44 protein-coding genes (1 of these 44 running past the window's edge) are annotated in these 57,671 nt (G+C 73.1%); 16 read left to right on the top strand and 28 right to left on the bottom strand.

Annotated elements, in window-relative coordinates; translation table 11 throughout:
- Together BU197_RS00500 and BU197_RS00495 are read left to right on the top strand one after the other, a co-directional pair.
- On the top strand, positions 1–651 hold the final stretch of the coding sequence (locus BU197_RS00500; protein WP_188266132.1) for an ABC1 kinase family protein. Its footprint begins 690 nt before the window's first position; the window shows 651 of its 1,341 coding nt (coding positions 691–1,341); its start codon lies beyond the left edge, outside the window; the stop codon is at positions 649–651.
- Between the two features lie 124 nt (positions 652–775).
- On the top strand, positions 776–925 hold the full coding sequence (locus tag BU197_RS00495; protein ID WP_223183546.1) for a hypothetical protein: 150 nt from the start codon (positions 776–778) through the stop codon (positions 923–925).
- Between the two features lie 43 nt (positions 926–968).
- Here the strand turns inward: BU197_RS00495 and BU197_RS00490 are convergent, their stop codons facing one another.
- From BU197_RS00490 to BU197_RS00470, 5 genes are all read right to left on the bottom strand, one after another.
- Entirely contained in the window at positions 969–1,151 is a 183-nt protein-coding gene (locus BU197_RS00490; RefSeq protein ID WP_188266130.1) for a hypothetical protein, read from the bottom strand.
- A 253-nt stretch (positions 1,152–1,404) separates the two neighbouring features.
- On the bottom strand, positions 1,405–1,728 hold the full coding sequence (locus BU197_RS00485) for a hypothetical protein (protein ID WP_188266129.1): 324 nt from the start codon (positions 1,726–1,728) through the stop codon (positions 1,405–1,407).
- On the bottom strand, positions 1,725–2,093 hold the full coding sequence (locus BU197_RS00480; protein ID WP_188266128.1) for a WhiB family transcriptional regulator: 369 nt from the start codon (positions 2,091–2,093) through the stop codon (positions 1,725–1,727). The genes BU197_RS00485 and BU197_RS00480 overlap by 4 nt, the downstream gene beginning before the upstream one ends.
- A 173-nt stretch (positions 2,094–2,266) precedes the next feature.
- Positions 2,267–2,617, bottom strand: a complete 351-nt coding sequence (locus tag BU197_RS00475) for a hypothetical protein (protein WP_317452239.1) — start codon at positions 2,615–2,617, stop codon at positions 2,267–2,269.
- A 172-nt stretch (positions 2,618–2,789) separates the two neighbouring features.
- Positions 2,790–4,970 (bottom strand): ATP-dependent DNA helicase UvrD2, encoded by a 2,181-nt coding sequence (locus BU197_RS00470; RefSeq protein WP_188266127.1) that lies wholly within the window; start codon positions 4,968–4,970, stop codon positions 2,790–2,792.
- A gap of 147 nt (positions 4,971–5,117) precedes the next feature.
- Between BU197_RS00470 and BU197_RS00465 the strand changes: the two genes are divergently transcribed.
- The gene (locus BU197_RS00465) at positions 5,118–5,372 is read left to right on the top strand and encodes a mycoredoxin (RefSeq protein WP_188266126.1); all 255 of its coding nucleotides are present in this window, start codon (positions 5,118–5,120) and stop codon (positions 5,370–5,372) included.
- 75 nt (positions 5,373–5,447) lie between these two features.
- On the opposite strand, the gene BU197_RS00460 is transcribed toward BU197_RS00465, so the two are convergent.
- The gene (locus tag BU197_RS00460; protein WP_188266125.1) at positions 5,448–6,224 is read right to left on the bottom strand and encodes a helix-turn-helix domain-containing protein; all 777 of its coding nucleotides are present in this window, start codon (positions 6,222–6,224) and stop codon (positions 5,448–5,450) included.
- A gap of 329 nt (positions 6,225–6,553) precedes the next feature.
- On the opposite strand from BU197_RS00460, the gene BU197_RS00455 reads away from it, so the two are divergent.
- A complete protein-coding gene (locus BU197_RS00455) occupies positions 6,554–7,021 on the top strand; it encodes a hypothetical protein (protein ID WP_188266124.1) in 468 nt (155 codons plus the stop codon).
- A 90-nt stretch (positions 7,022–7,111) separates the two neighbouring features.
- Positions 7,112–7,783 (top strand): class I SAM-dependent methyltransferase, encoded by a 672-nt coding sequence (locus BU197_RS00450; protein WP_188266123.1) that lies wholly within the window; start codon positions 7,112–7,114, stop codon positions 7,781–7,783.
- A gap of 266 nt (positions 7,784–8,049) precedes the next feature.
- Here the strand turns inward: BU197_RS00450 and nudC are convergent, their stop codons facing one another.
- The 6 genes from nudC to BU197_RS00420 form a co-directional block, all read right to left on the bottom strand.
- Entirely contained in the window at positions 8,050–8,994 is a 945-nt protein-coding gene (gene nudC, locus BU197_RS00445) for an NAD(+) diphosphatase (protein ID WP_188266122.1), read from the bottom strand.
- A gap of 35 nt (positions 8,995–9,029) precedes the next feature.
- The gene (locus BU197_RS00440) at positions 9,030–10,448 is read right to left on the bottom strand and encodes a dipeptidase (RefSeq protein WP_188266121.1); all 1,419 of its coding nucleotides are present in this window, start codon (positions 10,446–10,448) and stop codon (positions 9,030–9,032) included.
- A 9-nt stretch (positions 10,449–10,457) separates the two neighbouring features.
- Positions 10,458–14,174: an ATP-dependent helicase gene (locus tag BU197_RS00435; protein WP_188266120.1), complete on the bottom strand. Its 3,717-nt coding sequence runs from the start codon at positions 14,172–14,174 to the stop codon at positions 10,458–10,460.
- Between the two features lie 91 nt (positions 14,175–14,265).
- On the bottom strand, positions 14,266–15,081 hold the full coding sequence (locus BU197_RS00430; RefSeq protein ID WP_188266119.1) for a hypothetical protein: 816 nt from the start codon (positions 15,079–15,081) through the stop codon (positions 14,266–14,268).
- Between the two features lie 482 nt (positions 15,082–15,563).
- Complete coding sequence (locus tag BU197_RS00425) at positions 15,564–19,037, bottom strand: ATP-dependent helicase (RefSeq protein ID WP_411158424.1); 3,474 nt, start codon at positions 19,035–19,037, stop codon at positions 15,564–15,566.
- Between the two features lie 305 nt (positions 19,038–19,342).
- Positions 19,343–19,699: an MGMT family protein gene (locus BU197_RS00420; protein WP_223183548.1), complete on the bottom strand. Its 357-nt coding sequence runs from the start codon at positions 19,697–19,699 to the stop codon at positions 19,343–19,345.
- 183 nt (positions 19,700–19,882) lie between these two features.
- On the opposite strand from BU197_RS00420, the gene BU197_RS00415 reads away from it, so the two are divergent.
- The gene (locus BU197_RS00415; protein ID WP_188266116.1) at positions 19,883–22,534 is read left to right on the top strand and encodes a lysylphosphatidylglycerol synthase transmembrane domain-containing protein; all 2,652 of its coding nucleotides are present in this window, start codon (positions 19,883–19,885) and stop codon (positions 22,532–22,534) included.
- A gap of 58 nt (positions 22,535–22,592) precedes the next feature.
- Here the strand turns inward: BU197_RS00415 and BU197_RS00410 are convergent, their stop codons facing one another.
- Positions 22,593–25,910, bottom strand: coding sequence for an AfsR/SARP family transcriptional regulator (locus tag BU197_RS00410; protein ID WP_188266115.1), 3,318 nt, complete (start codon positions 25,908–25,910; stop codon positions 22,593–22,595).
- A 268-nt stretch (positions 25,911–26,178) separates the two neighbouring features.
- Here BU197_RS00410 and BU197_RS00405 point away from each other — a divergent pair, with 268 nt between their 5' ends.
- The 4 genes from BU197_RS00405 to BU197_RS00390 all read left to right on the top strand — a co-directional run bounded on the left by BU197_RS00405 (position 26,179) and on the right by BU197_RS00390 (position 31,429).
- Positions 26,179–27,711, top strand: coding sequence for an MFS transporter (locus BU197_RS00405; RefSeq protein WP_223183550.1), 1,533 nt, complete (start codon positions 26,179–26,181; stop codon positions 27,709–27,711).
- 103 nt (positions 27,712–27,814) lie between these two features.
- On the top strand, positions 27,815–29,497 hold the full coding sequence (locus tag BU197_RS00400) for an MFS transporter (RefSeq protein ID WP_188266114.1): 1,683 nt from the start codon (positions 27,815–27,817) through the stop codon (positions 29,495–29,497).
- A 475-nt stretch (positions 29,498–29,972) separates the two neighbouring features.
- The gene (locus BU197_RS00395; protein ID WP_223183551.1) at positions 29,973–31,202 is read left to right on the top strand and encodes a cytochrome P450 family protein; all 1,230 of its coding nucleotides are present in this window, start codon (positions 29,973–29,975) and stop codon (positions 31,200–31,202) included.
- Between the two features lie 20 nt (positions 31,203–31,222).
- Positions 31,223–31,429 carry a ferredoxin gene (locus BU197_RS00390; RefSeq protein ID WP_188266113.1) on the top strand — a complete coding sequence of 69 codons (207 nt, stop codon included), beginning with the start codon at positions 31,223–31,225 and terminating at the stop codon, positions 31,427–31,429.
- Positions 31,430–31,572: 143 nt separating this feature from the next.
- Here the strand turns inward: BU197_RS00390 and BU197_RS00385 are convergent, their stop codons facing one another.
- The 3 genes from BU197_RS00385 to BU197_RS00375 all read right to left on the bottom strand — a co-directional run bounded on the left by BU197_RS00385 (position 31,573) and on the right by BU197_RS00375 (position 35,467).
- A complete protein-coding gene (locus BU197_RS00385; protein WP_188266112.1) occupies positions 31,573–32,466 on the bottom strand; it encodes an NAD(P)-dependent oxidoreductase in 894 nt (297 codons plus the stop codon).
- A gap of 159 nt (positions 32,467–32,625) precedes the next feature.
- Positions 32,626–34,071, bottom strand: coding sequence for a flavin monoamine oxidase family protein (locus tag BU197_RS00380; RefSeq protein WP_317452240.1), 1,446 nt, complete (start codon positions 34,069–34,071; stop codon positions 32,626–32,628).
- 217 nt (positions 34,072–34,288) lie between these two features.
- The gene (locus BU197_RS00375) at positions 34,289–35,467 is read right to left on the bottom strand and encodes an acyl-CoA dehydrogenase family protein (RefSeq protein WP_188266111.1); all 1,179 of its coding nucleotides are present in this window, start codon (positions 35,465–35,467) and stop codon (positions 34,289–34,291) included.
- Between the two features lie 614 nt (positions 35,468–36,081).
- Between BU197_RS00375 and BU197_RS00370 the strand changes: the two genes are divergently transcribed.
- The gene (locus tag BU197_RS00370) at positions 36,082–37,656 is read left to right on the top strand and encodes an alpha/beta hydrolase (RefSeq protein WP_188266110.1); all 1,575 of its coding nucleotides are present in this window, start codon (positions 36,082–36,084) and stop codon (positions 37,654–37,656) included.
- A gap of 111 nt (positions 37,657–37,767) precedes the next feature.
- Here the strand turns inward: BU197_RS00370 and moeZ are convergent, their stop codons facing one another.
- The 11 genes from moeZ to BU197_RS00320 form a co-directional block, all read right to left on the bottom strand.
- A complete protein-coding gene (gene moeZ, locus BU197_RS00365; RefSeq protein ID WP_188266109.1) occupies positions 37,768–38,946 on the bottom strand; it encodes an adenylyltransferase/sulfurtransferase MoeZ in 1,179 nt (392 codons plus the stop codon).
- Between the two features lie 361 nt (positions 38,947–39,307).
- Positions 39,308–40,279 carry an NAD-dependent epimerase/dehydratase family protein gene (locus tag BU197_RS00360; RefSeq protein WP_188266108.1) on the bottom strand — a complete coding sequence of 324 codons (972 nt, stop codon included), beginning with the start codon at positions 40,277–40,279 and terminating at the stop codon, positions 39,308–39,310.
- Between the two features lie 129 nt (positions 40,280–40,408).
- Positions 40,409–41,413 (bottom strand): hypothetical protein, encoded by a 1,005-nt coding sequence (locus BU197_RS00355; protein ID WP_317453372.1) that lies wholly within the window; start codon positions 41,411–41,413, stop codon positions 40,409–40,411.
- Between the two features lie 913 nt (positions 41,414–42,326).
- Positions 42,327–43,973, bottom strand: a complete 1,647-nt coding sequence (locus BU197_RS00350; RefSeq protein ID WP_188266107.1) for a glycosyltransferase — start codon at positions 43,971–43,973, stop codon at positions 42,327–42,329.
- A gap of 247 nt (positions 43,974–44,220) precedes the next feature.
- Complete coding sequence (locus tag BU197_RS00345; RefSeq protein ID WP_188266106.1) at positions 44,221–45,861, bottom strand: dipeptide ABC transporter ATP-binding protein; 1,641 nt, start codon at positions 45,859–45,861, stop codon at positions 44,221–44,223.
- On the bottom strand, positions 45,858–46,847 hold the full coding sequence (locus BU197_RS00340) for an ABC transporter permease (RefSeq protein WP_188266105.1): 990 nt from the start codon (positions 46,845–46,847) through the stop codon (positions 45,858–45,860). Before BU197_RS00340 ends, BU197_RS00345 begins: the two co-directional genes overlap by 4 nt.
- On the bottom strand, positions 46,844–47,821 hold the full coding sequence (locus BU197_RS00335; RefSeq protein ID WP_188266104.1) for an ABC transporter permease: 978 nt from the start codon (positions 47,819–47,821) through the stop codon (positions 46,844–46,846). Before BU197_RS00335 ends, BU197_RS00340 begins: the two co-directional genes overlap by 4 nt.
- Entirely contained in the window at positions 47,818–49,548 is a 1,731-nt protein-coding gene (locus tag BU197_RS00330; protein WP_188266103.1) for an ABC transporter substrate-binding protein, read from the bottom strand. The genes BU197_RS00335 and BU197_RS00330 overlap by 4 nt, the downstream gene beginning before the upstream one ends.
- A 263-nt stretch (positions 49,549–49,811) precedes the next feature.
- The gene (locus BU197_RS31165) at positions 49,812–49,907 is read right to left on the bottom strand and encodes an Ms4533A family Cys-rich leader peptide (protein ID WP_317452262.1); all 96 of its coding nucleotides are present in this window, start codon (positions 49,905–49,907) and stop codon (positions 49,812–49,814) included.
- Positions 49,908–50,008: 101 nt separating this feature from the next.
- Entirely contained in the window at positions 50,009–51,718 is a 1,710-nt protein-coding gene (locus BU197_RS00325) for a DUF3152 domain-containing protein (RefSeq protein WP_411158423.1), read from the bottom strand.
- A gap of 8 nt (positions 51,719–51,726) precedes the next feature.
- Positions 51,727–52,695 carry an alpha/beta fold hydrolase gene (locus BU197_RS00320; protein WP_188266101.1) on the bottom strand — a complete coding sequence of 323 codons (969 nt, stop codon included), beginning with the start codon at positions 52,693–52,695 and terminating at the stop codon, positions 51,727–51,729.
- A gap of 138 nt (positions 52,696–52,833) precedes the next feature.
- On the opposite strand from BU197_RS00320, the gene BU197_RS00315 reads away from it, so the two are divergent.
- The 4 genes from BU197_RS00315 (at position 52,834) to BU197_RS00300 (ending at position 55,093) form a co-directional block, all read left to right on the top strand.
- A complete protein-coding gene (locus BU197_RS00315) occupies positions 52,834–53,049 on the top strand; it encodes a hypothetical protein (RefSeq protein ID WP_188266100.1) in 216 nt (71 codons plus the stop codon).
- Positions 53,050–53,194: 145 nt separating this feature from the next.
- On the top strand, positions 53,195–53,854 hold the full coding sequence (locus BU197_RS00310; protein ID WP_188266099.1) for a TetR/AcrR family transcriptional regulator: 660 nt from the start codon (positions 53,195–53,197) through the stop codon (positions 53,852–53,854).
- Positions 53,855–53,981: 127 nt separating this feature from the next.
- Positions 53,982–54,209: a DUF3107 domain-containing protein gene (locus tag BU197_RS00305; protein WP_188266098.1), complete on the top strand. Its 228-nt coding sequence runs from the start codon at positions 53,982–53,984 to the stop codon at positions 54,207–54,209.
- Between the two features lie 614 nt (positions 54,210–54,823).
- Entirely contained in the window at positions 54,824–55,093 is a 270-nt protein-coding gene (locus BU197_RS00300) for a hypothetical protein (protein WP_188266097.1), read from the top strand.
- Positions 55,094–55,138: 45 nt separating this feature from the next.
- Here BU197_RS00300 and BU197_RS00295 read toward each other — a convergent pair whose 3' ends face one another.
- Complete coding sequence (locus BU197_RS00295) at positions 55,139–55,861, bottom strand: ferritin-like fold-containing protein (protein WP_188266096.1); 723 nt, start codon at positions 55,859–55,861, stop codon at positions 55,139–55,141.
- Between the two features lie 186 nt (positions 55,862–56,047).
- On the opposite strand from BU197_RS00295, the gene BU197_RS00290 reads away from it, so the two are divergent.
- Positions 56,048–57,671, top strand: a 1,624-nt coding sequence (locus BU197_RS00290; RefSeq protein ID WP_411158422.1) for a DEAD/DEAH box helicase, incomplete at its 3' end; no start/stop codon positions are given.

Raw genomic sequence — 57,671 nt, 5'->3', positions numbered from 1 at the left:
GCGGACCAGGTCCTGGTGACCGAGTGGATGGAGGGTCTGCCGCTCTCGGAGGTGATCGCCGAGGGCAGCCAGGAGCAGCGGGACCGTGCGGGGCAGTTGCTCGCGCGGTTCCTCTTCTCGGGCCCGGCGCGGACCGGGCTGCTGCACGCCGATCCGCACCCGGGGAACTTCCGGCTGCTGCCGGGCGACGGCGAGGACACGGGACCGGAGGGCTGGCGGCTGGGCGTCCTCGACTTCGGCACGGTGGACCGGCTGCCGGGCGGACTGCCGGAGATCATCGGGGCCTGTCTGCGGCTGACGCTCGCGGGCGAGGCGGAGAGCGTCTACGCGGCGCTGCGGACGGAGGGCTTCGTCAAGGAGTCCGTGGCGCTCGATCCGGACGCGGTCCTGGAGTATCTGCTGCCGATCATCGAACCGGCGGAGGCGGAGTCCTTCGGCTTCTCCCGGGGCTGGATGCGGACGCAGGCGGCCCGGATCGCCGACCCCCGCTCCCCCGCGCACCAACTGGGCAGGCAACTGAACCTTCCGCCCTCGTATCTGTTGATACATCGGGTGACGCTGAGCACCATCGGGGTGCTGTGCCAGCTGAACGCGACAGTGCGGCTGCGGGACGAGCTGGAGGAGTGGCTGCCGGGCTTCGCGGCCCCGTAGACGCCGTCCGTCACGAGAAAAAGGCGGGCTATGCCGCGAGGAGGCGGCTGGTTGTTCTCACGCCGTGAACGGGCATGTCATCTCACTGGTCCGGGGAGGCTTCTCGCTCGTGGCAGGAGGGGTCGTGGCCGCCGACATCCTGAAGGCGGCCGACTGGTTCCAGATCATGTCCTACTCCTACCGGCGATGGCCTGCCGGCGTCACCACGTGCAGGGTGATCGGCGGTGTCTTCGCCCTCGCGGGTGCCGCCGCCCTCGTCGACGCGCTGCTCTGAACCGGCCGCTCCCCTGCCGCCCGCTCCCCTGCCCGAAAGGGGATCACCACCAGGAGGAGTCGAGGCGGCCCTCGATGGCGCGGAGGTTGGTCCGGGCGCACTCCTCGCAGAAGTACACGCTGCGGCCGTTCTCCACCGCGTGGGTCCAGGTCAGCGGCAGGGCGTCGACGGTCGTGCCGCAGCGCTCGCAGGTGAAGGGTCCCTCGGGGGGTTGGACGTCGTTCACCCTGGTGACGATAGCCCGGTGAAGGGACCGCCGCCCCGGCAATGCACCGCACAGGCCGCGCACCACACAGGCCGCACCGCACGGGCCGCACCACGCAGGCACGCACCGCACAGGCCCCACCACGACGCACCGCACGGGTCGCCCCGGCAACGCGCTGCGGGGGCCGGTCCGACGGACCGGCCCCCGCGGGGGGCGCCCCTGAGGGCGCGGGAGTGGCTGGGCGGCCTCCCGGGGCCGGGCCCCGGGGCGGACGTCACTGCATGACGGCCATGGCCAGCGCGCGGCGGGCGCGGAGCGAGACGCGCTCGGCGCGACGCTGCATGCGCCGGGCGGCGACCAGGCGCAGGGCCTGGCGTTCCGCGTCGGCCTCGCGCCGTCGCTCGTGCATATGGGCACGGGCCAGGGCTTCTGGGATGAGTTGCATTTCACGGGTCCTGTTCTGACGCGCGACGGGCGCCGCGGCGGGAGCGAAGGCTGGGGTGGCGGAGCCGGCGGGCTCGCTGGTGGAAGGGGTCATCGGGGCCTGCTTCTGGGGATCGTGCGTGAGGGGACGGTCGATGGTTCCGGTGATGTTCATGCCGCGACCGGGTTCTTGCGCGGACGGCCACGGGGCCGCTTGCGGGCGACGACCACGCCCTGGACGAACAGCTCGCCGCCCCAGACGCCCCAGGGCTCGCGGCGCTCCTTGGCACCCGCGAGGCAGGCGGCCACGAGCGGACAGGTGCGGCAGAGGGACTTGGCGTACTCCACGTCGGCCGGGGACTCCGCGAAGAAGACCTCGGGGTCGTAGGCACGGCAGGGAACGGGTACGCCGAGGTTCTCGATGGCGTCGTCGAGCGCGGTGAGCGTGGTGAGCGGGGTCAAAGCGGGGTCCTCCGTGAGGCCGGGCTGGGGGATCGATCCGGAAAGCGGTACGGACGGGGCGTGCGCTTCGAGTTGCACGGTGGTCTTTCCTCGTCTGGTCGTTCCGGCCTGTCGGGCCGGGGTTTCGGCTGGTACCGGGTGGTGCTGTACCGAGGCGTCTTCGTGTCGCCGTCCCCGTTCGAGGACAAACAGAAGGGCCGCGGATCCCGGGTGGGGTTCCGCGGCCCTGAAGGCGCCGGTCTGATCGTGTATCAGACTGGATCGCTCCAGGGTTCGAGCCCACGGAAGGCCCACATCGTGTGGTGGTGCTGCGTCGTCTGCTGGGTGCCGGCACCGGTCGCCGCAAAGCCATAGACCATGGCCTCGCCTGCTACTGCTTCCAGTGCCTTGGTCGGTCGCTCGTTCCGGTGCTCCCGCACGGCAGCCGCTCCGAGACCGGACAGACCGGTGACGGGCAGGGCGGCGGCGGGAAGACCGGCGATGGGCAGACCGGTGCCAAGGAGAGCCGAGGCGGGCAGGCAGGTGGAGACGACCGAGTGATCGGTCATTTTGGCGCTGCTGACGAAGCTGGCGGTGCTGGTCTGGTTGATGTAGCTGATCACTGGAATCGCCTCCTCTCGGCGTCTCGGAGGGCTCGGGTGTGAGCCGGACCCTCATGTTTATTTGGACAAGTACAACACGAAGACAGGGCTTCGAAGAAGCCGCCGTTTCCGTGGTTAAGAACCTATGGGGCCTGACCGGGCAGGCGCAAACTATTTTTCCGACGAGTTTTCCTCAGTCCTCGTCCCCTCCTGCCCCACCCTCCTCACCTGCACAGATGGCCAGGACATCGGCGCCGAAGCGACCCAGCTTGCGGGTGCCGACGCCGGAGATCACGGACAGCTCCCCGTCGGTGGCGGGGACCCGCTCGGCGATCGCCATCAGCGTCTTGTCGGTGAACACGCAATAGGCGGGCTGGCCGAGTTCCCTGGCTTGTTCGGAGCGCCAGTCCCGGAGCCGTTCGTAGAGGCCCTCGTCCATGTCCGAGGGGCAGTCCTCGCAGCGGAGCAGCTTCATGGCGCCCGCCTCGGTGAGGGTCGTCCCGCAGACCCGGCACAGGACGGGCCCCCGGTGCCTGCGCCGGGCCGCGCCTGGGGAGCCGCCGGAGGGGCCGGTGCCGCCGGAGGAGGCGACGGTGCCGAGGGAGCCGGAGCCGGGCCGCAGCCCCTTGAGGAAGCGGCTGGGGCGGCGGGAGGCCCGGCCGCCCGGGGAGCGGGAGAGCGACCAGGAGAGCGTGAGGTGGACCCGGGCGCGGGTGACGCCGACGTACAGCAGGCGCCGCTCCTCCTCTATCTGCTCGTCGGTCTTGGCGTAGGTGATGGGGACCATGCCCTCGGTGAGGCCGACGAGGAAGACGGCGTCCCATTCGAGGCCCTTGGCCGCGTGCAGCGAGGCGAGCGTCACGCCCTGGACGGTCGGGGCGTGCTGGGCGGCGGCCCGCTCGTCGAGTTCGGCGACCAGGTCGGAGAGGGTGGCGCCGGGCTTGGCGCGGGTGAAGTCCTCGGCGAGCCGGACGAGGGCGGCGAGGGATTCCCAGCGGTCGCGGACGGCGCCGGAGCCCGTGGGCGGGGTGGTGGTCCAGCCCTTGGTGGACAGGACGGCCCTGACCTGGGAGGGAAGGTCCTCGGCGTCGTCGAGGAGGGAGTCGTTGCCGCCCGCGCGGGCGGCGCCGCGCAGGGCGATGCCCGCCTCCCGTACCTCCTGGCGCTCGAAGAAGCGCTCGGCGCCGCGCAGCTGGTAGGGCACCCCGGCGTCGGCGAGTGCCTGCTCGTACACCTCGGACTGGGCGTTGATCCGGTAGAGGACGGCGATCTCGCCGGCGGGGACGCCCGCGGCGATGAGGTCCCGGATGCGCCGGGCGGTGCCCTCGGCCTCGGTCGGCTCGTCGGCGTACTCCGTGTAGACCGGCTCGGGGCCCCGGTCGCGCTGCGAAACCAGTTCCAGGCGGTGCTCGGCGGCCCGGCCCCGGGCCTGGCTCAGCAGTCCGTTGGCGAGGTGGACGACCTGGGGGGTGGAGCGGTAGTCGCGGACGAGCTTGACGACCGTGGCGCCGGGGTGGCGGGTGCGGAAGTTCAGCAGGTGGTCGGGGGTGGCGCCGGTGAAGGAGTAGATCGTCTGGCTGGCGTCGCCGACGACGCAGAGGTTGTCCCGGTCGCCGAGCCAGAGATCGAGCAGCCGCTGCTGGAGCGGGGAGACGTCCTGGTACTCGTCCACCACGAAGTGCTGGTACTGGGTGCGGATCTGGTCGGCGATGTCGTGCCGGTCCTGGAGGATGCCGACGGTGAGCAGCAGCACGTCCTCGAAGTCGATCACCGAGCGGTCGCGCTTGAGCTGCTCGTACAGGGCGTAGATCTGGCCGATCTCGGCCGGGTCGCGGGGGGCGTCCCGCTGGGCCTTGGCGACGACGGCGGGATAGTCGGCGGGGACGGTCTGGGTGACCTTGGCCCACTCGATCTCGCTGGTGACGTCCCTCAGCTCGTTGCGGTCGAGTCGGATACGGCAGCGGGCCGCCGCGTCGGCGACGAGCTGGATCTTCCGCTCCAGGAGCCGGGGCAGCTCGCCGCCGACGGCTTTCGGCCAGAAGAACTGGAGCTGGCGGAGGGCGGCGGAGTGGAAGGTGCGGGCCTGGACCCCGCCCGCGCCGAGCTGCCGGAGCCGCCCGCGCATCTCGCCCGCGGCACGGTTGGTGAACGTGACGGCCAGCACACTGGCGGGCTGGAGTCTGCCCGAGCGCACCCCGAAGGCGATGCGGTGGGTGATCGCCCGCGTCTTGCCCGTGCCGGCTCCCGCCAGCACGCACACCGGGCCGGTCAGGGCCAGGGCGACCTCGCGCTGCTCGGGGTCGAGCCCGTCGAGCACCGCGTCGGCCGTCTCCGGGACCTGCGGGAAGAGAGTGGAGTGCGTTGCTGCTGTCACCCTCCAATGCTGCCAGGTCGGCGGAGCCCGACGCGGAGGCTTGTCCACAGGGGGCCTCTTCTGTCATACGAATTCCGGGAATGGGACGGACAGGGCGTACGTTCTTCTTCTCGGCACCCGTCAGCGAAACCAGAGGAGCGCCTCGCCATGCAGGGCACTGTGACGATGTACAGCACCACGTGGTGCGGCTACTGCCGCCGACTGAAGAGCCAGATGGACCGTGAGGGCATCGCGTACACCGAGATCAACATCGAGCAGGACCCCGAGTCGGCGGCGTTCGTCGAGAAGGCCAACGGCGGCAACCAGACCGTCCCGACGGTCTTGGCGATTTCCCCCTCTGGCACCGAGTCGGTCATGACGAACCCGAGCCTCGCCCAGGTCAAGCAGGCTCTTGCCGTCTGACCCTCCCGATCCCCCCCCCGTATGTACGACAGGGCCCCCGCTTTCCCGGCGGGGGCCCTGTTCGCTTCCCGGCGATCACTCAGGGGCGCGGGAGTACCGCTTCAAGATCGCCTTGGTTGTGGACTTGTCCACAAGCCGCAGCTCCCACGGCCCCGTGTTCACATCGAAGTCCTTGCCGAACCCGACCCACTTCCCGGCCATCCTCCGGCCCTTCGGCTCCACCAATAGCTGTAGGGCCCCGTGGTAACGGGCACCGTTGTAGTAACCATCGGCGGCCGTCACCTCCACCCATGAGCCGGTGACGACGTTCCGGTCGACGGTCAGGTCGAGAGACAGGGGACTGTCCGGGTTGCTCGACGCCCCTGGGAGACTTTGAGCGGTCAGCCGGTTCCCGTGCTGCACGATCACTACGTAGTGCTTGCCCTCGTACGTGTCACCCCGGCTGGACGAGTAGAACTCGTACCGGCTCAGCCACACCCCCGAGTACTCCCCATCGGCTTGTCCGGCCGACTGGGCGCCGACGGCGGCGGAGGTGACTCCGCTCTGTCCCGCGTCCATGTCATGCCCTCCTGTCCCGTCAGCGCGAACCCTGGCCATCGGTACTGGCAGGGTGAACCCCAGGGCCTCCACGGGACGCCCTGTGACTCTCTCCAAGGCCCGCGCGTACACGCCCCGTGGCGTCTTGCTCGTCCCCGACTCCCAGCGCTGCACTAGCCGCTTGGAAGCCTCGTTCGGCTCCCCTAGTTCCTGCCCCGCCCGGCGGAGTGCCTTGGCAAAGTCGTCTTGGCTTAAGCGCAGGCCGATACGCACGGCCCGCAGCACATCATTCGGCACCACAGGGGTCGTCGTCATAACGTCAAAACTAGCCCCACCCTGCGGCCAATGACACCGGATTGACGCCCATGGAGGCGACATTGACACCCCTGCAAAGGACGCCCCGGTGACGCCCGAAGCGTCGTCACACTGCCCCTTCCTCCCGGAGCAACATCGAGCTCGGACACAGCACCGGCAAAGGAGGCAAGCGGATGACCATGACCGTGCGGTTGTCCCGCGACAGCGGCAGAACCTTCGGCCGACAGGTCGTCTGCCCGAGCGGCGCGGGATCGAAGCCGGCCTCCACGGCAACGCCCGTGAGTGCCCGCTGTGTGACTCCACTCCCCGACGATCCGAAAGGCACAGATGTGACGACCACGAAGCCCACGAACGTCAAGGAACTCATCAGCCCCGATCTGGCGGCCCGGCTCATCTCGGACGTACGCAAGACCTGGCCCGAGCTGAGCGACGACCTCGGCGAGCGGGGCGTGCACCAGATGGTGGCCTATCTCGCCACCGCCGCCCACACTGGCGAGTCCCTGGCCCCGTCGCTCCGCGTCGATCTGTTCTGGCACGCGTTCATCACGCGGACCGTTCCCTACCTGGCCTTCTGCAAGGCCCTGGGGGTGGACTACATCCACCACGTCCCCGAGGACGACGACGCGACCGGCATCGATCCCGAGGAGGGCCGCGCCGCCCTCACCCGCACGAAAGACGCCATCCTGGCCGCCGGTCACATGATCGACGCCGAGTTCTGGCCGGGGACGGGTGCGGGGACGGGTGCGGCCGACTGCACACAGTGCCACGCAGGGTGCCACAACAGCCCGAAGAAGTAACCCGGTTGGGCGGACAATGACCGCCCGAGCAACGCGTAGCCCCCAAGGTCGCAACGGCCTTGGGGGCACCGTCACCTACCAGGGAGAGACGTGCGGCACGACGTAGAGGCATGGGACCAGTGGGCCGCGGACCGGCCCGGCCGACGCGGCACCAACGCGGCCGGTGAGACCACGTGGTTCAACTGGACGGTCCACCCCGACCACGGGCCGGGCGCGGAAGTCCTCGGGGACGTGGGCCCCGGAACTCATGTCCTTGAGCTTGGGTGCGGCTCCGGCGGCAACCTTGCCCACGTCGCCATGCTTGGAGCCCACGCGTCCGGTATCGACCTGTCCCGCTTGCAGGTTCAGGCGGCTCAAGACAGGTACCCGCGTCTCACCGTGCACATGGCTGACGCGCTTGGCTTCCTCGCCGCTCCCCCGGCCCCGTACCACGTCCTCTACAGCGTCTACGGCGCTTCCTGGTTCACCGACCCCGACGACCTGTTGCCGCTCGTCCTCGCCTCGCTCGTCCCCGGCGGCCGGTACGCGTTCTCCCAGAACCCTCCCGCGCTCCCCGGCTGTGTCGGCCCGCAGGCCACACAGATGAAGCCGCCCACGCCCGGCGAGCCGCTGTACGTGAAGCGGTGGGACTACGAGCCGGACGAGTGGGAGTCACGGTTGAAAGGGGCCGGGTTCGTGGACGTACGGGCCCGGATCATCGACCCACCGCCGGGGCGCCGCACGGGCACCCTCCTGGTGACCGCAGACAAGCCACAGCCGTAGAGCCTCGCAGGGGCGAGCGGGGACCCCCGACCGGTCCTGAGACCCATCGCCGGGGGGCTTCGTGTCCGGGTCCCAGCCCGTGTCCGGGTCCCAGCCCGTGTCCGGGGGCCCGGCTCATGTCCGGGAGCCAGCTCCTGTCCGGGCCCCGCTCACGTCCGGGACCCCGCTCGCGTCCGGGTCCCCGCTCGCGTCCGGAGGCCCGGCAGCGGCCCGGTGGGAGCCGAGCCGCTGCCTCCAAGGATCCGCCCCGAAGAAGGCAGGGTGCCTCAGATCACGTTCCCCGGCTTCGGCAGCGGGCGGCCGTACCAGCGTTCGATCAGGCGGGAGGCGATCGAGATGCCGTACGGGGGCAGGATCTCGCCGGACTCGAAGCCCGCCGCGAGGTCCTCGCGGGAGAACCAGCGGGCCTCGTGGATCTCCTCGCCGTCGACGGTGATCTCCGAGGAGACGGCGCGGGCGAAGAAGCCGAGCATCAGGCTGGAGGGGAACGGCCAGGGCTGGCTGGCGATGTACTCGACCTCTCCGATCGTGACGCCCGCCTCCTCCAGGACCTCGCGGGCGACGGTCTGTTCGATGGACTCGCCGGGCTCGACGAAACCGGCCAGGGTCGAGAAGCGGCCCTCCGGCCAGTGGACCTGCCGGCCCAGGAGCGCCCGGTCCTGCTCGTCGGTGACCAGCATGATCACGGCGGGGTCGGTGCGCGGGTAGTGCTCGGCCCCGCAGGCCTGGCAGCGGCGGATGTGTCCGGCGGCGGCGATGACCGTGCGCTCGCCGCAGCGGGAGCAGAAGCGGTGCAGTCGCTGCCAGTTCTCCAGGGCCACGGCGTGCACCAGGAGGCCCGCGTCCCGGTCGGAGAGGAGCAGTCCGGCCTCGCGGAGCCCGGCGGGGCGGGCGGACTGGTCCATCCGGCCCGGCAGGGAGTCCTTCTGGAGCGCGAAGTAGGAGACGCCTTCGGCGTCCGTGCCCAGGAAGTAGCGGTGGGTCTCGGTGACCGGTGCCTCGAACGCCGGGGTCATGACGAGTTCGGTGGTGCCGTCGGGCAGGTCGTCGATGAGCACCTGGCCCCCGGAGACCACGAAGACCCGGGTGGTGGGGTGACTCCAGGCGGCCGCCAGCCAGGCCTCGTCGAGGCGGTGGTGGGCGGCCCGGTCGATCCCGCTCGGGGCGGTGAGCGGGATCGGGCTGCCCGACACATAGTTCAAAAGGCTCACAGGTGCTTCCAACTCCCCCGGATCGGTGTGTGGATTCAGTGGGCGGCGGTGCGGAGGGCGGTGGGCAGGTCCCCCCACAGGTGCGCGGTCGTCTCGACGCCCTTCATGAGCAGATCCAGCTCGATCTTCTCGTTGGGGGCGTGCCAGCCGTCGGACGGGACGGAGATGCCGAGGAAGAGTACGGGTGCTCCGAGGACGTCCTGGAGGTCGGCGGCGGGTCCCGAGCCGCCCTCGCGGGTGTAGCGGATCCTGGCGCCGTCGAAGGCTCGGCTCATGGCCCCGGCGACCGCCTTGAGGGCGGGGTGGCCGAGGGGGGTGAGGCAGGGGCGGGTGGGGGCGCCGAAGTCGACCTCGTAGCGGATGCCTGCGGGGACGAGTCCCTTGAGCCAGTCGCGCACGGCCTGTTCGACCCTGGCCGGGTCCTGTCCCGCGACGAGCCGGAACGACAGCTTGAGCAGGGCGGAGGCGGGGACGATGGTCTTGCCGCCGGGGCCCTGGTAGCCGCCGCCGATGCCGTTGACCTCGGCGGTGGGGCGGGCCCAGACGCGCTCCAGGGTGGAGTGGCCGGCCTCGCCGAGGGTGGCGTGGGACTTGGCCGTGCGCAGCCAGGACTCCTCGTCGAAGGGGAGTTCGGCGACGAGGGCCCGTTCCGCTTCGGTGAGTTCCGTCACGCCGTCGTAGAAGCCGGGGATGGCCACGCGCTCCTCGGCGTCGTGGAGGGCGGCGACGATCCGGCCGGCGACGGTGGCCGGGTTGGGGACGGCGCCGCCGAACGAGCCGGAGTGGATGTCCTGGTCGGGGCCGTACAGCTCGATCTCGCAGTCGGCGAGGCCGCGCATGCCGGTGCAGACGGTGGGGGTGGTCTCGGACCACATGCCGGTGTCGGAGACGATCACGGCGTCGGCGGCGAGCCGGTCGGCGCGGGCCTCGACCAGGGCGCGGAAGTGCGGGGAGCCGGACTCCTCCTCGCCCTCGACGAGCAGCTTGAGGTGGACGGCGGGGGTGGTGCGGCCGGTGGCGGCGAGGTGGGCGCGGACGCCGAGGGTGTGGAAGAACACCTGGCCCTTGTCGTCGGCCGCCCCGCGCGCGTACATCCGTCCGTCGACGACGGTGGGCTCGAAGGGGTCGGTGTGCCAGCCGTCCTCGCGGGCGGCGGGCTGGACGTCGTGGTGGCCGTAGACGAGGACGGTCGGGGCGTCCGGGTCGGCGCAGGGCCACTCGGCGAAGACGGCGGGGGCGCCGTCGGTCTCCCAGATCTCGGTGGTGGGGAAACCGGTCCCGGTCAGCTTGGCGGCGAGCCATTCGGCGCTGCGCCGTACGTCCCCGGCCCGGTCCGGCTGGGCGGAGACGGAGGGGATGCGCAGCCACTCGGCGAGGTCGTCGAGGAAGGCGGCACGGTGCTGGGCTATGTAGGTGCGTACGGCGTGGACGGCGCTGTCCGGGGTCTCGCTCATGCCCCGAGCCTATCCGGCGCCGGGGGGTGCCCCGCCCCGAAGGACGGCCTCGCCGGGGGCGGCGGAGCCGAGGAGGAGGGGCTCCAGTTCGGCGCGGCCCGGCAGCCGGGCGGGGCGGGCGATCTCCCCGGTCCGTACGTACACGAAGGCGGCGGCGACCTCCTCGGGCGGGAGGCCGTGCTGTTCGGCCCAGGCGAGCCGGTAGAGGGCGAGCTGGAGGGGGTCGGCGGTGCGGTGTCTGCTGGTCTTCCAGTCGACGATCTCGTACGCGCCGGTGTCGGGGTCCCGGTAGACGGCGTCGATCCGGCCCCGGACGACCCGCCCGCCGAGGGTGAGGTGGACGGGGACCTCGACCCGGTGGGGGGTGCGGTGGGCGTAGGGGGTGCGGGCGAAGGCCTCCTTGAGTTCGTCGAGGTCCCGTTCGTCGAGGATCTCGGGCTCGCCCGCGAAGTCCTCGCCGCCGGGCAGGTCCTCGGGGCCGAGGAAGGGCAGCGGAAGCTCCTCGAAGCGGGACTCCACCCAGGCGTGGAAGCGGGTGCCCCGGCGGGCCGCGGGCTGCGGCGGCTTGGGCATGGGCCGGGCCAGCTCGCGGGCGAAGCCGTCGGGGTCGGCGGCGAGCCGCAGCACCTGGGAGGCGGAGAGATAGGCGGGCAGCAGCACGTCCCGGGTGGTGGCACGGGCACGCCGCAGCTCGGTGGCGAGGGCGGTGAGATCCCGGTCCCAGGAGGCGACGGTCCGCGCCTCCTCGGGCGAGAGCCCTCGCTCCGGTCCGTCGGACGCACCGCCCGGGGGCAGCGCGAACCCGTGATCCTCCCCCGCGGGGGTGGCCCCGTGCTCCGCTCCCTCAGGGCCCGGCCCGTGCCCCTCCCCCGCAGGAACGGGTCCATGCACCCTTTTCTCGTACGACTCCGCATCCGGCCGCCCGTGAACCGAGTCGGCCCCCTTCCCCGGAGCCCCGGCCCCAGGCTCCCTGGGCCCCGGCACCCCGCCCGCGCGGGTTTCCTCGGGGAGGGTCCGCCGGGGGGAGGTGTCCTCGGGGAGGGTCTCCTCCTCGTCCTCCGCCCAGCCGGGCTCCTCGTCCCAGTCCGGTTCCTCGTCCCAGAGCGGTGCCGTCTCCGGCCCGGGGGGCTCGGGGAGCGGGTCCCGGGGCGCGGGGGTCCGTCCGGTGCCGGGGTCGGCGCCGGTTCCCGGGGCGGTGACGGTGTCCGGGGCGGGGCGGGCCCGCAGTCGGCGGCGGACCAGTTCGGCGGCCGCCTCCCGGCGCCGGAAGGACTCCTCGTCCAGGGGCAGCGGCCAGGCGCGGTCGCGGTCCGCCTCGGCGAGGGTCGGGTTCTCCGCGTCCGGTTCGGGCGCGTCGGCCCAGGCCTCGATCTCGCCGTGGCCGGCCGCGCAGTGGTCGTGGAGGGCCTGGAGGAAGTCCGAGGGGCCCCGGGGCTTCTTCTGCGAGGGGCCCCACCAGTGGGCGGAGCCGATCAGGAGGGAGCGGGGGCGGGTGAAGGTGACGTAGCCCAGCCGCAGTTCCTCGGTGTGCTGGTGGTCCCTCATCTCGTTCTTGAACGCGGTCAGCGCCTTGGCGTCCCAGGTGTCGATCCCGGGCAGGGTGGGGGCGTCGCCGCGCAGGGCGTGCGGGAGGACCTGGGGCTGGGAGGTCCAGGACTCGCGCGCGCGGGTGCTGGGGAACTGGCCGGTGACCAGTCCGGGGACGGCGACGACGTCCCACTCCAGGCCCTTGGACTTGTGGGCGGTGAGGACCTTGACGGTGTTCTCGCCGCCCGGGAGGGCGTTGTCGAGGCCCTTCTCGTACTGGGCGGCCGTCCGCAGGAAGCCGAGGAAGGCGAGCAGGCTCGCCTCGCCGTCGAGGGAGGCGAACCCGGCGGCGACGTCGAGGAAGTGGCCGAGGGTCTCGCGGCGGCGGGCGGCGAGCGCGTGCGGCGAGGCGGACAGCTCGACTTCCAGGCCGGTGGTGGCGAGGACCCGGTGGAGGACGTCCATGAGGGGGTCGGCGAGCGAGGTGCGCAGGGCGCGCAGCTCGGCGGCGAGACGCGCGAAGCGGACCCTGGCCTCGGCGGAGAACGGCAGACCGTCGTCGGGGGCGCCGCCGGAGTCGAGGAAGGTGTCGAGGGCGTCGGCGAGGGAGACGACCTCGGCCGGGTCGACGCCCTCGACGGCGGCGGCGAGCCGCTGCTCGGGGTCGGGCCCGTCGCCGCCCCGGTGCACCAGGAGCCGGGCGCGGCGGCCGAGGAGGGCGAGGTCGCGGGGGCCGATGCGCCAGCGGGGACCGGTGAGGAGGCGGACCAGGGAGGCGTTGGCCCCCGGGTCCTGGAGGACTTCGCAGACGGCGACGAGGTCGGCGATCTCGGGCAGGTGGAGCAGACCGGAGAGTCCGACGACCTCCACGGGCACGTCGCGGGAGACGAGGGCGGCGTGGAGGGCGGGGAAGTCGGTGGCGGTCCGGCACAGGACGGCGATCTCGCCGGGCTCCCGGTCGGTGCGGACGAGGTGGGCGAGGGAGTCGGCGATCCAGTCGATCTCCTCGGCGTGGGTGGGCAGCAGGGCGATGCGGACGCTGCCGTCCCGCTCGGCGCCGGGGGCGGGCCTGAGCGCCTCCACGCCCGCGTGCATCGCGCGCAGGGGGGCGGCGAGGCCGTTGGCGAGGTCGAGGAGGCGTCCGCCGCTGCGCCGGTTCTCGGAGAGGGAGTAGCGGTCGGCGGGGGTGCCGTCCCGGTGCGGGAAGTGCTCGGGGAAGTCGTCGAGGTTGGCGACGGAGGCGCCGCGCCAGCCGTAGATGGCCTGGCAGGGGTCGCCTACGGCGGTCACCGCGTGTCCGGTGGGGCGGCCGGAGGGTCCCTGGCCGAAGAGCCCGGAGAGCAGCAGCCGCTGGGCGACGGAAGTGTCCTGGTACTCGTCGAGGAGGACCACCCGGAACTCGGCGCGGAGGATCTCGCCGACCTCGGGCCGGGTGGTGGCCAGCTCGGCGGAGCGGGCGATCTGGTCGCCGAAGTCGAGCAGGTCCCGGGAGCGTTTGGCGGCGCGGTAGCGGACGACGAGGTCGAGGAGTTCCCCGCGGGCGGCGGCGGCGTCGGGGATCTTGCGCAGTTCGGCGTTGCTGAGCCGGGCCTCGGCGAGGGCGGTGAGCAGCTCGGAGTCGTACGCGCGAAGCCGCTCCGGCGGTACGAGGTGTTCGGCCAGCTCCGCGTCGAGGGCGAGGAGGTCGGTGACGAGGGTCGGGAAGGAGCGGGTGAGGGCCGGGTAGGGGCCGGGTGCCTCGCGCAGTACGCGCGCGGCGAGCTGGTAGCGGGTGGCGTCGGCGAGGAGCCGGGTGGTGGGTTCGAGACCGATGCGCAGACCGTGGTCGGTGAGGAGCTGTCCGGCGAAGGCGTGGTACGTGGAGATGCGGGGCTCGCCGGGGACGTCGTCGGGCGAGAGGGCGGCCGGGCCTTCGGGGTCGGTGACCCCGGCGCGGACGAGGGCGGTGCGGACGCGCTCGGCCAGCTCGCCCGCCGCCTTGTTGGTGAAGGTGAGGCCGAGGACCTGCTCGGGGGCGACCTGTCCGGTGCCGACGAGCCAGACCACACGGGCGGCCATCACCGTCGTCTTGCCCGAACCGGCTCCGGCCACGATGACGTGCGGCGCGAGCGGCGCGGTGATGCAGGCCGTCTGCTCCGGGGTGAAGGGGATCCCCAGAAGCTCCTTGAGCTGCTCGGGATCGGTGATGCGTGCGGTCACTCCAAAGAGGCTAACGCGGACCTCCGACAACGCGGCCCGGCCGGGGCCCGGCGGCTGGTCCTATGCCGCCGCCCCGGCCGGTCCCGCGGTGTCAGGCGGGCGTGGCTCCCTGCTCCAGCCGGGCCAGGTCCACGGTCTGGGAGGCGGGCGGGACGGCCACGTGGACGGGCTTGCCGTACGCGGAGAAGACCAGGGTCCCGGGGGATCCGCCGCCCGTCTTCGTCATCCTCAGGAGGTACGGCCTGCCTTCCAGGGCGACGGAGAGGGTGGTGGTCGTACCGCCCTGCCCCCGCGCCACGAGGGTCGCGGCGGGGACGCCGCCGACCTCGGTGTCGGGGCCCCGGGTCAGGGCGCGGCGCTGTGCCGTGCCGCCGCCGAGGAGGGCGCTCAGGTCGCAGACGCCGCCGAGGTCGCCGCTGCCCGCCTGCCCGGGGGTGATCTTCAGCCAGCGGCCCTTGACCAGTTCGACGGTGGCGGCGATCTGGGCCGGGGACATGCCCTGGGAGGCCATGGAGGCGTGCCAGAAGCCCTCGTCGCCCTTCAGGTAGGTGGCCCCGTCGGTCCTGCGGAGTTCGGCGAGACCGCCCTTGATCCGCATCGTGCCGTCGCACTGCCCGCGCCCGTCGATCGCGAAGTCGATGTCGAGCGGCTGCCCGCCCGTGACCACCCGGCCCGCCATGCGCAGCGAGGTCGCCGACCGGGTCGCGGCGATCGCCCGATCGGCGATCTGGCCGGCGGTGAGCCCGGCGAACGGGTCGGGCGACGGTGCCGGGGCCGTCGGCGCGGCGACCGGAGCGGTGGCCGGAGCCGTGGCCGGGGCAGCCCACGCGGCCACGGGGGCGGGACCCGCCACGACGACGACGGCACAGACGACGGCGGCGGCGCGGAGCTTTCGGTGGGACACCATGCGAGCCTCCTCGCGGTTTCCCCGAGCCTTGTCCACCAGGGTCACCCCGGGCGGGCGTACGCGCGACTCCACCGGGGGTACGCGCGGGGGGGCGGGCTCTCACGACCGCGCGGGCTGGGCCTCGCGGGGAAGGTCCGGGGGTACGCGTGCGTGGGCCAGCCTCACGGCGGAAATCCGGCAGTACGCGCGCGTGGACGTGTCCCCGGCGGAAATCCGGGGGTACGCGTGCGTGCCCCGGCCTCACGGGGGAACCCGGGGGTACGCGCGCGTGGACGTGTCCGCCCGCAGGGGGCGGGAGTACGTGCGCGAGGGCGGGCCCGGGGACGCGCGGGAGCGGAGCCCTCGCCGCCGGGGTCCCCTGTCGCCGGGCCCCCTCGCTGCCGGGGTCCCTCCCCCAGGCCGCCCGACGCCCCGGGCCAGCCGACGACGGAACCATTCGACAACCCGGGACAGCAGACGACGGGACCAGCCGGCAACCCCGGTCAGTCGACGACCTGGCGGCCCTCCGGGCGGGCGCTGCACGAGGCGCGGAAGGAGCAGGTCGTGCAGTGCTGGCCGGTGGTGGGGGTGAAGCGTTCGTCGAGGACCCGGCCCGCCGCGTGGGCGAGCAGTTCGCCGACCCACTCCCCGGCGAGCGCTTCCTGTGCCTGGACCTTGGGCAGGGCGTCGCCGCCCTCCTTCTTCGTGGCGCCCTGGCGGAGCTGGACGAGTTCGGCGCCGCCCGGCTCGGGCCTGCGCCCGTCGAAGACCTCGTCGAGGGCGCCCTCGCGGACGGCGAGCTGGTAGACGGCGAGCTGCGGGTGGCGGGCGACCTCGTCGCGGGTGGGGGCGGACTTGCCGGTCTTGAAGTCGACGACGTACGCGCGGCCCTGCTCGTCGGTCTCGACGCGGTCCATGGAACCCCGGATGCGGACCTCGTACTCCCCCGCCTCCAGGGTCACGTCGAAGCCGTGCTCGGAGGCGGCGGGGGCGCGGCCGCCCCGGTCCATGACGTGCCAGTTCAGGAAGCGTTCCAGGGCCGCGCGGGCGTGCGCCTTCTCCTGGGCGGACTTCCAGGGCGCGTCGAAGGCGAGGGCGTCCCAGACGGAGTCGAGCCGGGCCATGAGGACGTCGAGGTCGGCGGGGGTGCGGCCGGAGGCCACCTCGTCGGCGAGGACGTGGACGACGTTGCCGAAGCCCTGGGCGGCCGTGGCGGGGGCGTCGGCCTTGACCTCGCGGCCCAGGAACCACTGGAGGGAGCAGGTGGTGACCAGGTTCTCCAGGGAGCTGGGCGAGAGGGCCACCGGCAGGTCGCGGTCGCGCAGCGGCGCCGGGGCGCGGGTCGGCTCGGACAGGCCCCACCAGCGGTCCGGGTGCGCCGCAGGGACCAGGGGCTGGCCGTCCTCGTCGGCGAGGGCGGCCAGCTCGGCGAGGCGGGTGGCGGCGGCCTCGCGGAGGGGGGGCGAGGCCGCCGGGTCGACGGTGGTGGCGCGCAGCTCGGCGACGAGGGCGGAGACGGCGAGGGGGCGGCGGGGGCGGCCGGGGACGTCCTTCGGTTCCTCGCCGAGTTCGGTGAGGAACCGGGACGGCTGGTCGCCGTCCTCGGCGGCGGCCTTCACGGCGGTGACGACGAGCCGGTCGCGGGCGCGGGTGGCGGCGACGTAGAAGAGCCGGCGTTCCTCGGCGAGGAGGGCGCCGGGGGTGAGGGGCTCGGCGAGTCCGTCCCGGCCGATGCGGTCGGCCTCCAGGAGGGAGCCCCGGCGGCGCAGGTCGGGCCAGCTGCCCTCCTGCACCCCGGCGATGACGACGAGGCCCCATTCGAGGCCCTTGGAGCGGTGGGCGGTCATCAGCCGGACGGCGTCGGGGCGGGTGTGGCGGCGGGTGAGGGTGTCGGCGGCGATGTCCTGGGCGTCGAGTTCTTCGAGGAAGTTGAGGACGCCTCGGCCGCCGACGCGCTCCTCGGCGCGGGCGGCGGTCTCGAAGAGGGCGCAGACGGCGTCGAGGTCGCGGTCGGCGTTGCGTCCGGCGGGGCCGCCGCGGAGCGCGGCACGTTCGAGCCGGCCGGGCCAGCCGGTGTTGCTCCACAGCACCCACAGGGCTTCCTCGGCGGTGCCTCCGTCGGCGAGGAGGGTACGGGTGCGGCGCAGCAGGTCGCCCAGGCGCTGGGCCCCGCGCGCGTAGCCGGATTCGTGCGCGACGAGCCGCTCGGGTTCGGCGAGGGCGCGGGCGAGCAGCACGTCGGAGGGCGGCGGGACCTTGTTCCCCCCGGCCCGCTCCTCGTCCCTGAGCGCCCGCCCGAGCCGCCGCAGATCGGCCGGGTCGACCCCGGCGAGCGGCGAGGCGAGCAGTTCGAGGGCGGTCTCCACGGGGAGCCATCCGGCGGGGGCGGTGCCGTCGGCAGGGGTAGGGCTGTCGGCAGGGGTAGGGCTGTCGACGGAGGCGGAGCCCGTATCCGAGGCGGAGCCCGTGTCCGAGGCGGAGCCCGAAGCGGGGACAGGGCCCGCAGCAGGAACCGGGCCCGCGTCGGGGGAACCCGCGCCCCCCGCCCCCGCAGGCACCGCCGAGGGGACGGCCGAGGGGACGGCCGCCGTCCCGGACACGCCCGCCACCGCCCTCAGCGCCAGCAGCAGGGGCGCCACGGCCGGTTCGTGGCGCAGGGGGGTGTCCGCCGCGTCCGTCTCCACCGGGACGCCCGCCGAGGTGAGGGCGCGGCGCAGGGGAGGGAGGGCGGCGGCGGAGCGGGTGAGGACGCCCATGTCCTGCCAGGGGACGCCGTCCTCCAGGTGGGCGCGGCGGAGCAGGTCGGCGATGTTCTCGGCCTCGGCGGAGGCCGTGGGGTAGGTGTAGGCCTCGGCCCGGCCCCCGTCCCGGTTCGGGGTCAGTTCGCGGTGGGCGCGGACCTTGTCGGCGGGGAGCCGGTGCATCGGCATCCGCCGGGCGAGCTGCCGGGTGGCGCCGAGCAGTCCCGCGCCGGAGCGACGGCCGGTGCGCAGGACGCGTACGTCGGCGCCGCCGAAGGTCTCGGGGAAGTCGAGGATGCCGTTCACGTCGGCGCCCCGGAAGGCGTAGATGGACTGGTCCGGGTCGCCGAAGGCGACGACCGTGCGCGGTCCCGCGCCCGCGAGCGCGTGCAGCAGCCGGACCTGGGCCGGGTCGGTGTCCTGGTACTCGTCGACGTAGACGGCGTCGTACGCGGGCAGGGTGACGGTCCCGGCGAGCAGGACGGCGCGGTGGACCAGTTCGGTGTAGTCGAGGACGCCCTGGAGGTCGAGGACGTCGAGGTACTCGGCGAGGAAGCCCGCGGCGGCCTTCCAGTCGGGGCGGCCGACGCGGTCGGCGAAGCGGGCGAGGGCGTCGGGGCCGAGGCCCAGTTCACGGGAGCGGGCGAGGACGGCGCGGACCTCGTCGGCGAAGCCCCGGGTGGTGAGGCAGGCGCGCAGTTCGTCGGGCCAGCGGATGCTGCCGAGTCCGGCCTTGCCGAGGTCGATGTGACCGGCGAGCAGTTCGCGGACGGCGAGGTCCTGCTCGGGTCCGGAGAGCAGCCGGAGCGGCTCGGCGAAGAGTTCGGCGTCCTGGTGGGCGCGGATCAGGGCGTAGCAGTACGAGTGGAAGGTGGTGGCCTGCGGGGGGCGGCGGCCGCCGAGCCGGGTGGCCATGCGGTCGCGGAGTTCGACGGCGGCCTTGCGGCTGAAGGTGAGGACGAGGAGGCGTTCGGGGTCGGCGCCCCGTTCCACGCGGGTGGCGACGGCTTCGACCAGGGTGGTCGTCTTGCCGGTGCCGGGTCCGGCGAGGACGAGGAGCGGTCCCGTGGTGTGCTCAACCACTTCCCGTTGGGCTGCGTCCAGCTGAGGGGGATCCATCGGGGCCGGCGTGGTGCGCACCAGTCGGTACGCGCCCGGGGTCCGCTGCCGTCCCGTTCCCGGGTGCGGCTGTCCCTGGTACGGCGGCACACGCCGGGTGGTGGAGGAGGTACTCACGTGGGTCGCCGGTCCTGGTGGGTGTGGTGGTGCGGGTGATGCGGCCGTCCGCCGTGGCGGGCGTACGGCCCGACCACGCGGGCGTACGGCCCGTCCGGGGGGACGCAGGGCCCGCTTCGGCGGTGCGGTCCGGCCCGGGAGGCACGGACGCCGTCCCGGAGGACGCGACCTCCGACGTTACGCGAAACGGGCCGCGGCCGAGGCGTGGTCCGTGTCTCTCCGTCGGGCTCCGGGGCCCCGCCGCACGGTGTCTCCGGTCCGCCTCCCCGGGTCCGGGCCGTCGGGCCGTGCTCCGCGCGCGTCCCTCAGGTGTGAGTTCCGTCCCAGCGGGCCCGTCGCATGTCGACCCTCGGCACATGGCCCTCGGCCGCCGGACCGGACTGGCGCAGCGGGGTGCCCTCCTCGCGGTAGTGGCCGAGGGCCCGCGATTCGCTGCCGGGAAGGAGGGTGCCGTCGGCGCGGACCACCCGCCACCAGGGCGCCGTACCGCCGTACAGGGCCATGACCCGGCCCACCTGGCGGGGTCCTCCCTCGCCCAGCCACTCGGCGATGTCCCCGTAGGTCATCACCCGGCCGGGCGGGATGCCGTCGGCGACGTCGAGCACCCGTTCCGCGTACTCGGGCAGTTCCCCGGTCTCCCCCATCGGCTCCTCCATGCTCATCCGCCCCATCCTGCCTCACCGCACCGACATGGCCCTGATGCCTCCGTGTGGCGGTTCTTCATGCCACCATCGTGCGGGCGGTGACTGGTGATACGAGATCAAGAGCGACGAATACGAGACCGCGTGCCCGCGCGCGCGGGCACGGATGAACGAGATCGACAGAACACACATGCAGAGACGGACATGGTGATGGGCCAGGACACTCAGCCTCCGGGGGAGGACCGGTCCGACGTGCCCGAGCGGGTCTCCGGAGACGAACCGCTGCTCGCCGCCCGCGTCCACCGGCCCTCCGACCTGATGCGGCTGCTGGCCGGTCTGCTGGCGATCGCCCTGGTCATCGCCGTCGCCGCGTTCGCCCACGCGACGACCTCGGGCCTTGAGGAGGACATCAACAAGGGAGCCGTCGGCGCGCCCGACGTCTTCGTCAAGATCGCCGGTCTGGTCTCCTCCATCGCCGTCCTGCTCGTCCCCGTCGCCTTCGCCATCGAGCGCCTGATCAAGAGGGACGGGCTGCGGATCGCGGACGGAGTGCTCGCCGCCGTCCTCGCGCACGGTGTGACCCTCGCCACCGACCTCTGGGTGGCCCAGGCGGCACCCGGCACCATCCAGGACGCGCTGACCCAGCCGCAGTCCGGCGGCGGACTCACCGACCCGGTGCACAACTACCTCGCTCCGGTGATCGCCTACATGACCGCCGTGGGGATGGCCCGCAGGCCACGCTGGCGGGTCTCCCTCTGGGTGGTGCTCCTTCTCGACGCGTTCACCATGCTGGTGGCCGGCTACACCACCGCCCTCTCGATCATCCTGACCGTCCTGATCGGCTGGACGGTGGCGTACGGCACTCTGTACGCGGTCGGCTCCCCCAATGTCCGGCCCACCGGACAGACCCTCCTCGCCGGACTGCGCAGGGTCGGCTTCCGGCCGGTGACCGCACTGCGCGCCGAGGGGGTACCGGACTCCACCGACAACGGTGACCGGGGACGCCGGTACATCGTGACCCTGGAGGACGGCCCCCCGCTCGACGTCACGGTCGTCGACCGGGAACAGCAGGCGCACGGCTTCTTCTACCGCGCCTGGCGGCGGCTGACCCTGCGGACGGTCACCACCCGCCGCTCGATCGTCTCGCTGCGCCAGGCCCTCGAACAGGAGGCGCTCCTCGCGTACGCGGCGATCGCCGCCGGGGCGAACGCGCCGAAGCTGATCGCCACCTCGGAACTCGGCCCGGACGCCGTGATGCTCGTGTACGAGCACATCGGCGGGCGCAGCCTGGACTCCCTCGACGACTCCGAGATCACCGACGAGCTGGTCCGCGGCGCCTTCCGGCAGGTGCGGGCGCTCCAGTCGCGCCGGATCGCCCACCGCAGGCTCACCGGGGACGCCATCCTGGTGGACCGCTCCGGCCGGGTGATCCTCACCGATCTGCGGGGCGGCGAGATCGCGGCGGGTGATCTGGTCCTGCGGATGGACGTCGCCCAGCTGCTCACCACCCTCGGTCTGCGGGTCGGGGCCGAGCGGGCGGTCTCCGCCGCCGTCGCGGGGCTCGGCACGGACACCGTCGCCGACTGTCTGCCGCTGCTCCAGCCGATCGCGCTGAGCCGCTCCACGCGCGCGACGCTGCGGAAGCTGGCCCGGGAGCGGTCTGCCCGCGAGCGGGAGGCCGTGCTCGCCGCGTCCGAGGCGGCCAAGCACGAGCGGGAGCTGGCCAAGGTGCGGGCGGCGGAGGCGGGCCCGGACGGGACCCCCGTACGGGCCGATACGAAGGCCGAGAAGAAGGCGGACAAGAAGGCCGAGAAGAAGGCTCTCGACGAGGCGCTCGACGAGGCCCGCGAGGAGGACCTGCTGGCCCAGATCCGGCAGCAGGTGCTGCTGATCCGCCCGCAGGCCCCGGTGGAGCCCGTACGGCTCGAACGGATCAAGCCGCGGACCCTGGTCAGTCTGATCGCGGGCGCGGTCGCCGCGTACTTCCTGCTCTCCCAGATCGCCCGGACGCCGCTGTCGACGATCAGCCAGGCCGACTGGCGGTGGGTGGCGGCGGCCGTCCTCTTCGCCGCGTGCAGCTATGTGGCGGCGGCGATGAGCCTGCTCGGTTTCGTGCCGGAGCGGGTCGGCTTCTGGCGGACGGTGGTGGCGCAGGTCGCCGGCTCGTTCGTGAAGATCGTCGCCCCGGCGGCGGTCGGCGGCGTCGCCCTGAACACGCGCTTCCTCCAGCGCTCGGGGGTGCGCCCGGGGCTCGCGGTGGCGAGCGTCGGCGCCTCGCAGCTCTTCGGACTGGGGGCGCACATCCTGCTGCTGCTCTCCTTCGGCTATCTGACGGGGACGGAGAAGACGCAGTCGTTCACCCCGTCGAGGACGGTCATCGCCGGTCTGTTGACGGTCGCGGTGCTCGTGCTCGTCGTGACGGCGATCCCCTTCATGCGCAAGTTCGTCTCGACCCGGCTGCGGTCGCTGTTCGCCGGGGTCGTGCCGCGCATGCTGGACGTGCTCCAGCGGCCGGTGAAGCTGGTCACCGGCATCGGCGGGATGCTGCTCCTCACCGCCGCGTTCGTGTTCTGTCTGGACGCCTCCATCCGGGCGTTCGGGCACGGGACCGCGACGGTCAGCTACGCGAGCGTGGCGGTCGTCTTCCTCGCGGGCAACGCGCTCGGCTCGGCGGCGCCGACGCCCGGCGGTGTCGGCGCGGTCGAAGGCGCGCTCACCTTCGGCCTGGTGGCCGTGGGCCTGCCCCTGGAGGTGGCGACCCCGGCGGTCCTGCTGTACCGGCTGCTCACCCTCTGGCTTCCGGTGCTGCCGGGCTGGATCTGCTTCAACTGGCTGACGAAGCGCGGGGAGCTGTAGGCCGTATCCGGTCGGCTCGGGGCCGCCCGCTCCCGCGTCTCTTCGGGGCCGCCCGCTCTCACGTCTCTTCGAGAAGGGCCGGATCGCAGGCGTCGGTGTTCTGGCCGATGGCGAATTCGGCGGCGTAACGGGTGTCGCCGAGGGCCGCGCGGACGGTGCGGGTGATGCGGTCGACGTCCCCCCTTTCGGCGCGCGGCAGGGGGCGGCCCACCGAGGCGCGGGCGGCGGTGGCGGCGCCGAGGAGACGGGCGGCCCGGGTGTGGTGGCCGGTGAGGGCGCGGGTGCCCGCGAGGCCTTCGAGGGCGAGGGCGAGGGCGCGGGGGTCACCGGTCCCGCGGGCGGCGGCGTAGCCGACGAGATGGCGCTCGCGCGCGGTGTCGGCGTCGCCCCGCTGCTCGGCGATGAAGCCGAGCTCGGCCATGACGAGGGCGGTGCCGGGGTCGCCGTAGACGGCGCGGAGCCAGTCGAGCCATTTGGTGAGGTGGGCCTCGGCGTCGTCGAGCCGTCCTTCGCGGCGGGCGACGAGGGCCAGGCCCGTTTCGGCGAACTGTCCGCCTCGTTTGTGGGCCTGCTCGACGGCGAGGCGCAGACCGCGCTCGTGGAAGCGGAGGGCGTCGGCGTGGTCGCCGGTGAGGAGGGCGATGCGGCCGAGGCCGGACCACTTGTACGAGGCGTCGGTCCACAGGCCCAGCTCTTCCGCCATGCGGAGGCCTTCGCGGTGCATACGGGTGGCCTCGGCGTAGTCCTCGTGGATCTCGGCGAGTGAGGCGAGGGTGTCTCCGGCGCGCAACTGGCCCCAGCGGTCGCCGAGTTCACGGAAGAGGGCGAGGCTGACGTCCGCGTCGCGGGAGGCGGCGGGGAAGTCGCCGCGGATGAGGGCGTGGCCGGCGGTGACGGCGAGGGTGGCGGCCCTGCCCCAGGCGTCGCCCAGCTCCTCGAAGGCGGCGAGGGCGGCGGTGAGCCTGTCCTGGTTGGAGGCGAGGTCACCGGAGCCGTAGAGGCTGAAGGAGAGCAGCCAGAGGGCGTGGGCCCGGTCGCAGGGGTCGGTGATGTGTTCGACGAGGGGAAAGGCGCGGGTGGTCGCGGCGGGGCCTTCGGCGTCGCCGGAGTAGAGGGCGAGGGCGGCGCGGCGGACGGTGGCGTCGGCGCGGTGCGCGCGGTAGACGTCGGTCTCCTCGGCCGGGACGGCGAGGGCGGTGTCGAAGGAGCGGAGGGCCTCGCCGAGCCGTCCGCGCAGGAACCAGTGCCAGGACTGGGCGATGACGAGGCGCAGTGCGTCGTCGGCGGCGCCGGTGCGGTGGCAGGTCTCCAGGGCGGCGCGCAGGTTGCCCGCCTCGGCGTCGAGGCGCTCCAGCCAGGCGCGCTGGTCGCGGCCGCGCAGCAGGGGGGCGGCGGTTTCGGCGAGGGCCAGGTGGTGGCGGGCGTGGCGGTGGCGTACGGCGGCGGTCTCGCCTGCGTCGTCGAGGCGTTCGAGACCGTACGCGGCGACGGATTCGAGGAGCCGGTAGCGGACGCCGCCGGGGGTGTCGGCGGCGACGACGAGGGAGCGGTCGACGAGGCGGGCGAGGAGGTCGAGGACGTCTTCGCCCTTCACTCCTTCGCCGGCGCAGACGGCTTCGGCCGCGTCGAGGGTGCAGCCGTCGGCGTGGACGCTGAGGCGGCGCAGCACGATCTGCTCGGAGGCGGTGAGGAGTTCCCAGCTCCAGTCGATGACCGCGCGCAGGGTGCGCTGGCGGGCGGGGGCGTCGCGGCGGCCGGCGGAGAGGAGCCGGAAGCGGTCGTCGAGGCGTGCGGCGAGTTCGCGGGCCCCTAGCGTACGGACGCGGGTGGCGGCGAGTTCGAGGGCGAGGGGGATGCCGTCGAGGCGGCGGCAGAGGGCTCCGACGGCTTCGGCGTTGTCGGCGGTGAGGGCGAAGCCGGGGTCGGCGGCCTGGGCGCGGGAGACGAAGAGCTGGACGGCTTCGGCCTGGCCGAGGGCCTCGGGGCCGGTGTCGCCCGCTGCGGGGAGGCCGAGGGGTCCGACGGGGCGAAGGTGTTCGCCTGCGATGCCGAGGGGTTCCTGGCTGGTGGCGAGGATGCGCAGGTGGGGGGCGCGGCCGAGGAGGGTGCCGGTGAGTTCGGCGACGGCGTCGACGACGTGTTCGCAGTTGTCGAGGAGGAGCAGGGCTCGCTTGGCGTGGAGGGCGGTGGCGAGGCGGTCGGCGGGGGTGTCGGTGCGGCGGCCGTCGGCGGTGGGGTCGGCGGGGACCGTGTCGTCGCGCATGCCGAGCGCGGCGGCGATCACGTGGGCCGTGCCGGAAACGCCCCCGGAGGTCCCGGAGTGAGCGGCGGGGCCGCCGAGTTCGACGAGCCAGGCGCCGTCGGGGAAGGTGTCCGGGTAGGCGTCGGCGGTCTGGATGACGGCTTCGAGGGCGAGGCGGGTCTTGCCGACGCCGCCGGGGCCGGTGAGGGTGACCAGGCGGGTGCGCGGGGCGGTGGAGTCGTCGCCGAGGAGGGCGCGGAGGGCGGCGAGGTCGTCGACGCGGCCGACGAGGTCGGTGAGGGGGGCCGGCAGGTTGCCGCGCTGGCGGGTGGGCGCGGGCGGGGCCGGTGGGGCGGGCCGTGATGCGGGCGGGGCCGGTGGGGCGTCGAGGGCCGGGTCCTTGCGGAGGATCGCCCGCTGGAGCGCGGTGAGTTCGGAGCCGGGGTCCAGTCCTAGTTCGTCGCGGAGCCGTTCGCGGAGCCGGGTGTATCCGTCCAGCGCGTCGTTCTGGCGGCCCGCGCGGTAGAGAGCGCGCAGATGGACGGCGTGGAGCCGTTCGCGCAGCGGGTGGGCGGCGGCGAGGGCGGCGAGTTCGTCGGCGAGCAGGTGGTGTTCGCCGAGTTCGAGGCGGGCGGCGGCCTGCTCCTCCAGTGCGGAGACGCGGTGTTCCTCCAGGCGCCGGGCGGCCCGGCGGGCGAAGGGCTCGGCCTCGAACTCGGTGTAGGCGGGCCCGCGCCACAGGGCGAGCGCGTCGGTGAGGAGGTCGGCCTTGCGGCGGGGGTCGGTGGTGGCGTGCGCCTGCGCCGTCAGGTCCTCGAAGCGGCCTGCGTCCGTCATGTCGCGGGTGATGCCGAGGAGGTAGCCGGGGGCGCGGGAGACGACGAGGGCGCGTCCGCCGGGTTCGGCCTCCTCCAGGGTGCGGCGGAGCTGCCACACCTTGGTCTGGAGGGCGGCGGCCGGTTTGCCGGGGAGGTCCTCGCCCCACATGTCGTCGAGGAGCCGGTCCGTGGAGACGGGACGGCCGGCGTGTATGAGGAGGTCGGCGAGGAGGGCGCGGACCTTGGGTTCCCCCACGGTGACCGGCTTGCCGTCCGTGGTCCACACCTCAAGAGGACCGAGTACCCGAAAGCGCATGGCCGCACAGTAACCCAGCCGTCGTGAGGTGCGGGTCCGCCGCTCACGGGCGGGTCCGTGAGGCGCCGTGAGAGGCCGTGAGCGGCCGAAGTCGGTTCGGGAGCGCGCCATGAGAACGCCGAGAGAAGCCGGGGTCAGGGTGGTTCTCGTAAAGCCGTCGTGGAAGAAAGTGGAACGGCGGTCGGCACGCGGTGACTTCCGAACGGCCAGGCCCCCCGGTGGGGTTCGGGAACGTCGGAGACCCGCAGATCGAGAAATCGAGGACCCCATGTCTCGCGAATCCCGTCACACTCGTCCCGGCAACTCCGGTTCGCGGGGCCAGGCGGAGGGCGCAGGCCGCCCGGAGAGCGCCCCCGACCCACGAAGATGGCTGGCACTCACCCTGCTGGTCGCCTCGTTCTTCATGGTGATCGTCGACTCGCAGATCGTCATGCTCGCGCTGCCCGCCATCGAGACGGAGCTGGGCTTCGCGGCCGGCGGCGTCCAGTGGGTGATGAGCGCCTACCTGCTGAGCTTCGGCGGTCTGCTGATGTTCGGCGGTCGTACCGCCGATCTGCTGGGCGGGCGGCGGATGTTCCTGCTCGGCACCGCCCTGTTCGGGGCCGCCTCGGTGCTGTGCGGTCTCGCCTGGACCGAGGAGGTGCTGATCACGGCCCGCGTCGTCCAGGGGGTGGCCGCCGCCGTCATGACGCCGACCGCCATGGCCGTGCTGATGCACACCTTCGCCGAGGGCGCCGAGCGCAACAAGGCGCTGGGCATCTGGACCGGCATCGGCGCCTTCGGTGCCACCGCGGCGCTGCTCATCGGCGGTCCGATCACCGATGGTCCGGGCTGGGAGTGGATCTTCTACATCAACGTCCCGGTGGTCGCCGCGGTGCTGGTCTTCGGCCCGCGCCTGCTGAAGGAGACCCCCGTCCGTCCCGGTCCGCGTCGCTTCGACCCCGCCGGCGCCGTGACCGTCACGGCCGCCATCGCGCTCCTCGTCTACGCGGTCTCCGAGGCCCCGCTCGTCGGCTGGGGCAGCGGCCGGACGATCGGCATGCTGATCGCCTCCGCCGTGCTGCTCGTCGTCTTCACCCTCGTCGAGGGCAAGTCGAAGGCCCCGCTGGTCCCGCTGCGGATCTTCCGCTCCCCCACCGTGGTCGGCGGCAACATCCTGATGATCATCGTCTCGATGGCGGTGTACGGCGGTGCGCTCACCACCTCGCTCTACGCCCAGCAGGTCCTCGGCTACAGCGCCGTCAAGTTCGGTCTGAGCACCGCGGTCTACGCCCTCATGTCGATCATCGGCGCCAACGTCAGTGCCCGGCTGGTCGCCAAGGTCGGCTACAAGCCGATCGCCATCGTCGGCATGACGCTGCTCTCCGGCGGTCTGCTGCTCCTGACCCGGATCGACCCGAACGGCGGCTACTGGAGCGACCTGTTCTTCGGTCTGGTCATCTTCGGCTCCGGTATCGGCTCCACCAACGTGGCCGCGTCGATCGCCTCGCTGACCGGTGCCAAGCCGGAGGAGTCCGGTCTGGTCTCGGGCATCAACAACGCCGTCTTCCAGATCGGTGCCGCGCTCGGCATCGCGATCGCCTCCTCGGTGGCCTTCGCCTACACCACCGGGACGGACGCCAAGGGTCTGAACGACGGCTTCCAGGCCGGGTTCCTGGCCACCGCCGTCTTCGCCCTGGCCGGTCTGGCGACCGCGCTGCTCCTGCTGCTGAACCGCGACTCGGGTCGGCGGCAGGTCGCCGCAGCCGATGCCGCCGATGCCGCGGACGCGCCGAAGGCGCACGTGCCCGCCGGTCACTGACGCCTCGCACCACCTCGTACCACCACACAAGGGCAGCCCGAATCCATCCGGGCTGCCCCTGTGCCGTTCCCCAGCCCGTCCGCTCCCCCGTCAGGAGGACCGCATGCCGTCGGTCACCCGCCCTTCCGTCCTCCGTACGCCCCCGCGTACGGAGACTCGTACACCGGACGGCCGCAGAACCGCCGGGCGGAGCCGTCGGTGGGCGCTGCTCGTGCTGCTCGCCGCGGTGTTCATGACGACGCTCGACTTCTTCGTCGTCAACGCCGTGGCCCCGGCGACCCGGCGGGACCTGGGCGCCGGGCAGGCGGCCATGCAGTCCGTCCTGATCGGGTACGGCCTGGCGTACGCGATCGGGCTGATCACCGCGGGGAGACTGGGCGATCTGTACGGGCCCCGGCGGGTGTTCACGGTGGGGCTCGCGCTGTTCACGGCCGCTTCCACGGCCTGCGGTCTGGCGACCGGGGTGGAGGTGCTGGTGGCGGCGCGGATCGCGCAGGGCGTCGCCGCCGCCCTGATGGCCCCGCAAGTCCTGGCCCTGATGGGCCGGTTGTTCGAGGGAGCCGACCGGGCCCGCGCTTTCGCCTGGTACGGGGCGACCGTGGGCGTCGCCGGTACGGGCGGACAGGCCGTCGGCGGGCTGCTGCTCGCGGTCGATCCGGGCGGGCTCGGGTGGCGGGCCTCCTTCCTCGTCAACATCCCCCTCGGCGTGCTCGCGCTCGCCCTGGTCCGGCTGCTTCCGGCCGACGGCCGGGGGCGGCGGGGCGGCGGGGGCCTCGATCCGGTGGGGACGCTGCTCTCCGCGGCCGGTCTCGTGGCGCTCGTCCTGCCGCTGGTGGTGGGCCGCGAGACGGGGTGGCCTGCGTGGACGTGGCTCAGCCTCGCGCTGTCGTTGCCGCTGCTCGCCGGGTTCGCCGCGCACCAGCGTCGGCGGATCGCCGCGGGGCGCGGCCCCCTGCTCGATCCCGCGGTCTTCCGGGACCGCGGCTTCACCCGGGGCGTGGTCTCCGTCGCGCTGCTGTTCGGCGGTTCGGCGGGGCTGACGTTCGTGCTGTCCCTCTATCTCCAGGAGGGCCGGGGGATGTCTCCGGTGACGGCGGGCCTGGTGGGTGTCGCGCTCAACGCCTCCTTCTTCGCGGCCTCGATGCAGACGGGCCGGCTCACGGGCCGGCTCGGCGGCCGGCTGGCGGTCCTGGGCGGGACGGTCCTCGCGGCGGGGCTCCTGCTGATCGGCTGGTCGGCCTCCTCGGTCGGTTCCGGCGGGCTGCCGTGGGGACTGGTCGCGGGTCTCTCCGTGACCGGCGCCGGGATGGGCCTGCTCATGGCCCCGCTGACGGACGCCGCGCTGTCCGGGGTGCGGGCGCGGCTCACCGGGATGGCCGCGGGGGTGCTCGGGACGGCGCAGGAGGCGGCGGGCGTCCTCGGCATCGCCCTGACGGGCCTCGTCTTCTTCCACCGGCTCGTGCCCGGCGGCGGCACGACACCGGAAACGGGCGCGCCGGACTGGCTGCCCGCCTTCCGGACGGCGATGGCGCTTCTCGCCGTCGCCGCGCTCGCGATAGCGGTGATCGCCCTGTCGGCCGCCCCGCTGCCGGGCCGGTGGCCCCGGGTCCGGGCCGCCCTGAGCCGGGGTGGGGCCGGAGACCGCCGGTGGCGCCGTCGGCCGCGGACGGCGCTCCCGGCCCCGTGGCCGTACCGGTCGGACGAGGCCGTGGGCGAGCGTCGCGTCGGCGACCCGTTCGAACCGGTCGACAGGGGCGCCCACGACGTGGTCTCCGGGGCCCGGTAGCGGTCCGCCGCGCGGGCGGTCTCGTGGAGAGCGCGCGTGCTGGCGGCGAGCCGGGTCTCGGCCTGCCCGAAGGTCCGGGGCGAGTGGAGGGTGGCGTCGCCAGAGCCGGAGAGGACGTCCTGCTCCCAGCGGTCGGCGGTGCGACGGTACGGGCCGAGGAGGCGGCCGATCCCTCGGTCGCCGAGGCCGTACCGCAGCCGCGTGGTCCGGCGGCGCTCTTCGCGGGTGCCGTGGCGCGAACCGTGCGGAGACGGTGGTCACGTTCGTCCGGGACTCAGCGGCCTTCGGTGGTGAGAGCGTCGGCCGAGTGGGCGGGACAGGCCGCCGATGGCGGGACCTGGCCGGGTAGTTGGCCAATTACCGCCGCATGAACGGGGCGTTGAGAGCCCCTCGTATCTTCTGGTCAGAGTTCGGAGCACAAGGAGAACTTGTTCGGCGTTCGGCCCAGTCCACTTTCCCGATGGAGAGGTCAGCGATGACATCCTCGGCGCTCGCGCCCGATCTTTTCGGCCACGACTACTTCCAGGATCCGTATCCTGCGTTCTCGTGGCTCCGCAAGAACGCCCCGGTGCACCGGCTCACCTTCCCCGTCGGCGACCTGCCCATGTGGATGGTGTCCCGCTACGAGGACGTGAAGCGGCTGCTCAGCGACTACCAGAACTTCAGCAGTGACGCCACCGTGTGGGCCGGTGAGGACTTCAAGAAGTCCGGCCTGGTGTTCGGCTCCGGCACCGTCATCGAGCGCATCCTCTCGGTCCTCGACCCGCCGGACCACACGCGGGTGCGCAAGCTGGCCATGAGCGCCTTCACCCCCCGCCGTACGGCACTGTGGGAAGAGCCGACCCGGGAGATCGTGGCCTCCGCCCTCGACCGCCTCGAAGCCATGGAGAACCCGGACATCATGGAGTTCGCCTCCACGGTGCCGGCGGAGGTCATCGGCCGGGTCATGGGCATCCCGCTGGACAAGTTCCGGCAGATCCTGCACGCCATCGAGAAGGCGCTGGTCGTCGATCCCGAGCACATGACCGAATCGACGCTCGCGTACCAGGAGATCGTCGACTACGGGCGCGAGGTCATCGACGAGAAGCGCCGCAACCCGGGCGAGGACCTCACCTCGGTCTTCATCCAGGCCCGTGACGGCGACGACCGGCTCGACGAGAACGAACTCATCGCCATGGTCGCGCTCATGATCATGGTCGGCCTGGACACGACCCGGAACCTCATCGGGTCGGCGATCCTCGCCCTCCTGGACCACCCGGACCAGCGGAAGTCGCTCGCCGAACGGCCGGAACTCGCCGAGTCCGCGGTGGAGGAGTTCCTCCGCTACGACGGCGCCCTGACGGTGGCCCTGATCCGCTTCGCCACACAGGACGTCGAGTTCCTCGGCACGACCATACCCAAGGGCGCCACGGTCATCGCCGCCCTCCAGTCCGCCAACCACGACCCCGACGTCTTCGAGGACCCGGACCGGCTGGACATCACCCGCACCGGGCCCCGGCACCTCGGTCTCGGGCACGGACTGCACAACTGCCTGGGCGCGGCCCTCGCCCGGCTGGAGTCCCGGATCGCCGTCCCGGCCTTCTTCGAGCGGTTCCCGAACGCCCGGCTCTCCGTGCCCCGCGAGGAGATCCGTTACGCGGAGAGCTGGCTGCTGCGCAGCGTCCTCGCCCTCCCCGTCGACCTGCACGGTTCCAGACCGCGCTGAACCAGGAAAGACGAACCCCCATGAAGATGACGCTCACGATCGACCGTACGGCGTGCGTCGGCGCCGGTACCTGCCTGGCCATGAACCCGGCCCTGTTCCGCGTCGAGGACGGCAAGGGCACCGTCCTCCAGGGCGTGCTCGAAAGCGAGGAAGACGTCAAGGCCGCCATGGACGTGGCGGAATGCTGCCCCACGGAGGCGGTGTCACTGACGCCCGAGACGGTCTGACGAGAGCCGGGAGAGGCCCGAAGGATCCCTCCCGGCACGCGCGAAGCTCCGGCGGCCACCCGTGACGGGTGGCCGCCGGAGCTTTACCGCGTCCGACTCGGTACCGCGTGCGGCGGTACCGGTCGGCCCGGATGCCGGCAGCCTCAGGCGGTGCGCTTCCTGAACTGCTCGATCATGGCGGCGTAGCTGTCGCCGCCCCGACCCGCGGCGATGGCCCGGTCGGTCAGCTCCTTGACGAACGTGGGCAGCTCGGCGCTCGCGCCGGTCGCCTCGCTCTCGTGGATCAGGTGCACCATCGTCGCCCAGTGGGTGTCGATGGTGGCGTCGTGGGCGGGGTAGCTGCCCTCGTCGATCTGGCCCGCGTAGGCCGAGACGAAGTTGGTGACCGCGCCGATCCAGTCGTTGGCGAGCGGCGCGAAGGTACCGGCCTTCACGTTCGCGGTCTCCAGCAGGGCGACACCGTGCAGGAAGCTGTTGAGGACACCCCACATGATGCCGAGCAGGGCCACGTCGTAGAGCGAGGCCAGGCCGTGGTCGTCACCGAGGTGAGTGGCTCGCCCGAGGCTCGCCAGGGTGGCCTCGTGCGCGTCGAAGACCTCCTGGGAACCGGCGTACAGCAGCGTGGCGTGCTCGGTGCCGATGACCGGCGGGATCGCCATGATGGCGCCGTCGAGGTACTTGACGCCGTGCTCGGCCGCCCAGCGCGCGGTGTCGCGCGCGCCCTCGGAGTGACCCGAGGTGAGGTTGACGACGGTCTTCCCCCGCAGCGCGTCGGCCAGCGGGTCCAGAACGGTGTGGGCCACGTCGTAGTCGGTGACGCACACGACGATCAGCGGGGCCGCCGCGACCGCGTCGGCGGCCGTGGCGGCGAGCACGGCGCCGTTCTCGACGAGCGTCCGGGCCTTCTCCGGCGAACGGTTCCACACGGTGGTGGAGACGTCGGACTTCAGAAAAGCGCCGGCCAGCGCCTGGCCCATGAGGCCCAGGCCGATGACGGCGATCGAGGTGTCATTGCCGGCATGTGCATTGGTGGTCATGAACAGGCACAACTTTCTCGTTGACGCGCACAGCGTGAAATACACAGCACAGGAATGCGGTGCGATGCCTACGAGGCTAGGCGCATGCCTCTCAGCCGCCGGTAACCGCTGAGTAATTCCCTGGTACGCAACGGCTGTTTCAGGACAGGCCGGGCCTGGTCAGATGCCCACCGAGGCGTCATGGGCGGCACGACGACCGGATTCGATCGCTCCGTCGATGTAGCCGCTCCAGCCGTTGGCGATGTCGCCGGTGGCGAAGGCGAGCCGCCCGGTCGGCTGGGTGACCGCCGGATAGAGGGAGGTGAGCTGCCCCGGCTTGCGGAAGGCCCAACCGCCGCGCGAGTACGGGTCGCTGCCCCAGCGGTGCGCCTTGATGGAGACGATGTCGACGTCGGCGCCCAGCTGCTGGACCGCCGCGCGGACCTGCGTCGGGTTGTTCGGGTCGAAGGTCGGATCGGTGCTGAAGGCGATGTACAGCTGGCCCTCGGCCGTCGGCTTGTCCGGAATCAGCATGGTGATCGGCGAGCCGCCCTCCGCGCCCTGGGCGTAGAACCGGCCCTGCGCGCTGCTCGCGTTGATCAGGAGCTTGGTGCCGGTCGTCACGCCGATGCCCTGGGTGGTGGCCGTCGTCCGCGCGGCGGCGAGCCCCGGCGAGAACGCGATGGTCTGCCACACGTTGGCGGGGACGGCGACGACGACACCGCGGGCCCGGTAGGTGCTGCCGGGCTGGGTGGAGACGAAGTAGTAGTTGCCGCTCTGGGTGACCGCGGTGACCGGGGTGTTGAGGCGCAGGACAGGCAGCGCGTCGAGCAGCATGGCGTTGAGAAGGGCCGCCGTGCCGCCGGCTATGCGGTAGCGCATGGTGTCTTCCCAGCCGACGTTGTTGTGCCCGGCGAGCGCCCACCACTGGGCGAGCATGGTGAGCGCGCCGGAGGTGCTGGAGCCGCCCGAGTACACGGCGGTCTGGCCGTTGACGAGGAGTTCCTCCGCCGGCGTGAGGTTCATCTGGTTGAGCCGGGCGCGCAGCGAGAGCTGGTCCTTGGCGCCGATGAGGTCCGAGCGGTACAGGGGCTCGAAGGGCCGCTCGAAGTACTGCGAGGAGCCCTCGAAGATCCGCTCGTAGACGAGGCCGAGGTTGCCGAAGCCCTGGGCCGGGGCGAACTCCTGCGGGCCGCTGGGCGTCGGCAGGAAGGTGCGCTCCGGGGCCAGGTCCTCGACGAGGCCGATGCCGTACCGGGTCAGCTCGGCGCCGACGTGCGGCTGGGAGACGGGGTCGACCCAGGTGCCGCCCAGCTCCACCGTGTGACCGGCGAAGGTGTCGGTCCAGGTACGGCCGCCGATGCGGCTGCGGGCCTCCAGGACCAGGACGCTGTAGCCCTGGTCGCGGAGGTCGCGCGCGGCGCTGATTCCGGCGAAGCCGGCGCCGACGACGATGACGTCGTAGGTGAGCTGTTCCTCGGCCGCGGCGGAGGGGGCCATCAGTCCGGAGGCCGTCGTCGACAGGGCGGTGAGGGCGCCGAGGGCGGCGCCGGCACGCAGGAAGCTGCGGCGGGAGGGCTGTCGGACCTGGTCTGCTGCGCCGGTTCTCGACTTCTCGGAGTTCACCGTTCTCTTTTCCGTTCTCTGCCGGAGGGAAAGGGCTTCATGGACGTGCGGGTGCCGTCGCGCGGTGACGTGCGTACGGGCGGCACGGACCGCGGTGCGGACCGCCGGTGGGGGGCGGCGGGGGGGGCGGCGGACCACACGGAGCGGTGGCCGGTGGGGGCGGCGGACCACAGGGAGGGCGGTGGCCGGTGGGGAAGGCCGGCCCGCGTCGGGGGATCTAGAGGTAGTCGGTGTTCGGGTCGAGGCCGACGAGGACCCGGCCGTGGGCCTCCAGGCTCCCGACGGGGGTCATCAGGCCGTGCAGGTAGAGGCCCTCGATGTCCCGCTGAATGCGCTGGAAGGGCGCCGTGCGGGCGATGATCGAGGCGCCGCTGATGTCGTGCAGCTCCTGGACGGCTTCCTTCGCGAGCTGGACGGCGTAGCCGAACTGGCCGCGCATGGTGGCCTTCTGCTCGACGGAGAGCTGCTCGCCGGAGTCCGCTCCGCTCTGCATGAGGCGGAGCCAGCCCTCGGCGAGTCCCTCGGCGGCGGTGATCTTGTTGGCGGCGACCGCGACCTTCACCTGCGTGTAGGGGTGCTCGCGCTGCTCGGCCCAGTGGGTGTAGGCGATGCCCTTGCCCGGCAAGCGCTGGAGGAAGACCTCGAGAGCGGCGTGGGCGAGGCCGAAATAGACCGGGACGGAGAGGGCCATGACGTAGGCGGTGAGGCCGTAGTTGCGGCCCGTGGCACCCGTGTTGGAGCGGCCGCCGACGAGGCCCTCGATGACCTCGATGCCGTCCACGACGCGGTGGGCGGGGACGAAGAGGTCCTTGACCGTGGTGGTGGAGCTTCCGGTGCCGGACGCGGCGGTGACGTCCCAGTCGTCGGCGATGGAGACCTCGGAGGCGGGGACGATGGCGAAGACCTCGGCGTCCTCCTGTCCGGGCCGCTGGAGCATCGCCGCGTAGATGTTCCAGTCCGCGCCCTTGATGCCGGTGTTGAAGCGCCAGCTGCCGTTGAGGACGTACCCGCCCTCGGTCTCGACGGCGGTGCCGGTGGGGGTGAAGCCGCCGGAGATGCGGACGGAGCCGTCGACGAAGATCTCTTCCTGGGCCTTGTCCGGATACTGGGTGGCGATCCAGGCACTGGAGACCCACGCGCAGGAGACCCAGCCGGTCGAGCCGCAGCCGCGGCCGATCTCGGCGACGATCGCCGCCTGCTCGGCCGCCGGGAGGTCGAGGCCGCCGAAGCGCTTCGGAACCGCGATGCGGAAGACGCCCGCCTTCTCCAGCAGTTCGATGTTCTCGTCCGGGATCCAGCCCTGGTTCTCGGCCTCAAGGCCGTTCTCGCGCAGCCGGGGAACAGACTCCCTCACCGCTTGCAGCACAGCTTCCGCTTCGTTCAAGGGCGTTGCCATCGTGACTCCTCGTATCTCGGCTGGAAACAACCGGGTTGAGCATGCCTGGACCGGGTTCACGCGGAGTAACGCGCCAGTAATCCCGTCCCCCGGCCCGTGGATGTCGGAGGCGTCACGAATCACGCCGAGTAACGCATCGGTAATCCCGCCCGCCGCCCCATGGGCATCCGAGGCGTCACGAATCACGCCGAGTAACGTGTCGGTAATCCCTTACTCCGTCCCATGGCGGCCGGAGGCATCGCGAATCACGCGGAGTAACGCCCTGGTAATCCGCCCCCCAGTCCGCGGACGTCAAAATCGTCGCGAATCACGCGTCGGTAATCCGCCTCTGGCTCACGGATGTCGGGGGTGTGTGCCGCAGTGGGCGCCGGTCCGCCGGGCGCCCCGCACCTCGGCCCCCGGTCCGCCGGGCGCCCCGCACCCCGGACCCCGCCTACCTGATCCGGATCCCGGATCCAGAATCCCGTATTTCGGATCCAGGATTTCGTATCCAATCGTGCCCATCGGGGGCGCGCGGCACCGCAGCTCCCGCCCCCCCCTGCTGGGCTCGCGCCCCTCCCCCACTTGGCCCTCCGTCCCGAGCGGGCTCGGGGGCGGCGGCCCACGATGGGCCTATGTCGATCTCCGCCGCCCGCCGTGCCGCCCTGCTCGCCGCCACCGCCGCACTACTCGCGGGATGCACGGTCGCGGCGGACGAGGCGGCGGATACGGGGAGGCCGACCGGGACCGGCGGTGTCTCCCCGCTGACCTCGCAGAAGCTGTCCTGGGCGCCCTGTCCCGCGCCCTCGGCGGACGAGGGCGGCGGCGCCGCACCCTCCCCGCCCGCCGAGGGCGCCTCCTGGGAGTGCTCCTTCCTCCAGGCACCACTCGACTGGTCGGTGCCGGAAGGCGACACGATCGAACTGGCCCTCATCCGGGTCCGCGCCCGCGACCAGAACCGGCGGATCGGCTCGCTGCTGTTCAACTTCGGCGGGCCCGGCGGCTCCGGCATCACCGGTCTGCCCGGCTTCGCCCCCGACTACGAGACCCTGCGGTCCCGCTACGACCTGGTCTCCTTCGACCCGCGCGGAGTCGGCCGCAGCGACCCCGTCGCGTGCCTGGACGACAAGGAACTCGACGCCTACTACGCCCTCGACTTCACCCCCGACGACGAGGCGGAGGAACGGACCCTCGCGGACGCGCAGAAGAAGTACGCGGCCGCCTGCCAGAAGAACTCGGGACGGGCCCTCCCCCACGTGGGCACCGAGAACGCGGCCCGGGACATGGACCTGATGCGCCAGGTCCTCGGAGACTCCAAGCTGCACTACTTCGGCATCTCGTACGGCACGGAACTCGGCGGTGTCTACGCCCACTTGTTCCCGTCCCATGTCGGCCGGGCCGTCTTCGACGGCGTCGTCGACCCCGACGCGGGCGTGGAGGCGGGGGCCCTCGGCCAGTCGCGGGGCTTCCAGCTCGCCCTGGACAACTTCGCCCGGGACTGCGTTGACCGGGGCGACGCCTGCACCCTGCCCGGTACGAGCGTCGCCGAGGTCGAGACCTTCGTGACGGACCTCCTCGCCTCCCTCGACAAGAAGCCGGTCCCGGGCATCGGCGACCGGAAACTCACCCAGACCCAGGCCACCAACGGCATCGCGCAGGCCCTGTACTCCAAGGAGTTCTGGACCTATCTGGAGCAGGGCCTCGAAGCGGCCGACGGCGGAAACGGGGCCCTGCTGCTCACCCTCTCGGACGCGATGAACGGGCGCGGCCAGAACGGCTCCTACAGCAACATCCAGGCCGCGAACGCCGCCATCAACTGCGTGGACTACAAGGAGCGGTACACCCTGGGCCAGGCCAAGGAGCGGCTGCCGCAGTTCCGGGAGACCTCCCCGGTCTTCGGCGACTTCATGGGCTGGGCCCTGTCGAGCTGCTCCCAGTGGCCGGTGCCCGGTACGTGGGAGCACCCGGACGTGTCGGCGCCCGGTTCGGCGCCGATCCTGGTCGTCGGCAACACGGGCGACCCGGCGACGCCGTACGAGGGGGCCCGCGCGATGGTGAAGGCGCTCGGGCCCGGCGTGGGCGTGGAGCTGACGTACGAGGGCGAGGGGCACGGCGCCTACAACGGTGGCAGCGCGTGCGTGAAGAAGGCCGTGGACGCCTATCTCCTGGACGGCCGGGTCCCGAAAACCGGCACGGTCTGCTCCTCGTAACCCCGGGAGGTCTCGCGATCCCGGGAGGTCCCAGGGCGTGGGCATGCGGAAGGGCCCGGACCCACGGGGGGTCCGGGCCCTTCGCCTGGCCCCGCGGAGGGGCCGGAAGGTCTAGTAGACCGGCTTCTCGGGCTCGATCTGGTTGACCCAGCCGATCACGCCGCCGCCGACGTGCACGGCGTCCGCGAAGCCCGCGGCCTTGAGCACCGCGAGGACTTCCGCACTGCGGACACCCGTCTTGCAGTGCAGGACGATCCGCTTGTCCTGGGGGAGGTCCTGGAGGGCGGTGCCCATCAGGAACTCGTTCTTCGGGATCAGACGGGCGCCCGGGATCGAGACGATCTCGTACTCGTTCTGCTCGCGGACGTCGATGATGTCGATGTTCTCGCCGTCGTCGATCCACTGCTTGAGCTGCTTGGGAGTGATCGTCGAGCCGAGCGCCGCCTCCTGGGCCTCCTCGGACACGACGCCGCAGAAGGCCTCGTAGTCGATGAGTTCGGTGACGGTGGGGTTCTCGCCGCAGACCGCGCAGTCGGGGTCCTTGCGGACCTTGACCTGGCGGTACTGCATCTCCAGGGCGTCGTAGATCATCAGACGGCCGACGAGCGGCTCGCCGATGCCCGCGAGGAGCTTGATGGCCTCGTTGACCTGGATGGAGCCGATGGACGCGCAGAGCACGCCCAGGACGCCGCCCTCGGAGCAGGACGGGACCATGCCCGGCGGCGGGGGCTCCGGGTAGAGGCAGCGGTAGCAGGGACCGTGCTCGGACCAGAAGACGGACGCCTGGCCGTCGAAGCGGTAGATCGAGCCCCAGACGTACGGCTTGTTCAGCAGCACACAGGCGTCGTTCACCAGGTAACGGGTGGCGAAGTTGTCGGTGCCGTCGACGATCAGGTCGTACTGGCTGAAGATGTCCATCACGTTGTCGGCTTCGAGCCGCTCCTCGTGAAGGATCACGTTCACGTACGGGTTGATGCCGAGCACGCTGTCGCGCGCCGACTCGGCCTTGGAGCGGCCGATGTCGGACTGGCTGTGGATGATCTGGCGCTGGAGGTTCGACTCGTCGACCTCGTCGAACTCCACGATGCCCAGGGTGCCCACACCGGCGGCGGCCATGTACATCAGCGCCGGGGAGCCGAGCCCACCGGCGCCGACACACAGCACCTTGGCGTTCTTGAGCCGCTTCTGCCCGTCCATCCCGACGTCCGGGATGATCAGGTGGCGGGAGTACCTGCGGACCTCGTCTACGGTGAGCTCGGCAGCCGGCTCGACCAGGGGTGGCAGCGACACGGGGACTCCGGTTGTCGGTATGTCAGTACGGTTGTTCTCCTCGTAACACTGCCACGCCCCCTCTCATTCCGAGACACCTGGTCCGGTCTGCGAGACAATTCCGTCCCAGCAACCGGGCAGCGCGCGGAATAGGCCGGTTTGTCCCGGCGCCCGGATTCCCGAGGCCCGGAGCCGCCGTCCCGGAGCCGCCGCGGCGGGGCGGTGCGGGTCGGGGCGGCTGCCCGGCCCGTCCGCCGTGTCGAGCACCGCCCCGTGCGGCGGGGTCCCCGGAGGGGTCAGCCCGCCCCGCTCGACGGGGCGGGCAGCGGGTGGACGTGACGGGGCACGCCCACCCCCCGCGCCCTGACGGCTCCGGTCGCCGTCAGATGCGGCACGCGGCCTCCATCCAGATGTCGGCCAGTGACTCCTCCAGGTTGATCCGGGGCCGCCAGCCCAGCCGGTCGCGGGCGGTCCGTACATCGGCCTGCTGCCAGGTGCCGCAGCCGTCGGGGTACGGGTAGGGCGCGGAGGCCAGCTGTTCGGCGATGGTCCCCTCGGTGCGGGGGGCGCCGATCATCGGGCGCTGCGGGATGCCGTGGGGGCCGTCCAGCTCGTGCAGGTTGCCCGCGTAGCCCGCGACCCTGGCGAGGACGGCGGCGGCGTCCCTGAGCCGGACCGCGCGACCGGTGCCGATGTTGACGACGCCCTGGGCCGCGGAGAGCGAGGCGGCGTGCACGGCCCGTGCCACGTCCCGGACGTCGACGAAGTCCCGTTGGATCCCGAGACCGCTGAGCTTCAGTTCGCCGTCGCCCGCCTGCATCGCCCGGCGCATCGCCTCGGCGAGCCTGCCGAGCGGCGAACCGGCGGGGGTGCCGGGGCCGACGGGCGAGAACACGCGCAGGACCACGGCGTCGAGCCCGGAGCCGAGGACGAGTTCGGTCGCCGCCAGCTTCGACACCCCGTAGGGGCCGCCGGGGCGCGGTACGGCGTCCTCGGCGGTCGAGGAGCCGGGCTGGCTGGGCCCGTACTCCGAGGCGCAGCCGACCTGGACGAGCCGGGCGCCGCAGCCGCTGCGCCGCAGGGCCTCGCAGACGGTGGCGACGGAGACGGTGTTGTGCCGGGTCAGTTCGCGGGCGCCGCCCCTGGTGGCGCCCGCGCAGTTGACGACGACCCCGGGGTGGACGGCGTCGAGGAAGCGGGTCAGGGCGCCGGGGCTGCCCGTGGCGAGGTCGAACCGTACGTCGGCGTCGTCGCCCCGGCCGAGTGCGGTGAGGTGCACGGCGGGGTCGGCGAGCAGGCGGTCGGCGACGAAGCGTCCGATGAAGCCGTTGGCTCCGAGCAGTAGCACCCTCATCGCGCGGCCCCTTCGTGCCGACCGGCCGGTGCTGGGGCTTGGGGGGTCATGGTCTTCGTTCTCCTTGCGGGGTGGTGGAAGGGGTGACGGGGCGCCCCCGCGGCGTCGGCTCCGCGGGGGCGCGGGGCCTCACGGGGTGGTGTGGGCGGAGGCCCGGACGAGGGCGCCGGTCGCGTGGGCCAGCAGGCCGAGCGCGGCGGCGCCGCAGACGAGGGTGGGGACGGCCCCGGGGCCCCAGCTGCCGCCGTCGGCGCGCACCGGGGCGGCGAGCGCGTCGAAGCCCGGGGCGGGGACGCGGGAGGCGAGGACGCTCGCGAGGGCGAGGGCCTCGGCGGCGCAGGCGGCGGCGAGTACGGCGGCGGCCGGCTCGGGGTGGCCGTGCGCGGTGAGGAGCCGGGCGAACAGCAGGAGCGCGCCGAGGGCGAGGGCTCCGGGGCTGAACCCGGTGAGCGCGAGGAGGGCGGTGAGGGCGAGGAGTTGGAGGGTGACGGTGCCGAGGAGCAGCGGGCGGATGCGGGCGGCGAAGTCGGCGAGGCCCCGGCTGGCCCCGATCCGGTGGCGGGCCCGGTCGGCGAAGAGCCGGGCGCACCAGGCGGCGGGCGCGATGGCGAGGGCGAGGCCGAGAAGGGGGCCGGTGGTGGGCTCCCAGGGTCCGTCGGGGCCGCCGCTGAGGATCTGGTCGAGGAAGCCGTCGCCCGCGGCGGCGTAGGCGAGGAGCCAGAGGGTCCAGAGACGGGCGGCGGGCGGGCCGTGGCCGCCGGGGGCGCGGAAGGGGCCGCGCCGGGCGGCGAGGAGGAGGGACCCGGCGAGGAGCAGGGCTCCGGAGGCGCCGACGGCGGAGCGGGCGGGCCCGTGGGCGAGGGCGAGTCCGGTGTGGGTGAGCGCGGCGGCGGCGCCGGGGGCGAGGGCGGCGAGGAGCCAGGCGTCGGTGCGGGGCGCGCGGGGGGCGGGGGGCGGCGCGGGGGTGTCGTGCCGGGGTACGCGGGCGTACAGCTCTTCGGCGAGGGAGAAGACGTCCCGGTGCCGGAAGCGCGCGGCGGTGCGGTCGGTGAACCCTTGCGCCTCAAGCCCGGCGGCGATCTCCAGGGGGTCGACGGCCCGCGCGCAGAGGTCCCGGTGCAGCCGAGTGAGCACGGTGACGGGGTCGGCGACGTGACCGGACCCTCGACCGTCCGGGAACCCGTGCTCGGCGGCGCCCCGGGGGGCCGTGGACCCGGCCGTGGACCCGGCTGGGGATACGGGGGTGGGCTCGGCCGGGGATACGGGCGCGGGCCCGGCGCTCGCCCGGGGGCCTACGGGACCGGCCGGGGGCACGGGGTCCGCACCGCCGCGAGGGCGCACGGAACCGGCCCGGGACACAGGCGCGGGCCCGCCACCCGCCCGAGAGCCCACAGGACCGACCGGGGCCACGGGGTCCGCACCCTCGCGAGGGCGCACAGAACCGGCCCGGGACACAGGCGCGGGCCCGCCACCCGCCCGGAAGCCCACAGGACCGACCGGGGCCACAGGGCCCGCACCCTCGCGAGGACGCACAGAACCGGCCGGAGGCACAGGCGCGGGCCCGGTGGTGTCCCGGAGCCCCGTGGGGCCGGGCGGTGAAGCGGGCTCGGCGGCGCTCTCAAGGCGTACGGACCCGGACGGAGCCACGGAAGCCGACCCGGCGGCGTCCCTGGCGCGCACCGGCCCGGCCAGGGGCACGGGACCGGCCAGGGGCAGCGGTGCGGCCAAGGGCGCGGGGGCGGTGGTGCTCCCGGGTCGTGCGGGACCGGTCGGGGCCGCCGGATCCGTGTCGCCGTGAGGGTGTTCGGGGACTGCGGGAAGGGCGGGGGGCTTCAGGGGGGTGTGGGGGTGCGGACGGGGCTCGGGGGTGGGGGCCGGGGGTGGGGGTGCCTGGGTGGCCTTCCGCGTGGGCGGGGCTATCGGGGAGGGCGCGGGGTCGTCGGGGGCGTGCGGGGTGCCGCTGGTGCGGGGGGCCGGGGCGCGGACGCCGAGGAGGGCCTCGGGGCGGGTGTCCCGGGCGGCGGGGCCGCGCATGGGGGTGCCTCCTTCAGGCATCGGGGGCTCCTGTCCTGGCGGTCATGGGCTGGTGCGTCCAGTCGCCCGGCACGTGCGCCTCGGCGGGGTGGGCGAAGAGGCGGCCGTCGCCGGGGCGGTGGCGGGCCGGGGAGCGGGAGAGGAGTTCGAGGTAGAGGCCTCGGAACGCGGCGAGGTTCTGTTCGACGGTGAAGAGTTCGAGGGCGCGGGCGCGGGCGGCGGCGCCGAGCCGGTGGCGGCGCTCGGGGTCGTGGAGGAGGGCCAGACAGGCGTCGGCGAGCGCGCGGGGGTTGCGCGGGGGGACGACGAGGCCGGTGCCGCAGACGATCTCGACGACCGCGCCGACGTCGGTGGAGACGGTGGCGCGGGCGCAGAACATGGCTTCGACGAGGCAGGCGGGGAAGCCTTCGACGGCGCTGGACAGGACGACGACGGCGCCGGAGGCGTAGGTGTCTTCCAGGGTGGGGGCCCGGGGGCCGCCGAGTTCCTCGAAGACGACGGGGGGGTCGCCCGCCGGGTGGCTCTCCTCGGGGAAGAGCCGGGCGGCGAGTGCCTCGCAGTGGGCGAGGTAGGCGGCGGCGCCCGGTTCGCGGACGGGGACGGCGACGATCCGCAGCCGGGTGCCGGGCTGCCGGAAGCGGATCTCGGCGAAGGCGTGCAGCAGGGCGACGAGGTCCTTGGCGGGTTCGACGCGGCCGACCCAGAGCAGGGTCCTGGGGTCGCCGCTCGTCTCGTCCTCGCCGGCCTCGGCGAAGCGGTCGGCGACGAGTCCGGGGTGGACGGTGCGGATGCGGGCCCGGTCGGCGCCGCACCGCTCCTGCCAGCGGCGGGTGTGGGAGTGGCCGGGGGTGAGGAGTCCGGCCTGCCGGTAGACCTCGGTGGAGAGCCGGCCGTGGAGGGCGGCGAGCAGGGCGCGGAGGGGGGCGGAGCGGTCGGCGCCCTCGGCGGAGAGGTAGTGGGCGCGGAGCGGTACGCCGTATTCGGTGACGAGGAGCGGGGTGCCGAAGAAGCGTTTGGCCAGGAGTCCGGGGAGGGCGGTGGTGCCTCCGGCGGCGGCGTGGCAGAGGTCGGCGGCGCCGAGGGTGTCCTCGTCGTACCAGTCGAGGGAGAGGGGGCGCAGGGTCTGTTCCAGGTGCTCGGCGAAGGCGAGGTGGTCGGGGAGCGCGGCGGCGGCCGTGCTCCGGCGTGCGCCGGGCGCGCGGCAGACGGTTTCGAGGATGCGGACGGCGTCGTCGGAGCGGAGCGCGCCGGGGAGTCCGCCGCGCTCGCGGGCGAGGTGGGCGAGGCCGTAGAGCCCGGCGGCGAAGGCGGGTTCGGCCCCGGGGGTGTTCTGGTGGGGCTCCTCTTCGGCGCAGAGGCCGGTGGCGAGGAGGTGGAAGGCCTCGGTGAAGCGGTGCCGGTCGCGGCGGCCGTAGGGGCGGCGGGCGGAGCGGTCGCCGAAGGCGCCGGCGAACAGGCCGCCGGTGTCCCGGGCCGGGCCGGGGTCGGTGGTGCGGACGAGCCGGGCGTTCGGCGGGAGAGGTGGGGGGGCGCCGGGTCCGTCGGGCGCGTACAGGTCGAAGCGGTGCTGGCGCAGCCCGCGTACGAGCCGTTCGCACCAGCGTCCGGGCTCACCGGTGGCATACGGGTAACCACCCTCGGTGAGCAGTCCGATCCGCATGAGCGCAGCCCCGTTCTCCCTCGATGACGGTCACCGTGGGTTCGGTGACTCGCAGCGGGAAGAACGTAAGCGGAGAGACCGGTGGCGCGATGGACGGTTGTCCGTCGCACCACCGGAAGGGGTGAATGCACGTAACTTTCACCCTCGGACCGCGTTTAGCCGCGCTAAATGCCGGATCGGATACGCGGAGTGCCTCGGGAGGGCGTACGAGGGTGCCCGGGGAGGGCTTCGAGGAGGCCTCGGGGCGTCAGACGGCGGCGGGCTCCCGGCGGCGTTCCCTGCGTTCGGCCGCGTGGTGCGGGTCGAGGGCGGGGACGGCGGCGAGCAGCTGCCGGGTGTAGGGGTCCCGAGGCGTCCCGTAGACCTCGGCGACCGTGCCCTGCTCGACGATCCGGCCCGCGCGCATGACGGCCACCCGGTCGCTGACCTGCCGGACGACGGCGAGGTCGTGGGCGATGAAGACCAGGCCGAGGCCCAGTTCAGCCTGGAGTTCGGCGAGCAGCGCGGTGACCTGGGCCTGGGTGGTGACGTCGAGCGCGGAGACCGGTTCGTCGCAGACGATCAGGCGGGGCTCGGCGGCGAGCGCGCGGGCGATGCCGACGCGCTGGCGCTGGCCGCCGCTGAACTCGTGCGGGTAGGCGTCGTACCGGTCGGGGTCGAGGCCGACCCGGTCGAGCAGTTCCCGCACCCGGTTCCGTATCCGGGTCTCGTCGTGCTCCCCCGCGACCCGCAGCGGGTCGGCGACCGATTCGCCGACGGAGCGGCGCGGGTTGAGGGAGGCGACGGGGTCCTGGAAGACCATCTGGAGTTCGCGCCGGTGGGGGCGCAGCTCGCGGTCCGTCAGGGTGGCGATCTCCGTACCCTGGTAACGGAGTTCGCCGCCGGTCGGGTCGAGGAGCCGGACCAGCATGCGGCCGAGGGTGGTCTTGCCGCTGCCGGACTCCCCCACGACGCCGAGGGTCTCGCCCGCGTGGACGGCGAGGGAGACGCCGTCGACGGCGGTGATCTTCCGCCCGGCCCGGCCGAACTCCTTGCGCAGTTCGCGCGCTTCGAGGAGCGGCGGCTCTTCCTTCGCCGGGCGGACCGGGGTCCGCAGCGGCCCGTCGAGCCGGGGCACGGCGGCGAGCAGACGTCGGGTGTACGGCTCCGCCGGGGCGCCCAGCACGGCTTCCACGGGCCCCCGTTCGACCTCGCGGCCGTCCCGCATGACGAGGACCTCGTCGACGCTCTCGGCGGCGACGCCGACGTCATGGGTGACCAGGAGCAGGGCGGTGCCCGTCTCGCGGCGCAGTTCGTGCAGGAGGTCGAGGATCTGGGCCTGGACGGTGACGTCGAGGGCGGTGGTCGGCTCGTCGGCGACGAGGAGCCGGGGTTCGCAGGCGAGGGCCATGGCGAGCAGGGCCCGCTGGCGCATGCCGCCGCTGAACTCGTGCGGGCGGGAGCGGGAGCGGCGGGCGGCGTCGGGGATGCCGACCCGGTCGAGGACCCGGACGGCGCGGGCGCGGGCGGCGCGCCGGGTGCCTCCGGCGTGCACCCGGTACACCTCGGCGATCTGGTCGCCGACGGCGTAGTAGGGGTCGAGGGCGGACAGGGGGTCCTGGAAGACCATGGCGGCGGTGCCGCCGCGCAGCCTTCGCAGGGCGGCGGGGTCGGCGCCGGACGGGTCGGTGCCGCCGACGCGTACGGTGCCGCCGACGCGGGCGCCGGTGCCCCGGTGGAGGCCGAGGAGGGCTCCGGCGACGGTGGACTTGCCGCTGCCTGACTCGCCGACGAGGGCGAGGGCGCGCCCTTCCTCCAGGGTGAAGGAGAGTCCGTCGACGGCCCGTACGGGTGCGCCCTCGCGGGTGAACTCGACGGTGAGGTCGTGGACTTCGACGAGCGGTGTCATGTGAGGACGACCCTTCGGTCGGCGGCGGCGTAGAGCAGGTCGGCGAGGACGTTGGCGAGGACGACGAAGACGCCGGTCAGCAGGACGACGCCGACGACCACGGGCAGGTCGACGGTGCGGACGCCGTCGATGAGGGTCTTGCCGAGCCCGGGGATGCCGAAGAGGGATTCGGTGAGGACGGCTCCGCCGAACATGGAGCCGAGGTCGACGGCGCTGACCGCGATCACGGGCGGGACGGCGCCGCGCAGGGCGTGGCGGGTGACGACGGACCGCTCCTTGACGCCGTAGGCGCGGAAGGTGCGGATGTGGTCGTCGGCGAGCGTCTCCAGGGTGGAACTGCGGGTGAGGCGCGCGTATTTGGCGGATTCGAAGAAGCCGAGGGTGAGCCAGGGAAGGAGCATGTTCCAGGCCCACTGCTCGGGGTCCTCGCCGAGCGGTACGTAGCTGGGGAAGGGCAGCCACTGGAGGTGGGCGCAGACGACCATGAGGAGCAGGAGCCCCAGGATGAAGACGGGGGTGCCGGTCCCGGCGAGGGTGAGCAGGGTGAGGAGCCGCTCGGTGGGGCCGCCCCTGCGCAGCGCGGAGAGCAGTCCGGTGCCGACGCCGACGACGAGCCAGACCACCATGGCGCCCAGGGTGAGGGAGGCGGTGGCGGGGAGGCGTTCGAGGAGGAGCGCGGTGACCTGCTGGTCGTTCTGGTAGGAGAGGCCGAGGCAGGGGGCGTCGCAGTGGACGAGGTCGGTGCCGGTGGAGTAGTCGCGGCCGGTGAACACGCCCTGGAGGAAGTGCAGGTACTGGCCGAACACGCTCTCGTTCAGGCCGAGTTGTTCGCGTACCTGGGCGATCTGCTGGGGGTTGCAGCGTTCGCCGCAGGCGAGTCGGGCGGGGTCGCCGGGGGCCAGGTAGAAGAGGGCGTAGACGAGGACGGAGAGCGCGAGCAGGACGAGGACGGCACCCGCGAGCCGCTTGAGGACGAAGCGGGTCATCGGGAGGTCTCCTTACGGGTGCCCACGCGCAGTCGGCCGGCCTCGCGCGGGTCGAGGGCCGTGCGGACCGCGTCGCCGAGGACGGTGAAGGCGAGGACGGTGACGAAGAGCAGTCCGGCGGGGAGCAGGACGTAGGCGGGGTCGGCCCGGAACCAGGTCTGGGCGGTCGACAGCATCTGTCCCCAGGACGGGGTGGGCGGGGTGACGCCCACGCCGAGGAAGGAGAGGGAGGCTTCGACGACGATGTTGGTGGGGACGAGGATCGCCGCGTAGGTGATGACGGGGGCGGCGAGCGAGGGCAGGAGTTCGCGGCGGGCGGTCCGCCAGGGTCCGGAGCCGGTGAGGCGGGAGGCGGCGACGAAGTCGAGGCCGCGCAGGGTGAGGGTCTGGGCGCGCACGATCCGGGAGGTCCCGGCCCAGCCGAGGAGTCCGATGACGAGGATGAGGAGCAGGGGCCGGGGGAAGCCGTGCGGGACGACGGCGGTGAGGGCGATGGCGAGGACGAGGAGCGGGAAGGCGACGAGGACGTCGGTGATCCGGCCGAGGAGTCCGTCGATCCAGCGGTTGCCGAGTCCGGCGGCGAGGCCGACGAGCACACCGATGAGGACCTGGACGACGGTGGCGCCGACGGCGACGAGGAGCGAGATCCGGGCGCCGTGGAGGAGCCGGACGAACAGGTCACGGCCGGTGCCGGGCTCGACGCCGAGCCAGTGTTCGGCGCTCGCCCCGCCGAAGGCGCCGTACGGGACGCCGCCCCGGGCCGAGTCGACGAGGTCGTCGTGGTACGTGTTCGGGTCCTGTCCGGCGAGGGCGGCGAGGAGCGGCGCGGCGACGGCGAGGAGGACGAGCAGGAGGAGGACGGCGGCGGAGACGAGGGCTGCCGGGCGGGTGCGGAGACGTCGCCACACCTGCCGGGCGGCGCCCGTGGCGGGAAGTGCCGCCCCGGGCGCCGTCGTACGGGTCGCGGTGGTCACTTGACGGCGACCTGGGAGACGTCGAGGACACCGGTCCAGTCGCTGATGACGACGTTCTTGACGTTCTTGCCGACGAGCCGCTTGTAGACGGGGTGGAAGAGCGGCACGTCGAGGGCCTGCTCGCCGATCTTCTTGTCGAGGGCGCCCCAGCGGGGGGCGGCGGCCTTGAGGTCGGTGAGCTTGTTGATCTCGTCGATCTCGCGGTTGACCGCCGGGTCGTTCAGCTGGGCGTGGTTGTAGTTGGAGCCGTTGGTGACGATCTGGCGTCCGTCGAAGATCGGCGCGAGGAAGGGGCCTCCGGCGGGCCAGTCGGCGCCCCAGCGGGAGAGGAAGAAGCCGGGGGCGTCCTTGACGGTCCAGCGCTTCTCGTTGAAGGCGTTGGGCTCCTGCCCGTCGAGCTTGACGGTGATGCCCGCCTTGCCGAGGGCCTCCTGGACGGCGGTGGCGATCTCGGGGCTGGTGGCGCGGTTCTGGGCGGTGGAGTGCAGCAGGGTGACGGTGAGGCCGTCGGGGTAACCGGCCTCCTTGAGCAGTTCCTTGGCCTTCTGCGGGTCGCCCGTCTTCCCGGCGGGGAAGTGGTCGTACGGCGTGTGGCCGAAGGCGGCCCGCTCGGGCAGGAAGGTGGTGGCGGGCTCGGCGAGCGCGGAGCCTCCGGCCGCGTTGACGACGCTGGTGCGGTTGACCGCGTACGCGATGGCCTGGCGCACCTTGGGGTTGTCGAAGGGCTTCACCTTCGGGTTGAAGGCGAGGTAGTTGACGAAGCCGAAGTGGCCGGTGCCGACGCGGGCGGCGAGGGCCTTGTCCGAGCCGATCTGGGCGAGTTCGGCGGGGCCGAGGTTGGTGTCGGTGGTGACGGCGGCCGCGTCGGCGCCCGTGGAGGTGGCGAGGCGCTGGTTGATGACGGCCTCGTCGAGCCCGGAGCGGACGTCGATCCGGTCGGGGTAGGCCTTGCGCTCCTCGTCGGTCTTCGGGTCCCAGTGCGGGTTGCGCTCCAGGATCAGGCGCTCGCCGTCCCTCTCGTTCTTCACGACCTTGTACGGGCCCGAGGAGACGGGGTGCTCCTCGTACTTGGCGCCGGTGTCCTTGGCCTTGGGGACGGGGGTGAACTGGGTCTGGGTGGCGACGAAGGGGAACTCGCCCTCGGGCTTGCGCAGCTTGAAGACGATGGTCCGGGCGTCGGGGGTGACGACGGACGCGAGGCCCTTGCCGTCCTTGTAGGGGCCCTGGTAGGTGTCGCCGCCGACCAGCCAGTCCCGCAGATAGGGGGCTCCGCCGGAGAGTTCGGCGGCGAAGGAGCGCTCGACGCCGTACTTGACGTCGGCGCTGGTGATGGGCGTGCCGTCCTCGTACGCCAGGCCCTCCTTCAGGGTGTACGTCCACTCGGTGGCGTCCTTGTTGGGGCGCCCGGTGTCGGTGGCGAGGTCGGGGACGACCTCGGCGCCCGCGGCGCCCGCCTCGCGGTTGCGGGTGGTGAGCGTACGGAAGACGAGGGAGGGGACGTTGCCGCCGCCGGAGGTGTAGAGGCGGGCGGGGTCGAAGTCGGACTGCGGCTCACTGTTGAGGACGGTGAGCGTGCCGCCCTCGCGCGGGGCGCCGGAGTCCTTGCCGGGGGCGGGGTCCTTGGCGCCGGTGTCCTCGGGTCCCGCGCAGGCGGCGGCGCCCGAGGCCAGGACGAGACTGACGGCGGCCGCTGCCACGCGGCGTGAGATGACGGACGATCGACGCATCGGAGAAGACCTCTCGGGGAACTGCGGGTGTGGGAAAGGGAATTCCCCGCGTTCGGCGGCGATCGGCGGCGTCCCGGGAATCAGTCCCGGGAATCAGTCCCGGGAATCAATCCGGTGAGTCTTCCGGAAGTCACTCCCGGAACCGTTCCGAGGATTCTTCCGGGAAACGGAGAAAGCCGCGCCTGCGGGGAGAAGGACCCGGGCGCGGCACATTCACGTACGAAAATACGGAAGGAAAAGGCCGACGAGCGCTCGGGCGGGCGTCAGCTACAGAGGATGTCGGCGACGGAGTGCCCGGTCACGCCGATGAGCGCCAGCTCGATGGCGGCGCGCTCGGAGACGACGTGACGGTGCGACATGCCGAGAAATATGGACGAACACGCGAGCGATGTCAACGCGGTATCCGGATTTCCCCGGCTTCCCTCCCCGGGTGCGGTCTGGAATCCACCTGGCCGAAATATCAACTGGCCGGGTGGACCCAGGGGTTGGGACGGCACTTGATTCCGTCGATGTCCAGGGACTTCGTCTGCTGCTGCATCACGGGGGCGAGGGCGCCGGGCGTGCGGCAGCTCACATGGCCGTGCCCGAGCCGGTGCCCGACCTCGTGGTTGATGAGCATCTGCCGGTAGGCGTGCATCGCCCGCGGACCGAAGGTCGGCGAGCCCTGGGCCCAGCGGAAGGCGTTGATCATCACGCGTTCGGTGGAGGCGGAGTCGCAGGACACGTTGTCGACCGTGGTGTCGAGCCCGGACTTGGCGCACCAGGCTCCGGTGGTGCCGGGGCTGGCGAGCGTGATGACGAACGCGGGGTCGCCGCTGGAGATCCGCTCGAAGGAGGCGACGCCCCGGCCCGCCCAACTGCGCGGGTCGTTGAGGGTCTTGTGCACGGCCGCCGCGAACAGCTCCGGGTCGAGCCCGAGCCCTCCCTCCACGTCGATCCGGTAGCGGACGAGACGCCCGGGACCGGGCGCCTTCTGGAAACCGGGCACGGTCTCGAAGGAGCCGGAACCCTTCAGCTTGGGATCGATCGGGTACTGCCGGGCCATCAGCTGTTCGTACGTGGGCGGCGCGGCGGTGGTGGCCGTCGGTACCGGTGGGGTCGCCGGGGCGGCCCGGGTGCCGGAGCGGGAGGCCGAGTCGTCGTCCTGCCGCTCGGTGGCGCGGGGCGCGGCCGTCGTCTCCCGGTCGGTGACCTGACCGGCCACGACGACGGCGAGGACGGTGGCGACGGCCGCCGCGGCCACGCCGGTGAGCGTACGGCCGATGCCGCCGCGTCCCGCCGGGGGCTCGGCCGGGGGCTCGGCCCCGCTCTCCCGCCGGGGCCCGGGGACGAACGGCACCCGGTCGTCGCCCCGTTCCTTACGGGGCCCCCGGGGGCCGGGCGGCCCGTACCGTCCGGGCCGGGGCGCGCCCCCCTCGTCCTGCTGCGGATGCCCGCCGCGCACCCCGGCCCCGCTGCCGGGAACCCCCCGCGCGGCCGTCTCGTCCCCCTCCTCCACGGACACGCCGCCACCCGTACGGCCGCTCCCGACGCGCGCCGGAACGGCCCGGCCCGAAGAGACCTGGGCTTGAGGAGCGGGGGCGGAGGGCCGGGGGGCGGGGGTGCCGTGGGCGGGGGTGCCGTGCGCTGGGGTGTCGCGGACGGGGGCGCCCTTGGCGGGGGTCTGGACGCCGGGCATGCCCAGGCCGAAAGCCTGGCGGGTGGGGGCGCGGGGGGCCTGCCGGCCGGGAACGTCCGGACCGGGGTCCGGGCGGCCCGGAACGCCCTGACCGGGGAGGCGGCGGGAGGGGGTGCCGGGGGCGGGAGTGCCGTGCGCGGGAGTGCCGTAAGACGGGGTCCCGTGTGCCGGAGTGCCGTGCCCGGAAGTGCCGTAAGGCGGAGTCCCCTGTGCGGGGGTGCCGTGCGCCGGAGTGCCGTACCCCGGATTCCCCTGTAGCGGATTTCCCTGTGCCGGGGTGCCGAGTGCCGGGGTCCCGTGTGCCGGGGTGCCGGGGTCGCCCGGCTGCCTGCGGCGGCGGCCGGTGCCCGGGGCGCCGACGGGGGGTGCGGGGGCGCCGGAGGGCACGGTGCCGCCGGGGGGGACGGGGCCGGGGCCCGGTGGCTGGGGCGCGGGCTGCCGCTCGGGGGCGGACGGCGGCGGCGTGGCGCTCCTGCGGCTGTGTCGTCCCACGCCCCGGCTCAGCTCCCGCCGTTGTCGGCGATCAGGTCCCGTACGGCCTGGGCGACCGTCTCCGGGTACTCCATCATCGCCACGTGCCCCGCCTCGGGGAGGGTCAGCAGGCGCGAGCCGCGGAAGGCGGCGGCCGCCTTGCGGGCCATCCGGTACGAGACGAGCTGGTCGCGTCCACCGTAGACGAGCAGCGTCGGGGCGAGGACGCGTTCGGCCTGCCTCCACAGTCCGTGCTGCCCGCCGAGCGTGTACGCGTCGACGATGCCGCGCGAGGAGCGGACCATCGCGTCCCAGAAGTAGGGCAGTTCGAGCCTGCGCTCCATCTCCTCGACGGCCTCCCGCAGGCCCTCCTCGGTGACCCGGCCGGGGTCCCCGTAACAGAGCGAGAGGACGCCCCGGACGCGCTGCTCGGCCGTCCAGTCCCGGCTGAGCCTGCCGAAGAGTCCGGCGACGCCGGGCACCGCGAGCAGGGCCGTGGGCCAGGCGCCGCGCTGGGCGCGCAGCTCGGGGAGGGCCGGGGAGACCAGGGAGAGGGTGCGGACCAGGTCGGGGCGGGCGGCGGCGACCCGGGTGGCGACGGCGCCGCCCAGCGAGTTGCCGACGAGGTGGACCGGGCCCCGGCCCGCCGAGTCGAGGAACCGGATGACGGCGCGGGCGTGTCCGGTGATCGTGTAGTTGCCGTCGTCCGGCGGCGGGGAGTCGCCGAAGCCGGGCAGGTCGACGGCCTCGGCGTCGACGACGTCCGCGAGCAGCGGCATCAGGGCGGACCAGTTCTGCGAGGACCCGCCGAGTCCGTGCACGAACAGCGCGGGCGGCAGCCCCGGCCGGGCGCCGGGCCGGGCGCGCACCGTGAGGGTGAGGCCGGGCAGCGACACGGAGCGCAGTTCCTCGCCGTCGGCGGCCCGCACGGCGCGGGGGGCGCGCGAGGCGGAAGGCGCGGCGGCGGTCCGGGTTTCCGGCAGCTCGGTCGACGACATGGCGCAATATTACGAGACGATCACGCGAGGGCGTGAGTGGGTGCGGTCACCCGTCCGTGTGCGGCCGGGCGCGGCAGCTCCTAGGCTCGGAGTGAGGCCCTTCGGAGAGGACCGCGACCGTACGCCGGAAGGAGCCGCATGACTGTCGATCCGACCGAGCCGGACACTTTCGCCGTGGAGAAGGACGGGTCGCTGGACGCGGAGATCCCGGAGGCGGACGCGGCCGAACAGCAGACGGAACTGCGGCCGCGCGAGGACGAACCGGTCACCCACGTCGAACGTGATTCGGCGAACGAGGCCGATTCCTCCGAACAGGCCCGTGTTGTCGCCCTGGACGAGGACGACTATCGCTGATTTGTTCGGTTTAATGTTGAATCGACTGTCGACCTGGGCGTCCGGTCCGTGAAATTCTGCGTTCGCACCGCGCACAGCCGGGTTACCCAAAAGTACGATGGCGGCGCGTGCGACAGCGCGCATGGATCGATTTTTGGGAGGCCGCGTGAGCGCCATCGAGCAGACAGAGGCAGCACGCCCTCGGGGCACGCGCCTGCCGCGACGTGCCCGACGGAACCAGCTCCTCGGCGCGGCTCAAGAGGTCTTCGTCGCCCAGGGCTACCACTCGGCCGCCATGGACGACATCGCCGAGCGCGCGGGCGTCAGCAAGCCGGTGCTCTACCAGCACTTCCCCGGGAAGCTGGAGCTGTACCTCGCCCTGCTCGACCAGCACTGCGAGGCGCTCCTCCTCGCCGTGCGCACGGCGCTGGCCTCCACCACCGACAACAAGCTGCGCGTCGCCGCCACGATGGACGCCTACTTCGCGTACGTCGAGGACGAGGGCGGCGCCTTCCGGCTGGTCTTCGAATCGGACCTGACGAACGAGCCGGCCGTGCGCGAGCGCGTGGACCGGGTGAGCCTCCAGTGCGCCGAGGCGATCTCCGAGGTCATCGCCGAGGACACCGGTCTCGCCAAGGACGAGTCGATGCTGCTCGCCGTGGGGCTCGGCGGAGTCTCCCAGGTGGTGGCCCGCTACTGGCTGTCGAGCGAGTCCTCCATCCCGCGCGAGAAGGCCGTCGGCCTGCTGACCTCGCTGGCCTGGCGCGGCATCGCCGGGTTCCCGCTGCACGCGGTGGACGGACAGCTGAGCGCCGAGGGTCACTGAGCATTCCCGCCGCCTGTTCGCTCCTGGCGTGCGGCGATGGCACCGTACGCGTCCCCTCACCGGGCTAATGTGTGCAGCGTACGGCGCGTGTCATCGCGCAAGGCTGACCGTTCGGAGGGACATAGCCGTGGAGGTCAAGATCGGCGTGCAGCACGCACCCCGGGAGATCGTTCTGGAGAGCGGGCAGTCCGCCGAGGAGGTGGAGCGCGCCATCGCCGACGCGCTGGCCGGCAAGGCGCAGCTGCTCAGCCTCTCGGACGAGAAGGGCCGCAAGGTCCTGGTCCCGGCCGAGAAGATCGCGTACGTGGAGCTGGGCGAGCCGACGGTACGCCGCGTGGGCTTCGGCACGCTCTGAGCCCAGGCTCTACGGAAGGCCCGACGGAACCCGACGGTTCCGCCGGGCCTTTCGCACACGCGGGTCCTGGCCCGGGGGCCTTCCTCACGGAGGGGCGGGACTCCGGGGCGTGGGGGGCTTCCGCGCCCCAGCCCCTCGGGCCCGCCGGGGGCCTCCGCGCCTCGGGCCCGCCAGGGGCTTCCGCGCCTCAGCCCCTCAGGCCCGCCGGAGGCTTCCGCGCCTCGCCCCCCGGCGCCCCCGGCAAGCTCCCGCCCCAGGGATTTTCGGCGCCCGGAATTCCCTCGGGAGTGGATTTCCTGCGCCCTCAAGGCTTCACGGGGAGAGGATTTCCGTGGCTCCGGTCTTCCCCTCGGCCGGTTTCCCGTACCGCTCCGGGCTTCGTGGCGGGCGGTTTTCCGGGCGCCCCGCCCTTCCCCGCCGCGCCCGTATTCCGTAGCGCTCCGGGCTCCCCGGCGGGTGGGTTTCGGTTGGCTCGGGGCCAGGGCCGCCCGCTGGGCATTTCATAGGCTCGTACGTCCACGTCGGGGCGTACGGAAGGATTGTTTTCCCGGTGCCACGGGTAGGAGGCTCTCGACCGCACCACCCGCCCCGCAGCCCCCGCGAGGTGATCCGCCGTGTTCCTGGAAGCCCTCGGCTCGGCCCTGCTCGGTTTCGCCTTGGCCTGGGCCGCGGCGCACCGGCTCGCCGACCGCCTCCCCGTCCGGGTGACCGTCCTGCTCACCGGCACCGTCGGCGGCGTCTTCGGCGCGCTCGTCACCCACGGGGCCCTCGGCCCCGGGCACTTCCTCGCCACCCTCGTCGGCGCGGTGGCCGTCGCGGCGGTGCTGATCTCGCTGCTCATCCGGCCGGCGTCAAGCAGACTGCGGCGATCAGCGGCGGCGTGACGCCACCGCCGACCCTCCGCTTCCCCCGTCCGGGGCCCCGGGCCCTCAGGCCGCCAGGCCGAGCGCGGCCATGCGCTTGGTGTGCGCCTCGGTGATCCGGGAGAACATCCGGCCCACCTCCGCCAGGTCGAAGCCGTCGGCCACCCCGCCGACCAGCATCGTCGAGAGCGCGTCCCGCTCGGCCACCACCCGCTGGGCCTGCGAGAGCGCCTCGCCCATCAGCCGCCGGGCCCAGAGCGCGAGCCGGCCGCCGACGCGCGGGTCGGCCTCGATCGCGGCGCGGACCTTCTCCACGGCGAAGTTGCCGTGGCCGGTGTCGTCGAGCACCGCGAGGACGAGATCACGGGTGTCGGAGTCGAGACGGACCGCGACCTCCCGGTAGAAGTCACTGGCGATCGAGTCGCCCACATAGGCCTTGACCAGGCCCTCCAGCCAGTCCGACGGAGCGGTCAGCCGGTGGAAGTCGTCGAGCGCCTTGGCGAAGGGCTCCATGGCCCCGGTCGGCTCGACGCCCACGGCGGCGAGCCGGTCGCGCAGCCGCTCGAAGTGCTGGAACTCGGCCGACGCCATCTTCGCCAGCTCCGCCTTGTCCGCGAGGGTCGGCGCCAGCTTGGCGTCCTCCGCGAGCCGCTCGAAGGCCGCGAGCTCTCCGTAGGCGAGGGCGCCGAGGAGGTCGATCACGGCGGCACGGTACTGCGGCTCCCCGGAAGCCGCCTCCCAGTCCTCGGCGGCGATCCCGGTGGGTGTGGCGTTGTCAGGCGTCTCCATGGAGCGCACAATAGCCCGCTCGCGCTCCGTGGTAAGGCGCTCACCGGACAGTGTGACGGTGCCCTCATCCCCATTTCGCCCAACACACATGCGCGATTCCGGGGTACAGTGGTAAGGCGCCTGCTGAGTATGCGGACATGCTTTCGCACGTTCGGACGTATCCAGTAGGCCGACGCATGAATGAGGATGCCCGGTCGGTGGCCCGATCGGCTCCGGCCCGACAGCCCTTCCAGCGGACCCGCGGAAGGGTCACCCTCAGCGGTACGACGCTCGAGCGACGGCAGTGGTCCCGTGCCACCCGGCAGCGATCCCACCGGATCGCGCCGGCGGTTCCCGGCACGGTACGACCCCCATCGTTCGCCTCGCGCCGCGTCTCACAGAAGAGGCAGCACCCTGATTACGACTTTCCGAGAACTCGGAATCCTTCCCGAGACGGCCGAGGCCCTGGAGGCCGTCGGCATCGTCACCCCCTTCCCCATCCAGGAGATGACCCTCCCGGTCGCCCTCACCGGCACCGACGTCATCGGCCAGGCCAAGACCGGCACGGGCAAGACCCTCGGTTTCGGCCTCCCCATCCTGGAGCGCGTCACCGTCCCCATGGACGTCGAGGCCGGCCGGGCCAAGCCCGAGCAGCTCACCGACGCCCCGCAGGCGCTCGTCGTCGTCCCCACCCGCGAGCTGTGCCAGCAGGTCACCAACGACCTCCTGACCGCAGGCAAGGTGCGGAACGTACGCGTCCTCGCCATCTACGGCGGCCGGGCCTACGAGCCCCAGGTCGAGGCGCTCCAGAAGGGCGTCGACGTGATCGTCGGCACCCCCGGCCGCCTGCTCGACCTGGCGGGCCAGCGCAAGCTCGACCTGTCCAAGGTGAAGGTCCTCGTCCTCGACGAGGCCGACGAGATGCTCGACCTGGGCTTCCTGCCCGACGTCGAGAAGATCATCAACATGCTTCCGCCGAAGCGCCAGACCATGCTGTTCTCGGCCACCATGCCGGGCGCGGTCATCGGTCTGGCCCGCCGCTACATGTCGCAGCCGACGCACATCCGCGCCACCTCGCCCGACGGCGAGGGCGCGACCGTCGCCAACATCAAGCAGCACGTCTACCGCGCCCACAACATGGACAAGCCGGAGATGGTCTCCCGCATCCTCCAGGCCAACGGCCGCGGGCTCGCGATGATCTTCTGCCGCACCAAGCGCACCGCCGCCGACATCGCCGAGCAGCTGGAGCGGCGCGGCTTCGCCTCCGGCGCGGTCCACGGCGACCTCGGCCAGGGCGCCCGCGAGCAGGCGCTGCGCGCCTTCCGCAACGGCAAGGTCGACGTCCTCGTCTGCACCGACGTCGCCGCGCGCGGCATCGACGTCGAGGGCGTCACCCACGTCATCAACTACCAGTCCCCCGAGGACGAGAAGACCTTCCTCCACCGGGTGGGCCGCACCGGCCGCGCGGGCGCCAAGGGCACCGCCGTGACGCTGGTCGACTGGGACGACATCCCGCGCTGGCAGCTCATCAACAAGGCGCTGGAGCTGGACTTCCACGAGCCGGTCGAGACGTACTCCTCGTCCCCGCACCTCTACGAGGAGCTGGACATCCCGGCGGGCACCAAGGGCATCCTGCCCCGCGCCGAGCGGACCCGCGCGGGTCTGGGCGCGGAGGAGCTGGAGGACCTGGGCGAGCCCGGCGGACGCCGTGGCCGCGGCCCGAAGCCCGAGCGGACCGAGGAGCGCCCCGAGCGGACCCGGACCCCGCGTCAGCGCCGTCGCACCCGCGGCGGCGACCTCGCCGACGCCCCGGCGACGGACCCGGCTCCGG

Source organism: Streptomyces sp. CBMA291, from assembly GCF_014596525.1.
GTDB lineage: Bacteria > Actinomycetota > Actinomycetes > Streptomycetales > Streptomycetaceae > Streptomyces.
This window is presented reverse-complemented; position numbering and strand designations above follow the sequence as displayed.

Coding starts and splice junctions, on each gene's coding strand:
- BU197_RS00485 (WP_188266129.1), bottom strand. CDS start 1,728: ATGAACATCACCGGAACCATCGACCGTCCCCTCACGCACGATCCCCAG.
- BU197_RS00465 (WP_188266126.1), top strand. CDS start 5,118: ATGCAGGGCACTGTGACGATGTACAGCACCACGTGGTGCGGCTACTGC.
- BU197_RS00460 (WP_188266125.1), bottom strand. CDS start 6,224: ATGACGACGACCCCTGTGGTGCCGAATGATGTGCTGCGGGCCGTGCGT.
- BU197_RS00440 (WP_188266121.1), bottom strand. CDS start 10,448: ATGAGCGAGACCCCGGACAGCGCCGTCCACGCCGTACGCACCTACATA.
- BU197_RS00430 (WP_188266119.1), bottom strand. CDS start 15,081: ATGGTGTCCCACCGAAAGCTCCGCGCCGCCGCCGTCGTCTGTGCCGTC.
- BU197_RS00420 (WP_223183548.1), bottom strand. CDS start 19,699: ATGAGCATGGAGGAGCCGATGGGGGAGACCGGGGAACTGCCCGAGTAC.
- BU197_RS00415 (WP_188266116.1), top strand. CDS start 19,883: ATGGTGATGGGCCAGGACACTCAGCCTCCGGGGGAGGACCGGTCCGAC.
- BU197_RS00410 (WP_188266115.1), bottom strand. CDS start 25,910: ATGCGCTTTCGGGTACTCGGTCCTCTTGAGGTGTGGACCACGGACGGC.
- BU197_RS00405 (WP_223183550.1), top strand. CDS start 26,179: ATGTCTCGCGAATCCCGTCACACTCGTCCCGGCAACTCCGGTTCGCGG.
- BU197_RS00400 (WP_188266114.1), top strand. CDS start 27,815: ATGCCGTCGGTCACCCGCCCTTCCGTCCTCCGTACGCCCCCGCGTACG.
- BU197_RS00395 (WP_223183551.1), top strand. CDS start 29,973: ATGACATCCTCGGCGCTCGCGCCCGATCTTTTCGGCCACGACTACTTC.
- BU197_RS00390 (WP_188266113.1), top strand. CDS start 31,223: ATGAAGATGACGCTCACGATCGACCGTACGGCGTGCGTCGGCGCCGGT.
- BU197_RS00385 (WP_188266112.1), bottom strand. CDS start 32,466: ATGACCACCAATGCACATGCCGGCAATGACACCTCGATCGCCGTCATC.
- BU197_RS00375 (WP_188266111.1), bottom strand. CDS start 35,467: ATGGCAACGCCCTTGAACGAAGCGGAAGCTGTGCTGCAAGCGGTGAGG.
- BU197_RS00370 (WP_188266110.1), top strand. CDS start 36,082: ATGTCGATCTCCGCCGCCCGCCGTGCCGCCCTGCTCGCCGCCACCGCC.
- BU197_RS00360 (WP_188266108.1), bottom strand. CDS start 40,279: ATGAGGGTGCTACTGCTCGGAGCCAACGGCTTCATCGGACGCTTCGTC.
- BU197_RS00350 (WP_188266107.1), bottom strand. CDS start 43,973: ATGCGGATCGGACTGCTCACCGAGGGTGGTTACCCGTATGCCACCGGT.
- BU197_RS00345 (WP_188266106.1), bottom strand. CDS start 45,861: ATGACACCGCTCGTCGAAGTCCACGACCTCACCGTCGAGTTCACCCGC.
- BU197_RS00340 (WP_188266105.1), bottom strand. CDS start 46,847: ATGACCCGCTTCGTCCTCAAGCGGCTCGCGGGTGCCGTCCTCGTCCTG.
- BU197_RS00330 (WP_188266103.1), bottom strand. CDS start 49,548: ATGCGTCGATCGTCCGTCATCTCACGCCGCGTGGCAGCGGCCGCCGTC.
- BU197_RS31165 (WP_317452262.1), bottom strand. CDS start 49,907: ATGTCGCACCGTCACGTCGTCTCCGAGCGCGCCGCCATCGAGCTGGCG.
- BU197_RS00320 (WP_188266101.1), bottom strand. CDS start 52,695: ATGTCGTCGACCGAGCTGCCGGAAACCCGGACCGCCGCCGCGCCTTCC.
- BU197_RS00315 (WP_188266100.1), top strand. CDS start 52,834: ATGACTGTCGATCCGACCGAGCCGGACACTTTCGCCGTGGAGAAGGAC.
- BU197_RS00295 (WP_188266096.1), bottom strand. CDS start 55,861: ATGGAGACGCCTGACAACGCCACACCCACCGGGATCGCCGCCGAGGAC.